Source organism: Oceanococcus sp. HetDA_MAG_MS8 (genome assembly GCA_019192445.1).
Lineage (GTDB): Bacteria > Pseudomonadota > Gammaproteobacteria > Nevskiales > Oceanococcaceae > MS8.
On record JAHCMK010000001.1, the window covers coordinates 518,271 to 575,941 of the forward strand.

The window sequence follows — 57,671 nt, forward strand, 5'->3', positions numbered from 1 at the left end:
AACCTCGACCGCAGCGCTCTGCGGCTGCTTCGCTCCGCGTGGGATCTCATCCAGAATGATGGCCGCATCCCCGCCAGCGTCCAGGTGGAAGCAATACTGGGGCACGGCGTCTGCCGCGCCTTTACGGTTGTAGAGATGCTCTTCAAAGAAGGCAAAGCGTGCGTCGTCGAGTTCTAATGCGCCGCAACGTGAATGTTCGCCGCCGGAGTGGCCGGAGGGCTTCACCATCAGTCGTACATCACCGCCCAGGGCGCCGACACAGTCCACGTTATTGATGGCTTCATTGAAATTGAAGAGGGTATCGATGGCGCTTTGTGAATACAGCGCGTCGATGGGCCTTAAGGGCCGGCCGTTGCCTTCACAGTTGTAGGCCAAGCTGTTGCGATACAGCAGAAACTGCTGCTCTGCAGTGAGTTGGTTGGCCGCAAGGCCAAGCGCCAAGCCGGCGTTCACCTCAGGGTGTTGCCCATTGGCAATGACATTTCCCCCGGCCGACAACAAGGTGCCCCAATAGGTTTTGAACACGCGATTGGGGTAGAGGCTGTCGTTAAGGTCATACCAGGTGATGTCCGGTGCCATCACATCCAGCCGGTCTTTGGGGTCGATGCGGTAAATCAGCTGCTGGAATCCGCCGCCGTAGCTACCACCGTAGGCGCCGAGCAACAGATTGGCTTCGCCATCAGGGCCATTAGGAGCGGCGACCCAGGGTAGGTTGGCCTCGGCCCAGTCGAGGACCTGCAGCCAATCGGCGCCGGCGTAGTCGGGGTCGAGCACGCGAATCAGGCCGCCGCTTTCTCCATGACCCCGTTCATCCAGACTCAGAATGCCGTAACCGCTGCTAAGAACGCGCCCATCGAAGCTTTCTGAGCCAGTGGCTCTCTGCTCCGCGTTGGTTCGCGTTCCGGAATAGCCATGGCTGTGCAGCAGCAAGGGGTAGGCGGCACCCACTTGCAGCATGTCGGGTTCATGCACGGTGAAGGCAATGGTCTCTCCATCCACCTCGGACTCCAGATACACGTCATAACTCAGCCCTTGACGTGTTTCTTGTGCGCCAGCAGCCAATGTTGCCGCCCGCGTTTGGGAGTGATCCCCACCACAGCCTACGAAGCCGAACAAAAGAAGGCTGCACAGCAGGCCGCACGAGGCCCGCGCAGGGGGAAAACTCAGCATGAAATGTCTCCAAGGTTGTCGATGCGCGAGCAAGAACAGCTACTAACGCAATAGCCCATAACTTTAAGGCCTTACACCCAAACTGTCGATGCAGAAGATGTAGTAATAACGAGGGATTTGTGAATTCCTGGCGCTGGCGGCCTCTGTGTTTGCGGCGTGCTTGCTAAGCTCGCGTCTGAGGCGACAGGGACGGATACATGACCACGAATAGCTATTTACGCAACACGACACGACTGCTGGTTATCAGCCTCAGTCTTTTTGCCGCTTGCAACTCCGATGATCGCCGCTCTGGCTCCGCCGAAGGCGCCCGTGCAAACATCGTTGATCAAGCCGCTAGTCAATGCATCCTTGCTGATCCCGGCCGCGCCATTGGCGTCGGCATCGACGCCCCCAGCCTGAACCCCGATTATGGCGATTATGTGGCTGACGGCGATGGTCCCTGTTCACAAAGCGATGCGTTTCGGTTTGGCATGGGGCGCAGTGACGTGACCGGCGTGATTGCCGATACGGCCAGCCCGGCCTGGGTGAACCCGCTGCAGGTGTTTGACTCCCTGCATACCCGCGTATACGCCCGGGCCTTCGCCATCGAATCGGCCTGCAATGGCAAACGGGTGATGTTTGTTTCCATCGATACCGGGCTGATGAGCGCAGCGCTGCGCAACGCCATCCTGGCCGAAATTGCGGCCGACGCCGAGTTACAGGGCAGCTATGACGGCGCCAATGTGATGTTATCGGTCACGCATACACACTCCGATCCGAATACGGGCTTTATATCCAGCAATAATGGCCTGCAGGTGCTCACCTTGGGCACTGTGGATGCCATTCGCCGGGCGCATCGAAGTCTGCAAACCCAGCAAGGCTCCGGCCAGCTGAGGCTGGCCAAGGGCGAGCTGCTCAATACCAGCATCAACCGCTCCAAGCCGGCTTATGCCAATAACCCCGAAGCGGAGAGGCTGGCCTTTTTGAATGTTGATGGTGCGGAGTCCCAGGTGGACAAATCCATGATCCAGCTGGAAATGCTGCGGGGGGATAACAGCATTGCCAGCCTCATCAATTGGTACGGCATTCATCCGACGGTCATTGGTCCTAGTCAATCGACTGTGAGTGGCGATAACAAGGGCGTTGCAGCCCTAGGCATGGAGGCCTTGTTCGACGCGGACTATGCCGCAGCTCCGGGTGAAGACAATTTTGTGGCCGCCTTCGCGCAGGCGGTAGAAGGCGATGCCTCGCCCAATATCTTCATTGAAGACTTCCCACACCCCGACTCGCGACGCGGCGGTGGCGTTGATGATTTCGACTCTAATCGCATCTCCGCACTCAAGCAGCTGGCACGGTCTATAGAGTTGCTGGGAACGGGTGAGGCTGTGGTGGGCCCCGTGGATTATCGGCTGATCTGGGTGCCGATGAATGCAATCACCGTGACCGACCCGCAAGTGCTTGCGTCTTTGAACCACCCCAGTGGCATGGATGCCGAGCCCAAACGTACCTGCGATGGCATTTTGGGAGTGTCATTTGGGGCCGGTGCCGAAGATGGGCCTGGCCCCACGGTGGAAGGCTTGAGCTGCGACTCCGATCAGTCTTTGTTGGACGCGGCTGCTCAAGATATCTCCACACTGGCCAATGCCAGGCTGGAGGGCTTCCCAGGGGGATGGCCTGCGCAGACCATCCCGGGACAGCTCTTGTCGTCCGCGGTGTTCTGTAATGTAGCGGCCCTGCCACCTCTGCTGGGCGACTTTAGTTGCCAAGGCAACAAGCCCGTACTGCTGCCGCGCGGGGCCGCAGAGCTGCCATTTCAGTTATTTCAAATTGGCAATGTGGGCTTATTAGGCCTGCCCTGGGAAGTGACCACCATGGCGGCCCGCCGATTGCGTGACACCCTCATGCCAGAGCTCAGCCGTGCCGGCATCGACACCTTGGTCATTGCCGGGCTGGTCAATGACTATGTGCATTATCTGACCACCCGCGAAGAATATGAGTCGCAGCAGTATGAGGGGGCCTCGACGCTATACGGGCCATGGACCTTGGCAGCCGTGCAGCAGGAGTCGCTTTATCTCGCCCGCGCCCTGGTCAACCAAGAAGAGCAACCTGAGCTTCGTAACCCTGGACCAAGAGCCGATCTGGCTTTGGTGGCCGGCCCCATAGAAGCGCCGCATCCCGCAGGTGCTCCCGGCACTGTACTCGCTCAACCCGCAGATTCCATGCAGGGCGACGCCGTCGTGTTTTCCATTGTTGCTGGACACCCCGGAAATGACCTGCAGCTAAATGGCTCCTACGTCGATGTTGAACGCCAAAACGCCGCCGGAGATTGGGAGCTTGTCAGCACCGACAAAAGCCCCGAGCTGGTCTACCGCTGGAACGCGACGCAGCTTCCCGTGGCCATTGAACTGCCGGTGTCCAGCTTCGGCGCAGGCGAAGCCCGCTGGACCATCCCCGCAAACACCCCGGATGGGACCTACCGTATGGTGATGCGCGGCGTCTCGCGTTCCAACCTCATGGCCCAGCCCCAAGCTTATGAAATGACTTCTAATAGCTTTCGCGTAGAGGGGGGCTTCGAGGTTTGCCCTTAGTTGATGGACTCGCTCGTTGATAAATCGTGGGTTTGGAAATCATGGTTGGCGCGGCAAATTCTGCTTTGGGCCCGAAGCAGCCGTTGAGAAATGAACTTCTGAGGCGATTACTTACCAAAACACCTCATTCCATGAGGCGATTGGGTGCTACAATCGCTTCATGGCTTATATTTGGGAAGATAACGACTGGCCCCGTGCCTTATTCGAGGCACCCAGCAGCGAGTGCCTAGCATTAGAGGAAACGGCCAAGAATGAGTTGCTTCGCCTAGCCGGATTTACCAAAGGCTTGTCCCAGACATCGCGGGCGATGACTGAAGCCAGGCTCATCACTGATGAGGGTATTGGATCAAACGAAGTCGAAGGCATCATGATGTCTCGTGACAGCTTCTTCGCATCGGCCCTTCGTCGAAAAGGTTTGATTACGTCTCAACAGATTGACCGCAATCACGCGCCGATCATTGACGCCCTCTTGGACGCTATCGAAAACGCCAATGACGCTATTACTGCCGAGACGCTGCACCAGTGGCAAGAAGCATCTATCGCTGGGGCGAACCCCTTCGACACCACACTCAGGGGCGCTTTTCGCTATCAAGCCGATGACATGCAGATCGTGACGCCGACACCCACTGGCAAGCCCGACATCGTTCATTACCAAGCGCCTCCAAGCGATCGGGTCGAATCAGAAATTGATCGCATGCTTGAATGGATCGAGTCCGTTCAAACATCTAGAACACTCAGAAACGCCACGCTCGCTCACCTATGGTTTGAAACCATTCACCCGTACGAGGACGGCAATGGCCGAACGGGACGCCTTCTATGGGACCGACTTGTTGCTCGTGCCTCTCATGAAGTTATAGGCCTTGCTGGCAGATGGTGGGCTCTTTCGCACGAAATCATGCGTGAAAAATCCGCCTACTACGATGCGCTGAATGGAACCCAGAAAGGCGAATTAAGCATTGACGAATTCTGCCAATGGGGCATCCAGGCAATAACCAAGAGCATTGATCGGACATTAACCGTTGGCCAAGACGTTGTCCGATCCGAAGAACTCATGGCGCTGGCCGGACGTACAAATCTAAACGTACGTCAGAAAGAAATTCTGGAACTTCTCATCAAGCACGGTCGAGACGGATTTAAGCAAGGTATGACAAATCGGCGGTACATGAGGACGACTCGTTGTTCTGACGCCACGGCCTCCCGAGACTTGGCCGACCTAGTGGATAAGGGATTCTTGAGCCCTGAAGGGCAAGGACGCGGGCGCGCCTACCATGTCGCATGGGACAAGAGCCATGTCTCTAACAGTCAGGGTTGAGGCCTCCATCGATCGTTTCACCCATGAGGATCAAGGTCCGAAAAAAGGCACCATACAGGCACTCCCATGTCGCCTTCAGAGGCTTGGGGACGCTTCATCAAATTTTTCAGAGCGGTTCCAAACTGAGCGTCAGCATTGAAAGTGCTTAAAGGGGTCTTCATTTGCCGACTGGTTTGGGCGGCGTCTAGGAGTCGGTCTCCACGATGTCAGCGTTCCGCAGACGGTGAATGGCCTCTGTCGCTCAGTTCTCGCTCCACGGCATCACAAAACCCAGATTCACATTGCGGTCGGCAGGGTTGCCTTCAGTTACGCCGCCGCCCAGGCAGGCCGAGCCCTGGCTGAGGGCGGTGATGGCGTTAGTGACGTCATCCGGGCCAGTTGGGAAGAGGGTACATCCGCGATCGATGCGGGCGAGGTCCTGGAATTCTGTGAGGGTGTGGCCGAAAACTGGGGCGCGGATGGTGCCGGTGCCGTCGCCGTTGTCGTAGACCTCGATGAGGCGCTGTTCCTGGGGGTGATCCAGCAAGGACGCGGTTTCGATCTGCCAGAAGCCGCGGCAGGCCCCTTCGACCTTGCACAGCACCGGCGTGTCGATGGAGCCGTTGCTGCCCAGGCCGTCGCTGACGGTGAAGGCGCGGATTTTGTGTTGATGCGTATGCCCGGCCACCCAGGCCAGCACATGGGGCCAACTGGCCAGTTCGGCATCGATGGCAGCCGGGGAGACATTCGCGGGCAGCAGCAGTTCGGCGCCGGTGGCAAAGGAGGTGTCGGGATGGTGGCTGAACACCATCACCAGCTGGCGCTGGGCATAGGCTTGCTCCAGCTCGGCCTGCAGCCATGCAAACTGGTCTGCATCCAGCCAGCCCGAGGCCACGGCTGTGGGGTTGCGGACCAGATCGGTGCCCAGGCGGTCGTCAATGCCGTCGAACATGGTGTTCAGCACAATCATGCGCAGGCGGTCATTGCCGGCATCAAAGGCGTAGTAACCGTCGTTGCGGACGTTGTCATCATTGCGCCGCTGGTCATCGGCGAAATTGAAGCCATGGCCGATGGGGCCGGGGAAGGGCTGGGTAAAGAAGAACTCGTCGATGAACTCGTTCTGCTGAATGATGAAATGCCGGCCCGTGACCAGACTGGCTTCGTTGAAGCCAAAGCCACCGGCGACGGTGCCGCGAATGTAGCCGTCATGGTTGCCAAAGGCGGCCATCCAGGGGATCTGCATCTGAGTGTTCGGACAATCCCCTTGGCCGGCATCGCAGCGCAGCGGCTGAGGCAGCCCCGGAGCCTGGGTCAGGGTTTGCCGGCTGGGGTCGGTGCTGCCATCGGCCCAACGCCCAGTGGCTGCGGCGGTTTCGGTGTTGATGACTTGCAGCACCGTCCGGCTCACCTGAAATTGGTAAGCCGGGTTGTCGATGTCGGGCATGGTGGATTCGGTATCGGCCACGCCCAGGCCGGTGGGTCGCTGACACAGGCTGCGCACCAGCTCCTCGGGAGCGCCTTCCGGCAGGTTCTGTCTACAGGCCATTTCAAAGGCCGAAGGGCCGTCGAAGGTGCCGTCCATGTTGTCGATGAAACGGCGGGTTTCGGCGATGGTCCCCAGATCGGTAATGTCGCCGGTGGCCAGCATGAACTCGATGGGGTACTGCGCATGGCAGGCATTCATATGCCCGATCATGTTGTTCAGGATTTCATCGCTGTATTCCTCTTGCAGCCGCTGCGCCGAAGGGTAGGCGGGGTCGATGACGCTGGCCCCGTTGGTGAACTGGCCATCATCGTCGGTGATGTGCGTGTCCGACATATGGATGAAGCGCAGCATGAGCTGCGATTGCGCCGAGAGGTTCACGGGGGCCAGCTCTGTGTGGCTGACGAAATCATCCGGAGCAAAGGTGGCGCATTGGGCGAAGGGGCTGACGGCCGAGGGCTGCGTCGCGACCTGCGCGCCTGAGTTTGTCGGACCATCGCCCATACATGAAGCCAGGCAGAGGGTGAGGGCGAGCGCCGCCCCAGGGCGAGCAGAGAATGTCATGACTTGTCTCCTAGTCATACGCCGGCTTTTACTCCCCAGAGAACAAAACCCGGGAAGCAAACCGGGGAAGCAAACCGGGCGTATGTGTTATTGCCTGAGCTCCATCACTGATAGCGCCTGCGCGTTGATGTCTTCGCGGCAGAATGGAACCTCGATCCATTGCTTGTCGCTGTAGAGTCGGGTTTGGTCGGCGAACCAGGGCGATGTGGGGTCTTGGGATTGCCCATAGGTGGTAATGGTTGAAAGCCTGGGGCAGTTCTCATTGGCAAAGCTCACCACTTGGGTATAGGTGTTGCCATGCTGAGGATTGGCGTACACCCCGTTGTCTGGGTCCCATTCCATGCGGTAGACAGAAAACAGGCCTTGCCGATCGATACCGCCGTGCAGTGGGATTCTTTGGCCGTCACGCTCTACAAACTGATGATCACCAAGTTTGGCATCCAGGGGAATGCCCAGGTCGCGCAGTTCGGCCACCGCGTCGGCGAGGGCCTGGATGACCAACGGGCTAGCAATGTTGAGCCCGCGGGGTGTATTCACGGGGTCGCTAGGCAAGAAGGGAACCAAGAATGCGGAAGTTCCTGGCAGCCGTGTCTGTGTGGTTGTGCCGGAGGGCAGTGTTTGCCCCAGCAAGCCGGATACGATGCGACGGAAGAGCAGGGCGCCGTGCGCTTCAATGTCATCGCGGCGATTCCAGCTGGCCAGAATGGGGCAGGCTTCAGAGACATCCACCGGACCGCTACTGCCAATCGCAATAGGCAGGCTTTCACATAAGCTCAGCAAATCATCCAGCCAGAGTTCCGCCAGATATTGGCGGGAGTTGAACATCATCTCCATCATGTTCTGGTGATCGAAACGGTCACCTTCCATGCCGTCTTGCCCTTGCAAACGATCAGCGATCATGGTCAGACCAATACGGGTCCGCAGGCGGCGCTCGGTGTTTTCGTCTCCGAGCACGCGCGCAAAGCCGCTTAAGGGCTGCTCTGGGTTAGACAACCAGTAACTATCGTTGGCGTTCAGGACGTAGTCGTTCCGAATCAGAGAGGGAAGCTGGCTTAGCCCCATGGTGCCCGGTTGACGGGCATCAGGCGCGTCCCCCGGTGCACATTCCGAGCGGCTGCCGTCTAAAACGGGCAGGCCCACTGCGGCAAATACGGCAGCCCCCGCGGGGGTGCTGCAGCTGAGGGCATGTGCGTCCGGCACATTCGCGATGACGGTAATGTCGGCAAACAGCGCCTCCCCGGCACGGTCGGCGGCGACCGTATTAGCCCAGGGTATGCCGTGGAGGTCTTCCAGCAAGGCCTTGAGCTCGCGCACCGTGCGCACCTCAGCAATCTCCAGGAAATGCTCCAGGTAGCGCATGTGCTCGCTGTTCACGTCCGAAATGGCAAAGCCTGTAGCCGGAGTCCAGGCAAAAGCGTCCAGCCCCGCAATGTTGGTGACCATGGGTCCATAGCGGGTGGTGTACAGCGTGCGCTGCAGCGTACTTAGGCTGCCATCGGCCTGGCGGGCGGCAATTTCTAGCGGCCATGGCTGCAGGTCTTCAGGCTGCCCATCTACCAGGTAGGTATAGGGCCCTACCATGGTCAGCTGTATGGGCAGAAATCTGAAGGCGGCCGAGGTGGTGTGAGACCAGGCCATGGTCGGGGTCGTACCAATCACTACAAAGGGCAAGCCTAGAAAGCTGGTACCACTCATATCAAAGCTGCCCGGAATGCTCAGGTGCACTTGGTAGAAAAGCGCAGCATCGATCCAACCCTGGTGGGGGTTACCCAGCAATAAGCCGCGGCCATCTTTGGTGGCTTCTTTGCCCACAGCCAGGGCATTGCTGGCCATGGCAGGCTGCAGGGCCTGTTTGACCGCCCGCGCTTTTGTGGCGTCGGAAAGGCTGGCGGCGAAGTCCGAAAAAGGGTTCGCCCCTAAGGGCACATCTACGGTGGGTTGAGCGCTGCCAATTCCCCCTGCAGAGGCAGCCCATCCCGCAAAAATGCCCAAAGTGTGGACCAGCCTGTAAACGTCGGTTTCATCAATTGGGCGCACCCACTCGGCGCCCCGGCAGTTGGGGTCGGAAAGATTGTCCACACCGGTATCCGCCAAGTAACGGTTATAACCGGCAATATGCCCACGAAGCAGCTCGCGCATACGGGCGCTGGGGCCGTTTGGCGGCGGCGCCTCCAACAAGGATTCAATCTGGCCGGTGGCATGAATGAGCTTGAAGAAGAAGTCGCTATCGGCATTGCGAAACTCGAAAAGGTTCGCCGGAAAGGCAAAGGTCGCATCGGGACCATGAAACCGAGAGCGCTCCCCGTTCACCGTGAGGTAGAAATCGGCCAGCCGGCAAATATTGTCCTCAGCCACCGCATAACCGTAGCCAAACCCCAGGCCTGCCCAATCGTTGGCTTCAATATGGGGAATGCCGTGGGCGGTGCGGGTGATTGTCGCGGCAAGACTATTCGTAACCTCTGAGGACTCGGTCACTGTGCGTCCGCCGCCGCAGGCCGTGCTGAGAATAATGCCGACGACGGCCAGAGCCATCGCCGCCTTGGCAGCAAGAAATTTCATTGTTGTCTCCTCGGTCCCTGAACAGTCAGGCTCTTTTCATTTGCCGCCAATACCCGGTACCTAGACCATAGCGAAAATCCGCTTGGCGTTCTAGGACGACAGCTGAATGAGGGATGCGCTCCTCGCGCATCAATTTGCCACGCAAAAAAGGCCGCACAAAAAAAGGACCAGACCACTGCACAAAAAAAAGGACCAGACCACTGAAGGGCTGATCCTTTTGTTGTCTTTATGGCGGGCCCGGAGAGATTCGAACTCCCGACCTTCTGGTTCGTAGCCAGACACTCTATCCAACTGAGCTACGGGCCCGCGCGTCACCATGTCTTGGTGAAGCGCGCATTATATACAGCTTTGCGAATTCAGCAAGGGTTTGTGGGCAAACTTTGTTGAAACCATGACAAGGGCGGGCTGACGATGAAAGTTTAGCCAAGCAGCGCCCAGGCCGCGTGCCCGACTCCGGCCAAGCTTTCCCCGGCCACCAAGCCTGCGGCGACGGGCAGGGTATAGCTTCGTGCGTGTGCAGGTGCAACACGAGCAAAGAACAGGGCAAGTGCGGCACCGGTGAACATGCCTACGCTGATCCAGGCCGGAATCACAAATGCGAGCCCTAGGGCTGGTCCGCTTGGTAGCCAGGCTTGCGCAGTTGGTCCAAGGCGCTTCTGCAGAACCAGCAGAGCAACCGCAACCACAGCGGCAGAGGCGCTAGCAGTGGCGGCATGTGGGGGCAGAGCCTCCCAGCCACCCGCCAAAACTTCTGCCACGGCTTTCCATGTGGCAACAGCCGGGGCGGGCCACTGTGCGCTGAGCAGCTGTGTGTGTGGATCCGGAATCAGTACCAGGTAGCTCAGGCTACCCACCACGCTGCCGCAAAGAATGCCTAAAGTTTGCGCTAATATCTGGGACTGCGGGCAGGCACCAATGGCATAACCAGTTTTGAGGTCATTGAGTAAATCTGCACTCTGGCCCGCAGCGCCACCGGTGACATTGGCACCCATCAAGTTGCTACTGACGCTGCCAGGCGCAATGGCGCCAAAGCCTAACTGCGCAACTTTCCCGATGGCGCCAATGGGGGGAATCCCGGTTTCCCCCACCACCCGCGCGGCCACGACGGCGAGTCCAAAGCTCATGGTTACGCCCGCAGTTGCGGCCCACCAACGAATGCCGAAGAGGTGTTGTTGCAGGATGACAGCGGCAATAGCGGCCAACACGAATCCACCCACCATCCAGCTGCGGCTTAGGTCAGAGCGAGGGGCTGCAGGCTCGCCTTGCCGTATTTTTGTCGGGCTGTTGGTTGCTAGGTAAAGCAAAAAACTGCCCAAGGAACTCACCACCATGAGTGTGACCCCAGGCCATAGCAGCCATTCGACCAGGGGGCCGAACCAGAGCTCTGCATCGGGCGATGCTTGTACCCAGCCGCGCCTAATCACTTCAGGGGCTAGTAGGCCCCAGGCCAGCAGGGCGCCCAGCAGTAGGCTGAGGCCAGCACGCCAGCCAATGATGGCTCCGAACCCCAGCATGAGTAATGACGGGTCGAGGGCGATGCCAAGCTTTTGCAGACTGAGCCCATGCAGTCCTGTTCCAGGAGGGCTCCAGCGCGCAAGACCCAAGCCCAAGGACTGAGCCCAGCTATTACCAGCCGCGATTAATAGCGCCGCCACTAAGGCGCGTAACTTGAGCACGGCAGCACGCCCACCGCGGTAAATTTGGGTGATTGTTTCGGCAGTGGCTACGCCTGCTGGAAACCGGAGTTTTTGTTCAATAATCAGGCTGCGTCTGAGGCTAGCAGCCACTCCAATACCCAGGGCGCTAACGGTAAAGACCCACAGAACTAACCAAGTGATGGGCAGAGTTTGGCCGGTAAGTAATGTCCATGCCGGAATGGGTGCAACTAAGCCCCCAGAGATGATGGAGGCGGCCGCCGACGCCGTTGTTTGGTTGATGTTGTTCTCGTACAAGCCCCACTCGGCGCTACCGCATAGCTGCTGCGCCAAGCGCCAGAAGCCCAGAGAAAGTAATGCAGCGGCGATGGACATATTAAAAGACCAGCCAATCTTCAAGCCGCTATACACGTTGCAGGGGGTCAGTATCAGCCCTAGAACAACACCAGTCATCAGGGCGCGTGCGGTGAGCTGAGGTTGGTGCTGAGCGCTCATGGCAAAAGGTTATTGACAGGCTTTTAACTGATGGCAAGGTATCACGTGGGTTTTTACCTCAGGGCACTTCCTTTCAGCTATGCATTCGGCAGCGCAAGATCGACCCAGCCAGGCACAGGAAATGTGGATACTCCGCCTTCGCGCCGTAGCGCCTGATGTGCAGTACCCCAAGCTGTTGCCTTACTTGCAAAGGTCTTTAGAGGCCCAGCGGCATGAGCTCAAAGATGTCCTGAACCACCTGCCCGTACAGCTACGCGTGTTCTCCGATAAGGAAGCTGCTCGTAAACACCAATTGGCTTTGAGCTCCTTAGGCGCAGTTGCGCTCACAGATCGTGCGCAGATGCTCGGCGACTGGCTGCTGGAAGAGGTGTGGCTACAGCAATTTCGCAGTCAGATGCGTTGGGCCATGGATGGAGAGGTGCAACTTTTATACGCCATGCTGCGCTGTGACCAACCGCAGGCTACTTGGCGTTTGGCCCAGGCCTGCGCACGCAGCTTGGACGAAGGCTACCAAGTGCTCAACGGCACGGACATTGTCGTGAAATGCCCCCTAGCCGGCGAACAGGGCGCAGCCGCATGGTTGGCCAAACTCAAGCGTGAACTGGTTGCTCACCTCGGCGGCGAACTGCGCTTTGCTTCGGCGATGGCGATTTGTCCAGATGATGGCACGCAGGTTGAGGAGGTGTTGGCCAAGCTCTCCCAGCGTATCTCCGCGCGCGCCGCCTGGGATGCCAACCGCAGCGCGGCGACTCCGCCCTTTGTACGCTGGCCGCTCGCTGGCGAGTTGTGGCGTGAATGTGTGTCTTTGGGCCCCTTGCGTAGCCGCGAGGGTTTACCCGAAGACACCGTACGTTGGCTGCGCAGCTCCTGGCCTGTGGGTATAGAGCAAGATTGGTCGCAATTTAGTGTGGCCGACGAGCGTATTCTGGAGCAGCGCAATGCGCTGCTGATTGCTTATGCCAACCGCCAAGACAAAAGGCGCCAGCTGCGAGACGACCTCCTGCAGCGCTTGGAAACCATGAGCAAGGTGCCCACACTTCCTACGCATGCCCTGGAAATCTACAAACTCGCCCAAGACCGTGATTACGACACTAACACTTTAGCGGCCATCGTGGAGCGAGACCCTGGACTGAGTACGCGCATACTTGCGGTCGTCAACAGCCCGCATTTTGGGCTGTCTAGCACCGTCGATTCGATTCGTCATGCCTTGGTTTTATTGGGCGGTGAGGAAATTGCCCATATTGCCTTGTCGGTCAGTACCGAAACTGTCTTCAGCCAGCTCAAGAGTCGATCAGGTGCTGCCCTGTGGAAACATTCCTTTAAAGTGGCTGAGATCAGCCGATCTCTAGCCCGACGGGTCGATTCCGCTCTGGTTCCTATGGTGTTCACTGCGGGCTTGTTACATGACGTTGGTAAGGTCTGCCTGCATGTAGTGGCCAGCCGAGAGATGCAAGCATGTGAAGCCCGCGCTCAGGAGCTGTGCTTACCCAGCATGCTGATTGAGCGTTCGGAGTTGGGTATAGACCATGCCGAGCTTGCAGGACTGATGATGGCGCGCTGGGGGCTACCGCAAAATCTGATTGAAACCGTTAACCGCCACCATGGTGTATGGCCTGGAGACTCAGAGTTGCCGCTAGGTGCTGCCTTGGTGGGACTGGCCGACCATATGGCCCATCGACTAGACGACAGCGACAACAGCGGTGATGAAATGCGACTGAGCCAAGTTCAGCTGCAGGTGCTGAGTCCGCATTTCGGGATGCTGGATGGCACCGGGGTGGACTTGCTGGCTCAAGATATACGCGAAGGATTAGGGCAGCAGGCGGCTTAGGGCGGCGGTTTCTCCATCGCTTTGCTTGCGGATGTCGTCAGCGCTTCCGTCGTGGCCGGCTTAGACTCAAAGCGTGCGCTATTGGCGTCCGGATCATACGGAGTTGTGAAGCTTCGCTATAGTGACGACCCATTTACCTGAACGGCGCGCCATGCCTGCGCTTCACTTAGACGCCTTGCGTCAGGGATTTACTGAGGCCATTCCTCATAGCCGCCATCTGGGGCAGGTGATAGAGGAATTGCAGCCAGGCCAAGGCACTCTGCGTCAACCCTACCGGCCGGAACTCCTTGGCGATGTGGAGCAGGGGCTCATTCATTCTTCAGTGCAGACCAGCCTCATGGACACCACCTTTGGGGTGACGGTCTTCAGTGCCTTGGGCAACAGCGAGTCTATTGCCACTTTGGATTTGCGCATGGATTACCTGCAACCAGCCCTGGCCGCGAAGGACTTATGGGCACGCGCCAGCATTGACCGTATCACCAAGCAGGTTGCTTTTGTGAGCGGGGTAATTTGGCAAGACGACCCGGAACAGCCCATTACTCTGGGCCGTGCCTGTTTTATGCGGGCAGCCAACACCAAGTCGACAGCAGGACGCTGATGCTTGATTCACAGTTAGAGCCAACTCAGGGCGTTCCGTACGCGCAGCTGCTAGGGATTGTCTATAACCGCCAGGAGGGCTGCTACTGCTTGCCCTTCAGGCCCGATTTAGTCGGCAATGCCAAGTTGCCGGCCCTGCATGGCGGAGTGGTTGCCGGCTTTGCCGAAACGGCGGCAGTACTCTGGCTTATGCGCAGTGAGTCGGTCCAGGGTGTGCCCAAGCCGGTCGATTTCTCCATTGATTATTTGCGTAGCGCTGGTGCGCAGCAGAGCTTTGCCCGGTGTGAGGTGCTAAAGCAAGGGCGACGCGTAGCGCAGGTGGTTGTACGGGTGTGGCAGCAAGACCCCAACGCGCTGGTAGCCGTGGCTCGAATGCACTGTTTGCTCCCTGCACCTGCGCAGTCTGCTGAAGGTGGCGCGACTTAGCGCAGCTCACTAAAAGGGCATGGCCTTGCTTGGCGCCATCCTTAAATCCGAAGACCAAAGAGCCCCGCAATCAATGAGAGGGCCAGCAAATAGCCCAGAAAGCCCAGCATGACCACCACGATGGCGCGCGCTGTTGAGCTGAAGTCCAAAGCTTGGCGTACGGCAATAATCATGGACGCCAACATCCATACTTGGGCCACCAGCACGACCAAACCGCCGAGCAGGGGAATAACACCGAAGATGCGTAGTACCCCCGGCGCTTGGGCTAGGCCCATAGTGCGCAGCAATTGCCCCATATCTACCTGAGTTTGGCTTTGGGCCAGTAATCGCCCTCCAACCAAGTAAATAATGGCCGCCCAGAGTAACCAACCCACCAGACTGCCAATCACCAAAGCGATGACACCCTGTAAGCCACCCAAACCGGCACCACCAATACCCGCGCAGACGGCGGCCAGAACCACAACCAACAAGGCCTGACCGGTTGCGGTGTCATCTTTCTCGATGTCTTCGAAGACCTCTGGGTCCAGCCTCATGGCCCGCTGCATTCGCTGGGTAAGCACGCTCATCTCTCCCTCCGTACACAATCGTGTTGCGTAGCAGTGTGGCATATCGCCAGATCAATAAGCAGCCGCTTAGACTCCCTTCAGCACTCGGCAAGGCCTACCGGGATGTTCACCGCCAATCCCCCTTGGCTGGTTTCTTTGTACTTGATGCTCATGTCGTGGGCGGTTTGACTCATGGTGCGGATGACTTCATCCAGACTCACTCTGGCTTGAGCCGGGTCGCTAACCAAAGCGATCTGCGCTGCGTTGACCGCCTTCACGGCCCCCATGGTGTTGCGCTCTATACAGGGCACCTGCACCAAGCCGGCAACCGGGTCGCAGGTCATGCCTAGATGATGTTCCATGGCTATTTCAGCCGCCATCAAGCATTGGTCCACACTGCCGCCTGATACTTCGGTGAGCGCTGCCGCCGCCATAGCGGAGCTCACCCCAATTTCTGCTTGGCAACCTCCGAGTGCGGCGGAAATGGTGGCGCCCTTCTTAAAGTGGCTGCCAATTTCTCCGGCCACCAATAAAAAATCTTCAATGTGCTGTGGCGCCTGAGCATCGCTGTTGAAGCATAGGTGCCACATGAGTACTGCGGGGATCACGCCTGCAGCCCCATTGGTGGGGGCGGTCACGACGCGCCCTAGACTGGCGTTCTCCTCATTCGTGGCTAGCGCAAAGGTTGAAATCCAACGCAGGGTCTGGGTGAAGCCAGGGGTGCTGGTTTGAATCGCCCGCAGCCATGCTTGGGCGCCCTCAAGCTGCGCATAGTCTTCACCCATCAAGCTCTGACAGATGCCAGCAGCCCGGCGACTGACCTTGAGACCACCGGGCAAGTGACCATTCCTATGGCAGCCGCGGTACATGGTCTCCAGCATGACCGCCCAAATATCGGCCAGGCCTTGCTTGACCTCTTCGGCGCTGCGCCAGGCGGCTTCATTGAGTCGCGTAAGTTGGCTGATGCTCAACCCTTGCTGCTGGCAATGACGACGCAGCTCAGCCGCCGATTGTGCTGGGTAGGGCAGGCGCACATGGGCCGAATCGGTCGTAGTCTCGCCCCGCATTAATACGAAGCCACCGCCCACGGAGAAATAGCTAGCTTGCACTTCGCCTTCGCCGACCTGTGCCCTAAAGCGAAGCCCGTTGGGATGCTCCGGCAGGCTTTGATCCTTATGAAAGCGAATATCCCGCCCCGGGTCGAAATTCAACTCAGCCCCATTGAGCTGCAAGGTCTTGCTTTGCTGCAGCTGTTGAATATCTGTGTGGATGCGATCCAGGGCGATAGTGACAGGGTCGTGGCCCATGAGGGCCAAACAGAGGGCGGTATCAGTATGGTGGCCTTTGCCCGTTAGGGCTAGTGAGCCGTAGAGGTCAATTTGCAGATGCGTAGGCTGTTGTTGACCAAGCTGTTCCTGCAGAAAGCGCTGGGCGGCTCGCCATGGCCCCAAAGTATGCGAACTGGAGGGGCCCACACCGATTTTGAGCATGTCAAAGACGCTGATCGCCTCCACCGACTGTGCTTCAGCCACCTCCGATCACCCTTATTCGGCCAGGTGGCGGACGCGGCTGAAGGCATCAATCGCGAAATCGATATCCGCATGGCTGAGCGCGGCCGACATTTGCGTGCGAATGCGGGCCTGACCCTTTGGCACCACCGGGTAGGAGAAAGCAATCACGTACAGCCCCTCCTCGAGCAATGCTTCCGCCACACCTGCGGCCTTGGGCGCGTCAAAAAGCATGACCGGAACAATGGGGTGGGTGCCCGGTTTGAGCACATAGCCCAGATCATCCATGCCCTCACGAAAGCGCTGCGTCAAATCGTGTAGATGGCTAATCAGGCGACCTTGGCGGACAAGCTCTAGAGCCTTGCGAGCGCCAGCAACGGCGACGGGGGCAACCGTGTTGGAGAACAGATAAGGACGCGAGCGTTGGCGGAGAAGAGCGACGATATCTGCGGAAGCACAGGTGAAGCCGCCGCTGGCTCCGCCAAGCGCCTTGCCCAAGGTGCCGGTGAGAATATCGACCTCGCCCAGTACCTCGCAGTGCTCGGCACTACCGCGCCCCTGAGCACCCACAAACCCCGTTGCATGACTATCGTCCACATGAACCAGCGCGTCGTATTTTTTTGCCAAGCTGCAAATATCAGCCAGGGGGGCGATGGTGCCATCCATGGAAAACACGCCATCGGTGGTGATGAGCTTAAAGCGGGCGCCAGCAGCGGTTGCCTCTTGCAGCCGGGCTTCCAGCTCAGCCATATCGCAATTGGCGTAGCGGTAGCGCTGGGCTTTGCATAGCCGTACACCGTCGATAATGCTGGCATGGTTCAGCGCATCGGAGATGATGGCGTCATCCGGGCCCAGCAGAACCTCAAACAAGCCGCCATTGGCGTCAAAGCAGCTGGGGTACAGAATACAGTCGGGGTAGCCCGAAAACTCGGCCAATTCGGCTTCAAACTGAGTATGAAGTTCTTGAGTGCCGCAGATAAACCGCACGGAGGCCATGCCAAAGCCCCAGTCATCCAGGGCCTGGGCTGCCGCTTTGCGAACCTCAGGGTGCTGCGCCAAGCCTAGATAATTGTTGGCACATAGATTCAGCACTTTACGCCCAGGCTGAACTTCGACATAGCTGGCCTGAGGCCCTCGGATGCGGCGCTCGTTCTTATACAGACCAGAGTCGCGAATGTCTTGCAGCTGCGCAGCGATGTGCTCTGCGAATGCGGCGTTCATACAGCCTCCCAATTGAGAATGACTTTGCCTGCCTGTCCAGCACGCATGGCCTCAAAACCGGCCTGAAACTCGGTAAACGGGAGTCGGTGGGAAATAACCGGCGTAACGTCCAGCCCAGACTCCACCATCACACTCATTTTGTACCAAGTTTCGTACATCTCTCGGCCGTATATGCCTTTGAGCGTCAACATATTAAAGATCACGGTGTTCCAATCGATGGCGACATCATCACTGGGGATGCCCAGCATGGCCACCTTGCCGCCATGGCACATGCTGGCTAAGAGATCGCGAAAGGCTTGGGGGTTGCCGCTCATCTCCAGGCCCACATCAAAGCCCTCAGCCATGCCCAAATCTTGTTGTGCCTGGGCTATGGATTCGCTGCGAACATCAACCGTACGGTTGGCCCCCATCTGAGCTGCCAATGCTAAGCGCTGCGGATTCACATCCGTGATGACGACATGGCGTGCACCGGCATGACGGCAAACGGCGGCGGCCATCAAGCCTATGGGCCCGGCGCCGGTAATCAACACATCTTCGCCCAGCAGATCGAAGCTCAGCGCCGTATGAACCGCATTCCCTAGCGGGTCGAACATAGCCGCCACATCCAAGTCGATGCCGGGACGATGCTCCCAGACATTACTCATGGGCAAGGCCAGATACTCGGCAAATGCGCCAGGACGGTTGACCCCTACACCACTCGTCTTGGCGCAGAGGTGCCGTCGGCCAGCCATGCAGTTGCGGCACCGGCCACAGACCACATGGCCCTCTCCGGAGACTATTTGACCAGCCTCGAAATCGTTCACGTTACTGCCAACGGCCACGATTTCGCCAACGAACTCATGGCCCACCACCATAGGCACCGGAATCGTTTGCTGCGCCCAGGCGTCCCAGTTGTAGATGTGCAGATCGGTCCCACAGATGGCCGTTTTTTTGACCCGAATCAGGACATCATTAATACCTATAGCTGGTTCGGGGACATCCTCCAGCCATAGCCCAGGCTCGGCCCGGGACTTTACAAGGGCTTTCATGGTGTTGCTTCAAGCACTCCAAGTTGTTCTAGCAATGGCAGGTCTAAATGGCCGTCTGCGACCAGACCTTGTTGTTGTTGATAAGCGCGGATGGCAGCGCGTGTTCCAGAGCCGGCAATACCGTCCGCCGGACCGGCGTTGTAACCCAAGTCGTTAAGGCGCTGCTGGGCGCGTTGAATATCAGCCAAGGCCATCCGTTCGCTAGGTATGGGGGCAGGTCGGTGCAATTCCGGGGCCCTAACCAAACGGTCGGCCAGATGGCCTACGGCGATCGCATAATAATCGGAATTATTCCAACGTTTAATCACGGAAAAATTGGGGTAAACCAAGAATGCAGGGCCATCGGCGCCAGCGGGCACCAACAAGCGTGCTTGCAGGTCTGCAGCAGGAAGTGCCGAGCCATCAATGCGGCGAACTCCCTTTTGCTGCCATTGGCCTAGGCTGCGCTGCGTTTTGCCATCGGCCAAGGCGTAGTCAAAACCAGTGGGCAGAAGCACCTCCCGTCCCCAGCGCTCACCGCGCTGCCAGCCGAGCTGAGACAGGAAATGAGCCGCGGAGGTGAGTGCATCGGCGGTGCTGCTGAATAGGTCAACGCGCCCATCGGAATCCCCGTCGCGGCCGTAGCGCACATAGTTAGAGGGCATAAATTGCACCTGGCCTAAAGCGCCGGCCCATGAACCACGCAGCTCGGCGGGGTCTAGGCCATGCACATGCAAGACCTTCAGTGCATTCAGCAGTTCTTCGCGGAAAAAACCACTGCGCCGGGTGTCACAGGCCAATGTCGCTAGCGCATCCAGGCTGGGTGTATTCCCCATGTAGCCACCGTAGTTGGTTTCCATCCCCCAAAAAGCCACCAAGTAACGGCCGGGAACCCCATACTCTCGCGTAAGTTCTTTTAACAGCGAGCGCTGCTCAGCCAGCTTCTCTTGACCCATGCGGACGCGTTCGGCACTGACCGCGCGATCGAAGTAGCGACCAAAACTTAAGCTGAACTCGGGCTGACGGCGATCCAGCTCAATCACACGGCTTTGCCATTGCAGGGCGCCAATCAGGTTTTGCGCGCCAGGGGGTAGGCCTCGCTGCGCGGCCAGATCTTGCAAGGACTCCAAACATTGCGGGTAATTGCTGGGCTGCTCGCTTGGAATGGGGTTCGCCCAAGCACTGAGGCTGATGCTCGCAACAACACAGGCGCAGAGTTTTTTCACGGGGTTTTCACCATATTCAAAGCTAGTTCTAGGGCTTGCTCCGCATTCAACCTTGGGTCGACGCGCGATAAATAAGCCCTTTCTAAGTCGGCGCTTTGCAGATCACGGGCACCGCCAATGCATTCGGTCACATTATCGCCGGTGAGTTCCAGATGAACGCCACCCAAGTGGCTTTCGCAATCACTATGAATGGCAAAGCTGCTGCGTATTTCGGCCAAAATGTCGTCAAACGGCCGCGTTTTGTAGCCATTGTCGGTTGCGATGGTATTGCCGTGCATGGGGTCGCAGACCCATAAGGCCTTGCACTTTGCCGCTTGTACTGCACGAACCAATGCTGGCAGCTTGGCGTCGACGTGATTCGCTCCGAAGCGGTGGATGAGGACGATCTTGCCGGCTTGGTTATCCGGGTTCAGGCGTCGACAGAGTTCCACCACCCATTCGGCATCCATCTGCGGCCCGACCTTGATGCCAATGGGGTTGGCAACCCCTTCAAAAAAGCGTACATGCGCGCCGTCTAGAGCCGCTGTGCGCACACCAATCCAGGGCAGGTGGGTGGACAGCAGGTAGGCGCGGCCATCCATGCTTTGAACCTGGGCAGCCTCGTAGGGCAGTAACAAGGCTTCGTGAGAGGCATAAAAATCGATGCGCTCCAAATCACTGGAACGCTGGTGAGTCAGTCCCTCCATAAAGGCGATGGCATCCTGAACTTCACGCACACGCGCGCTGTAGGTCTGGGCCTGGGGGCTACCCTGCATCCAATCGAAACTCCAGGACTGGGGGTGGCGCAGGTCCGCAAAGCCGCCGTCGATAAGGCCGCGTAGATGATTCATGGTCATGCCAGCCAAAAAGTGGCCGCGTAACAAGCGCTGGGGATCCGGGCGTCGGGCAGAGGCTGTAAAGGCCGGTGCGTTGACGTTATCGCCACGGTAACTCGGGAGCGTAAGGCCATCCTTGGTTTCTGTGGGAGCGGACCGTGGCTTGGCGTATTGGCCTCCAATACGTGCGATGCGCAAAACGCCCTGACGGCGTCCATGGACCAATAACAGGCTCATCTGCAGCAAAATCTTGAGCTGGCTGGTGAGCCTTGCACTGGTGCACTCGGCGAAAGATTCGGCACAGTCACCCCCCTGCAGCACGAAGAGCTCACCAGATTCCGCGCGCGCCAAGGCCTGGCTGAGCCGGTGAACCTCGGGGACGGTCACCAGGCTGGGCAGCTCGCGTATCAGCCCTAGCACCTGTTCCAGGGCATGGGGGTCTGGCCATTCAGGTTGCTGCGCGGCCGGGAGTTTCTCCCATGTGGTTTTCATCTCACCCCCGGCAGTATGCGATTGCTAATGCGTTGCAGCCGCGGCCAGTCCGCGTCGCGCAATGCGGCCAAGCCACCTGTTCGTTGCAGCCAAGCAGATTGATCTAACGCACCTGATTGCTGCATGACCTGGGCTTGGTTCAAGCTACGCTGCGCCATCCAGACGCTGTAGGGCGTGACGGCTCTTTGGCTTTGGATCGGGCCAAGTTCAAAGGCAATGTTGCCAACCCCACGCGGCAAGACACGCCCCGGATGTTCCTTGATCCACTCCTGGACTCGCGTTGCGCTGTTTTGCAAGAAAGGCCAGAAGTCCTCGAAGAGCTGCTTGAACACAGCATCCAGACTGGAGGGTACAGCCTCTAACCAATCTCCCCCTGGGGAGACCGCAGCTCCCTCATGGACGCGTTGCACCCAGTCGAACACGGCTGGGCTGCGTTCCTGCATCAGCCTGCGCGGCACCAAATCGCGCCCAAGATGAGCATGTAAAGGGCCCATCATGGCGACATCAGCCAAACTCGGACGGCTACCAAGCAAGTAGGGGTATTGGCGCAAGTGGGCCTGCAAGGTGTCGAGCAGGTTGCCGTAGCGCTGCTGAATCACCGGCCGCGTACGCTCGTTAATACCCAGTCCTGGCAGGAACTGATGAAATGTCTTGCCCAGCATGGACCCCACCTGACGTCTGAGCCATTGCGGCGCTTGCGCAGACAACAGCAAACCAAAATGTGCCTCTATGTCGGCACGATGCTCCGGGTCGGCAAGATAGTCCCAGCGATAGTGCATGGCGGGCAACAATAGCCATTCATCGGCAAACAACTCTAATAAGTAAGCCGCCAAGCGCATTTCGGGGTGACTGGGTAACAACGCGGGCTCTGGGTACAAGCCTTCCAGAGCGTCAAAGATCACGCTGGTGTCTTGGATGAGAACACCATTGCCCAATTCCAACACCGGAATCATCGCCAGGCCCGTACGGGGCTGGAGCACGCGCTTAATGCGCAGCAAAGTGGCAGGGGTTTCGGCAAAGGCTAGGCCTTTGCAACGCAAATTCGCCCGTGTTTTGGCGCTGTAGAGCGAGTGGGGTAGGGCATAAAGCCTAAGGTCTGCGCTCATGAAGTCTCCGGTGGAATTGTCAGGAGGAGGTCGCGGGTGCGCACATAGTCGCGCCAGGGGAGCAAATGGCCGCTGTGGTCCCAGACGAGGTGCTCGCGTGGCAATGTTGTTGGCAAGTGGTCGAGCAGAACGGCTGGACTTGCCGGGTTGACCAAGCGGTCTTGAGCCCCCTGTACGATGGTCAAATGGGCATGTAGCTGCGGAGTATGCTGCAAGAGTGCCTGCAATTGGGTGCTCAAAGCCATGACTTCGCGGTTACTTCGCCGCCAACTCCGTGGCAAAACCCAACGAATTGGGGCGCTAGCCGCCATATGGTTAAACCAGCGTGGGTGCTCGTATTCGGGCGCTAGTGATGCAGCAAGCAGCACAACGCGGCGCACCTGTTTCGGAGCCAATATTGCCATCCATAGGGCTACGGGCCCGCCCAAAGAGTGGCCGGCCAGCGTCAATGGCTGGGAGGTTGGCAATTGCTTCAGCAGCTGTTGTGCCTGTACGCGAAGATCTGGTGTGAATGGCACTGGGCTGCGCCCAAAACCTGGGCGGTCCAGGGCGAATACATCCCAACGGTCGGCTAGGGCAGAATCTTCGAGATAACGCGCAAAGTGCCCAGCGCGGCCTGGGCTGCCGTGAATGAATACCAAGGCCGGGCGCTGGCCCTGATTGGCAGGGTGTTCGAGGCAGCCCTGCTCAGGATGACATTCGAGGCCCAGTACCGGGCTACTCAACCCAGCCAGTAGGCAGAAGATGACCTGGCGCAGAATGGTCCTGACGAAAGCATTCACGTCCCTGGGTCAGGCTCCAGGTAAGGGCGCAAGAAAGTGGCAATATCGTCCCAGTCATCCTTGCCTAGCAGGAAATTACTCAAGTGCCCACGTGCGGTTCGCTCGCGCAGGACCACGGGGACGTTATAAGCCTTCAAGGCCAAGGCCATCCGCTCGGACTGACCTTGGTCGACAAGTAAGTCCCAGTTCCCGTGCCACAAGTAGGCCGGTGGTGCCAAGCTATGGACCTTGAGTAAGGGGGAGGCATCTCTATAAATAGAGCTGCCCACAGCGGCGGGCACGCCGCCCAAAAAGGCGTTGACGAGTTTGGATTGCGGGTACTGCGTGAGATCATAAGGTCCGGCTCCGCCCACCCACGCCACAGGAGGCAACAAGCGCGGAGGCGAGTCCAAGGCCGCAACAGCTGCTAAATGGGCACCCGCCGAATAACCTAAGATGGCGATACGGCTGGGGTCTAGACCATATTCCTGGGCGTTGGCGTGGATACTGCTGAGAGCCGCATACAGATCTTGTTTTTGGGCCGGCCAAGTGTGTTTAGGTGCCAGTCTGTAGGCCATATTGATGGCGACCCAGCCTTCGGCGACCACGCGATCGACATAGGTTTGCATGTCGCTTGGCTCACCGCGCTGCCAGCCACCGCCGTGAATAATGACCACAGCAGGCCTGACTTTGGCATCTTGTGGGCGGTGTACAGTGTAGTAAGTGCGGGACGAGTTACCATCCGGTCGATAGTTAAACGTTCCTAAAGACTGTGCGGCGGGCAAATCTGGGGCTGAGGCGCAAGATGCAATCAATGCGCAAAGCAGCGCGGCTGGTAGGGCAATCAGTCGCATAACATTCTCCGATGCGGGGGCAATATGGCGCATCCCATCGCCATTGCAGGCTCAGCGTTTGAGCCAGTGATATTAGAAGATGGATGTATTTTAACGAGAGGACCAAAAAGGATGATGTGGGATGCAGCGACCTTGCTGGTGGGTCTGGGCGGAGCGCTCTTAGGAGCCAGCCTCATCAGCATTGTGGCGGCTGCCATTTGGCGCCAGCAAAAACGGGTCCACATTGAGGCTCTAGCCACAGCTGAAGACACCGCGACACAACTGCAAAGGCAGAATCAGCAGGCCGCCATCGAGTTAGCTGAGCTGCGCGCAGTCGCTCAGCAGCTGGAGAATGCGAATGCAGACAAGCAGCGGCTTACAGAGCAGGTCCAGCACTGGCGGGAGGCTCACGGCCGGCTGGAAGAGCAGCTCAGGGCAAGCCAGGAGCAAGCCAAAGAAAAGTTAGAGCTGTTAGAGCAGGCCAAAGAGCAGCTCAGCCAGCAATTTAAGCTCCTGGCCCAAGATATCTTAGAAGACAAAAGCCGTCGCTTTACCGAACTGAATCAAAAGAACCTGGGGGAGCTCCTCAATCCAGTGCGCTCCAAACTGGGTGAGTTTCAAGCCAAGGTAGAGCAGTTCTATGACAGCGAAGGAAAGCAGCGCAGTGCGCTCGCAGCCCAGGTGCGCGAGCTGTTTAGCCTGAACCGCAGCCTTTCAGAAGATGCCCAGAACCTCACACGCGCGCTCAAAGGCGAGTCCAAAACGCGCGGCAACTGGGGGGAGCTGGTATTAGAGCGCATTCTCCAAAGCCTAGGTCTGGAGAGAGGGCGCGAGTATGAGGTGCAGGTCAGCCAAATGGTTGATGGCGTGCGCCTGCAACCTGATGTGGTCATCCATCTGCCAGAGGACCGTCATATTGTGGTCGACTCCAAGGTGTCGTTGGTGGACTGGGAGGCCGCGCATGCCGCCGAAGACGACGCCAGCCGCCAAGCCGCGTTGCGCCGCCATCGCGATAGCTTACGCACCCACATACGCCAACTGGCCAGCAAAAACTACCAAGATTTGTACGGCATTCAATCTTTGGATTGTGTGGTCATGTTTGTCCCCATTGAGCCAGCCCTGCTCAGTGTGGTGGCAGACGATGGGGACTTGTTTCAGCACGCATGGCAGCAACAAGTTTTGCTGGTGAGTGCTAGTACCTTGTTCTTCGCGTTGCGGACCGTGGCTTACCTATGGCGTCAGGATGCGCAGAACCGCAATGCCCAGGAGATTGCCAGCCGCGGTGCGGAGCTCTACGACAAACTCAACGGTTTTGTGCAGGAGATGGACCGGGTTGGGGACCACCTACAACGTGCGCAGGATGCCTTCGGCACCGCGAGTAAACGCTTGGTGGCCGGCCGGGGCAACGTGATCCGACAGGCCGAAATGCTGCGTGAGCTGGGTGTCAAACCCAAAAAGTTGTTGCCCCAAAGCTGGCGCGACGACGCCCAGCGCGAAGCTGCCGCGCTGGCACCGTCGGAGGCGGAGTCTAAAACTGAGTCACCCTAGTTGCCTTGCCAAGGGATTGATCATTTCCCGTGGAGCGTTCCTCGCATCGGACGATTTGAGGGGCTTATACAAGAAATGAACTTCCGTTAAGAGGCACCAAGACCGGTGGCGTGTGCTGGAAGCAGAAGCGCGGCGTTCATGCTGCGGGCTGCTGTTTGATCCGGCCCCCGCTGCGCTGGGCTAGCCACGCAGCACTAGGCTCCCAAATACTACTAGGTGCCTTGCTACCAGACACGATGCTCATGTGCCCTCCGGGAACCTGCATGGTTTCCAGCTCGGTGCTACCCAGCAGTTCGCGCAGCCGCTGGCTGGATGCAGGAGAAATAATGGGGTCACTCTTGCCGAGTACCATCAGTACAGGTTGTTTTACAGACTGCAGCGAAGCCGCGCAGTCGCGAATAGGCAAACGCCCGGACGCAAGCACGTTATCGGTGAGCAAATACTGGAGTACGTCTTGGATCACGCCGCCTGGATAGGCGACCATGTCATCCAAAAATGCAGCATGGGTGGCGTGGTTGGTCACAAACTCCCGGTCATGGAGGTTGCGCAGCAGGTCTGTGTAGCCACGCATGGTTCCAGCGGGGCTCGCCAATTTGAAAGCCAAACTGTTGGCCCATCCCGGGCTGCGCCACCAGCGTGGATGTGTGCCGTGCACATTCCAACCCACGCGCTCTAGTTGGCGCATCTGCTTGGCAAGTAGTCGGTTTTGCCAATTGACACCGCCTGGGGCGTGGTAATCGCAAGGAGGGCCGAGCAGCACCAAGTTGGCAATGTCGGGGTCACCAAGGGCTGCGTAGCAGTAGCTAAAAATGCCGCCCATGCTCCAGCCGTGCAGGGAAAGAGTCCGGGTTCCTGCATCCTGGCGAATTTGCTCCAGACACTCCGGCATCAGCTGCTTGAGGTAAGTGGCAAAGTTCCAGCTGTTTTGCCGGCTACCGGGCCGACCCCAGTCAATCATGTACACCCGGAAACCCTGCTCCTGATAAAAGCGCACCAGAGAGCGCTGCGGGAACAGGTCATAAATCAACATGTTGACCGCCAGCGGCGGGACGATCACCAAAGGGGTTGCGTGGGCGTCCTCAAGTGCCGGATAGGCGCGCACGCTCACGATGTCATGGCGATGGATGATGCGGTGCTGGGTCTTCCCAGCCTGGATCAAGTCGCGCGCATGTAGAAATCGATCACGAGCGTTGCGCAGGCTATGGAGAGGACGGCGAGGAGTCGGGAGACGGGCTTTCACGCAGTTTTCGGGGAGTGGGCTCGGGCGCGCATTGTGCCGCAGATCAGCTGCCCGCGCAGGAGCACTGCAGTCAGCACTGCGACCAAAGAGTGATTGTCAGGATCCCCGGCAAGCCACAACACTGAGCTGTTGATCGTGGCTAAACCTTATCCACGCCGAGTCGGAGGAGCGCAGAACATGGCTTATCAAGACGAGTGCGAACTCGCACGGACCAACCCCCAGCAGTTCTGGGCGCGGCAGGCGCGCAGCCTGCATTGGGACAAAGCCTGGAGCAGCACCTACGACCCTGGCCTAGGCCCCCTCGGAGAATGGTTCGCCGACGGCGAGCTCAACACCTGCTTCAACGCTCTGGACCGACATGTGGCCGCGGGCCGTGCCGACCAACCGGCTTTGGTGTACGACTCGCCCATGTCTGGTAAGTCACGTAGCTACAGCTACCGAGAGCTACGGGATCATGTAGCGCGGGTGGCGGGCATGCTGCGCAGTCATGGCGTAAGCCCTGGCGACCGGGTGGTCATCTACATGCCAATGGTGCCCGAGGCCGTCATGGCGATGTTGGCCTGCGCCCGTATTGGCGCCGTGCATTCCGTGGTTTTTGGTGGCTTTGCGGCAGCAGAGCTCGCCAAGCGTATTGACGATGCAAAACCGGTCCTCATCCTCAGCGCATCTTGTGGTTTAGAACCAGGCAAAACCATTGCCTACAAGCCTTTGTTGGATCAGGCTTTGGATGAAGCGCATTGGCCGGTTAGCCGTTGCATTATTCTGCAGCGAGAAGAACTAGAAGCACGCTTACATCCCGTGCGCGACCGCAACTGGGACCAGGAAGTCTTAGCAGCAGACTCGGTGGGTTGCGTGGCCGTCAAGGCCTCCAGCCCTCTGTACATCTTGTATACCAGTGGAACGACCGGTCAGCCCAAAGGAGTGGTGCGGGATCATGGTGGTCACGCCGTGGCATTGGATTACTCCATGCGGGCGGTCTATGACGCTGCACCCGGAGATGTGTTCTGGGCGGCATCGGATGTGGGTTGGGTGGTGGGCCACTCGTATATTGTCTATGCGCCCTTAATTCGAGGGTGCACAACCGTTTTGTATGAGGGTAAGCCGGTAGGCACACCCGATGCGGGGGCTTTTTGGCGGGTGGTCTATGAGCATCAGGTGAATATTTTGTTCACCGCTCCCACAGCCATTCGGGCCATTAAGAAAGCGGACCCCCAGGGGCTCAAGCTCAGTGAGTACCCCATGCCCAGCTTGCGCAGCTTATTCTTAGCGGGAGAGCGCAGTGATCCAGACACTATTCAATGGGCTCAAGATCAGTTGCAAATACCCGTCATCGACCATTGGTGGCAAACCGAACTGGGCTGGCCAGCCGCCGCCGTTCCCTTGGGTTTAAAAGGGGTTGCGCCAAAGTCGGGTGCTGCGGGCAAGGCCATGCCCGGGTTTCACTTCAAGGTGTTGAGCGACGATGGTGCACCTGCGCCGGCAGGCCAAGTGGGGAGTTTAGTGCTAGAACAGCCGCTGCCCCCAGGAACGCTGCTCACGCTGTGGAACAACGAGACCGGGCTGCAGCAAAGCTATTTGCAACAACACCCCGGCCATTATTTGAGCGGAGATGCGGGTATTCAGGATGAAGACGGATACTTGTGGTTTTTGTCGCGTACCGATGACGTCATTAATGTCGCGGGGCACCGCCTCTCTACCGGCACCATCGAAGAGATTGTGGCGGGGCATGACTGCGTGGCCGAGTGCGCTGTGTTTGGTGTGGCCGATGCCTTAAAAGGGCAGCTGCCGCTGGCCTTAGTTGTTCTCAAAGACGGCAAGCAGGTCGACCCAGAAAGTTTAGAGAAAGACCTCGTACAGCGGACCCGGGCGCAACTGGGTGCGGTGGCCTGCTTACGCCAGGTGGGTGTGGTCAAACGCCTTCCCAAAACCCGTTCCGGAAAAGTGCTCAGAAAGACCTTGCGCCAATTGGCCGATGGCGAAGCGCCATGCGCTCCCGCCACAATTGATGACCCAGCAATCTTGCAGGAAATTGAGATCGTGCTCGTGGGAATGGGCTATGCCCAACCGCAGTCACAGCGTGCAGCGGGCTGAGAACTACAGCGCTTCAGCGACCGGCTCTGCTAGGCTGCCGGTAACGAACTAACAGGTTGTCCTGATTGGAGTGGCCAGATGCTTTGGCCCAGCTCGGCGTATTTGGTCGTCGCTTTAATGATGTCTGGTACTGCCCTGATTTTCTGGTGGCAGGACCGGGACAACCCCGCAACTCGAGCGCTGTCCTTGTGCATGGGCATGATTGGCGCTCGGCTATTACTGAGTGGTCCGGACGAGCAAAACCTGCCGGTGTCTGTGGTCTTTCAACTGATCTACGGACTGTGTGAGGGGCTCGCGATTCTGGCGGGTATTGAGTGGGGACGGCGAATCGCCCGTACGGGAACCTATGCGCCTTCTGTGTGGGTGTTGTGGCTGTTTAGAGTGGCGCAATTGCTCATCGTCATTTACATGATCATGGGCCTGGTATTCACCTTGGCTTGGCCAGAAACAGCGGGGCAGGAAACCGATGGTTTAAATCGAGTTCCCGGACTGCAATGGGCCATATTCGCGCCTATTCTCGGCACGGCCATTTTGTGCGTCACCATTGCTATTGTGGGTTTGCGCCTGGTGCAGATTGATGCAGCGGAGTCGGTGCGTCTGCAATCGCTGTCCTTGGCTGGGCCGGTACTGTTGACTGCGCTATTTATTCATCAGGATTACATCCCGCTCACATTAACAGCGGGCTTGTTGGTCTTCTTGTGGGGCTCGGTCCGCTACCTATTGCTGCAGGGCCGGCGCGGTCAATTTATGCGCCAGTTTTTGGCCCCTGAAGTGGCACGGCTGGTGCAAACCGAAGGCATGGAGCGCACCATGCAGCGCCAACGTCGGGTCTTAAGCGTGGTGAGTGTGGACCTGCGGGGCTTTACCGCCTTTGCACGCACCGAAAGCACCGATGTGGTGATGGATCTGCTGGCTGCCTACTACCAACTGGTTGGCGATGTCACCAGCCGCCACGGCGGCACGGTCAAGGATCACGCCGGCGATGGAGTTCTGATATTAGTTGGCGCTCCGGCGGCTTGTGACGATCACGCACAGCGTGCACTACGCCTAGCGATGGAGCTTTGTGCCCAAGCGCGGGAGCTACTCATTAGCAGCCAACATCCCTTAGGAGTGGGCGCTGGGGTCGCCACAGGCACCGTCACCGTGGGCGCCATCCATGGTGCCAGTCGGCTGGAATATGTTGCTGTGGGGAATCCAGTCAATCTAGCCAGTCGGCTCTGCGACCGTGCTGAGGACGGTGAGGTCTATGTGGATGATCGCACCTTGCAGCAGGTGGATGAAGCGGTGTTGTCCACCCTGGACATTCGCCAGAGCCGTCCTCAACCGTTGAAAGGCTTCCCAGAACCCGTGCCGGTCAGCTGCATTCGCGCCCAGGCACCTAGCGATGCTTCTTTAGAGGGGCAGCGTAGTAGCCGTGCCCGGCGTATGGCACGGCGCCTAAAGCGACGGATATCCCGGGCCTAAACCCAAAAGCGCTTGCTCAGGCTTGGGAACGAGGACTACGCTGCCGCGTTAGCTGCACGGCACGGTGCTTGGGTTTCCAGGCAAAGAAGTAAATGCCGCCAACCGCATAGGCCGCCCAGGCCAGCCCAATGAGTGCCATATCAGTCAGAGTGAAGAGTTCCATCGCAGGCTCCATTGATGTCAGCTTTTTGTGGGCTTGCAAGCCATATGCCGCGAGCCTTGGAGTCAGTATTCCTGAGACCCTGTCAATGATCCGTCAACAACGTCGGGTCGACCTTGAGCAAAGCCGTTACCACTCCAAACGCAGCCCGATAAAGGGGAGGGCGTTGCCCTCTTCGATCTCAATGGTGCCCAGCCGCTCATCAAAATTTTCAGAGTCCGGATTAGGGGCTCCGGTGACATTGATGACGTCCAGGAAGCTCACCAGATCGCCAAACCCCAGATTGCGCCGATAATCCACGCGTATATTGAGGCTACGGTAAGCGGCGAAACGATCGACGTTGGGGGCCACAATCTCTTGGGCAAATCGCAGTGGCTCGCCTTGCGGCAGGACATCCGAGAAGATGACAAAGGCATCGCGTGGCAAACCAGAGGCCCACTTCCAGCGCGCGGCCACTTTCCAACGGGAATTTATCTCCCAGACACCACCAATGTTCACTGCGTGAGGCCGGGAAAAGTCGGCAGGCCGTCGCGCTTGGCCTTGGCCGGGGTCGATATCTGTATGGTTGTAGGAGTAGGTGAGGTCCATGGACCAGCCTTGATTCAGTCGGCGGTTAAAGCCCACATCCACGCCTTGGGACAGGCCTTCGCCGCTATTGGCAAAGCGTTGGTCGACGGCGTCTGTCTCCAGAATCAAGCGATCCAGCTGCTGGTGGTAAGCCTCGGCAAGTAGCAGCCAATCTCGCGAGAGGCTGTACTGAAAGCCCAGACTCACTTGATCAACGCGCTCATTGAGCAGGGCGGTATTGCTGGCGTCGCTGGCACGTTCTTCCAGCCGTGGGGGTTGATGAAAGCGGCCCGCCGTTGCATTCAGAGTCCAGCGCGGGCTCAAACGCCAACTTGCGCCCAGACGGGGGGAGAGCAGTTCTTCCTGTGTGAGGCCGTCAGAATCCAGACGCAGGCCTGCTCGATACTCTGCGGTAGGCCGAGACCAGGTGTATTCGGCAAAGCCGGTCGCCAACCAGTGGGAGGAACGCGAGCGGTTGTTAATCAGGGCCGGGGTCAGCTCAATAAAGCGCTGATCAGGTTCCGGACGGAAGTCGCTGCGGTTGTATACGTAGCGAATCCAGTTGTCCTGCAAGGACAGCTCCAGATCCGTTTGTTGATAGACCAACCGTAGCCCCCAATGCGCACGCGAAGTACTTTGTATCCGCTCAAAATCCGAGCGCCAGCCCCACTCATCCACCGCTTGCCGACTGCGTAAGATATCGGGCCGCTGGAGCACATCTGCGGGGGCCGGGTCCGGGCCGGCCAGATCGGGATAAGCCTCCCCGGTTCGACTCCGCTGGTCCAACTGGGTCGCGTAAACACGGTTGGTCCAGCGCAGGTCTTCACTGAGCCAAGCTTCCAGGCGCATAGCCAAGAGGTTGTTGTCGCGCTCACTGCTGTTGAGCAGGACATTACCGAAGTTTCCAGGGTCCTCATCGTCGCTGGCCAATACGTTGGAAATATCGCGCTCGAAGCTTTCCGGAGCGTGCAGCAGGAGAAGACTGAATTCCCCATCATTGTCCAGCCGCGTGGTGGTTTTGAATATGAGGTCACGTGTGCGTGGCGTGCCTAGGTCATCCACACCCACGCTCTCGAACAGCCGCCCAAAGTTGAGTTGACGGGCCGAGAACAGCACGCTGGTATTGGCGTCGAAGCCGCTGGGTCCGTCGTAGGTGAGTTCAGGCCCAGTCAAATCCAAACGCAAGCTAGTCGCCGCCGTATCCGGATTACCTTCCGCGACATCGACGAGCAACAAGGACCCGGCGCGCCCGCCATAGGCCGCGCTCCAACCCCCGGGCTGAAACTCCGCGCCACCTATGGTGTTGGGGGCGAACACCGAATAGCGACCGCCGCCTTCGGAATCTGCCTCGGTAGAGCCAAAGTTGTCGTCGAAGTGGACGATGTTGGCGAAAGGAATTCCGTCCACAAGAATCAGATTGTCGCGGGGGCCTCGGCCGCGCACGGTGAAGCTGGAAAAGGCCCCGCTGGTAAACAGCCCCAAGGTGCCGTCTAGCGCGCGCAAAACATCGCCGCCACTACCCACGGCGCTGCGTATCTCTTCGCGGTTGAGGTAGGTCGAGCCGGCCGAGCTCAAAGCATCAGCGCGCTGGGCGTCGGCAACCACCACCACAGCGCTAGACGCCCGATCCGCCGCACTGAGGGGGCGTAGCCGCACAACCACTGGGGTGGTTTTGTCAGCAACCACCCGCACAGACCGTAGTTCGGCGATTTGATAGCCCTCAAGGCGTACTGACAGCGAATACAGCCCGGCGACCAAGCCAGTCAAGCGGGCAATGCCATCAGAGCCGCTGCGTACCTGGCCGACCAGCTCAGCAGAGGGGTTGCGCCGCAGTAGTAGCTCCGCCTGCGCCAGCGGGCGCTGACCCAGGGCCGCTTCCACTTTGACGCGCAAGACCCCGCGACCCTCGTTAGCATCATTCTGCGCAAGAGCCGGGATTGCAAAGCTCAGCGCGCAGAGCGCGATGAGGCGCAGGGCCCAAGCCGCGGTCGCGTGACGATGAGTATGGAGCATGGCACTGGAGCTGACGGTGACCGGGGCTATTGTCGCCGTCTGGGCCATGTCTGGTGCAATAGGCTCGGCAATAGTGCTTGTGTGGTGTGACTGCGCTCAGGGGCGAGGACACTGCATAAGGCCACCACTGTGGTTTCTTTGCGCCATAGCCGCATCTGATTTACCAGGTGCATCAGCTGCTATGCATTGGGCGGAGCAGGACCTGTTGCGCAGTTATGAGTGGCTATGTGGGGGTAGCGTTGCTCTCGGCTAGTGCTGGAAGGGCACATGGCTTCAGTGGAGCATAGAGCTGGCTGGCATGCGCAGCTTTTCAAGGTGGTGCCCGGGGCGAGAATCGAACTCGCACTCTGTTGCCAGAACCGGATTTTGAATCCGGCGCGTCTACCAGTTCCGCCACCCGGGCATCATCGAGGACGCGAAGTCTACCAATAGCCGAAGCAAAACGGTAGTCTTTGCGCGCCATGCGTACTCAAGACTTCGATTACACCCTCCCTGAAGAGCTTATTGCTCAGCAACCCTTAGCGCAGCGCAGCGCCTCGCGCATGCTGCACCTCGGCCCTGAAGGGAATGCCGACCTCGGCGTGCGCGACCTGCCGGAGCTGTTACAGCCCGAAGATTTGCTGGTGTTCAACAACACCCGAGTGATACCTGCACGTCTGCACGGGAACAAGCGAGACAGCGGCGGGCGCGTAGAACTCATGCTGGAGCGTATTCGTGATCACGGTAGCGCCGTGGCCATGCTCCGTGCCAGCAAGACCCCTCCACCCGGCACCGTGATCGACATCGGCGATTATGCCGTTGAAGTTCAGGGGCGTGAGGGCATGTTTTTCGTGCTTGGACTCAAGCAAGGGGAGTGGCAGGAGCTGCTCGCGGCGCACGGTGAGATTCCCCTGCCGCCTTACATCACGCGCAAGCCCGAAGATGCAGACCAGGAGCGCTATCAGAGCTTACTGGCCGAGCGCGAGGGGGCGGTTGCCGCGCCAACGGCGAGCCTACATTTTGACGAGGATTTGCTAGGTGCCATCCAAGCGCGTGGTGTGGAGCGTGGAATTACCACCTTGCATATAGGCGCGGGCACCTTTCAGCCCGTGCGGGTGGAAGATGTCAAAGCGCATCAAATGCATAAGGAGTGGTACGAGGTGAGCCCGGAGCTGGTTGCTCAGATTCAGGCGACCAAGAATCGCGGGGGACGAGTGGTAGCGGTGGGCACAACGGTGGTGCGTTCCTTGGAAAGCGCGGCGCGCAGCGGCACACTCAGGGCCGGCCACGGAGACACCGATTTGTTTATTACGCCGGGGTTTAAGTTCCATGTAGTGGATGCTTTGCTGACAAATTTCCACTTGCCGCAATCAACCCTGATGATGTTGGTATCCGCCATGGCCGGACGTGAGCGCATTCTGAGCGCTTATGCCCATGCGGTGGACCAGCGTTATCGCTTCTTCTCCTACGGAGATGCCATGTTTATTTCCCAGCGACTGGCCTGATGGAATTCTCTATCAGCCATACCCAGGGAGCGGCTAGGCGAGGGCAGTTACGCTTCGCGCGGGGCGTGGTGGATACACCGGCGTTCATGCCAGTTGGGACCTACGGCAGCGTCAAAGCCATGACCACGGCCGAGGTTCGACAATTGGGGGCGCAAATTGTCCTGGGGAACACCTTTCATTTGTGGTTGCGCCCAGGAACAGAGGTCATCGCCCAGCATGGCGATTTGCATGACTTTATGCAGTGGTCTGGGCCCATTTTGACGGACTCCGGCGGTTTCCAAGTCTGGAGCCTGTCCGAGCTGCGCAAACTCACTGAAGACGGTGTGTTGTTTGCTTCGCCAATCAATGGTGACCGGGTTTTTCTCTCGCCTGAAAAGTCGGTGCAGATTCAGCACGCCCTGGGCTCCGACATCATCATGCAGTTTGATGAATGCACTCCGTATCCTGCGGATGCCGCCCAGGCACGTGAGTCTATGGAGTTATCGGCGCGCTGGGCATTACGCTGCCAAAAAGAGCATGGCAACAACCCTAATGCCTTGTTTGGCATTGTGCAGGGCGGTATGTATCCCGATCTGCGCCGGGAATCCATTCATAGGCTGGCCGAGCTGGACCTGCCGGGGTACGCCATTGGCGGACTCAGCGTAGGCGAGACGCGCGACGAGCGTTTATTAGTGCTCGACAGCGTTGAACCGCATATGCCCAAGGATAAGCCTCGGTATCTGATGGGTGTGGGCACACCCTTAGACCTGCTTGATGCCGTTGAGCGGGGGGTGGATATGTTTGACTGTGTGATGCCGACCCGAAACGCACGTAACGGCCACCTGTTTACACGTGATGGCGTTGTACGACTCAAGAATGCTCGCCATCGCAACGATACCGGCCCTTTGGACCCCGATTGCGCCTGCCCCACATGCACTGGCTACTCTCGCGCGTACCTGCATCATTTGCATCGCTGCAACGAAATTTTGGGTGCACGGTTGAACACCATGCATAACCTCTGGTTCTACCAAGACCTGATGCGCGACATCCGCCAGGCTATTGAGGATGGGCGGCTATCTGAGTTTGCGGCCGGGTTCCGGGAGCGCTTTCTGGCATAATCCGGCGCCTCTACAGCAAGTATAGAAACCATGGATTTCCTGATTTCCGCCGCGCATGCTCAGGCAGGCGCTGCACCGCAGCCCTCACTCGTCGCCCAGCTGCTCCCGCTGATCATCCTCGTGGTGTTGTTCTACTTCATGCTGATTCGCCCGCAGATGAAGCGCAGCAAAGAACACAAACAGCTCGTGAGCAGTATCGCCAAAGGCGATGAAATCGTGATCACTGGCGGCGTGGCCGGCAAGGTGCTGGAAGTAGGAGAGGTTTACCTTACGGTTGAAATCGCCGAGAACACCGCCATCAAAGTCCAAAAGGCGGCTGTTGCTCAAGTGTTGCCGAAGGGCACGCTGAAAACGCTGTAAGCCAGCCCAGGCCCCTAGCAGGGCGTTCATTGAATTCGCTTGCGACGCCTGGCGGCTAATGACCGCGTTAATGGCGAAGTGGGTGGGTGTTACTGATATCCACCCATAGTCGTGGTGGAAACTTAGGTAGTCCCCGACCGCGGCCGCATTGAATCAATCAGCGTAAGCTTAGGGGGAGGACCTTCAGCGCCGTTATTGAGGCGCAAGTATGCCGCTTGGGGCGGCGAAGTGTGTGATGAATCAAAATCCATTTTGGAAGGTGTTGCTGTTGCTGACTTTGGTCGTCGGTGGCGCCTTATATGCCTTACCCAATGTCTTCGGGGAAGCGCCGTCATTGGTGATATCCGCCGATTCTGGTGAGGCCTTGACCCGAGCTGACGAGGCTAAAGTGCGCCGCCTCCTAGAGCAGGCCGGCGTGACTGTAGAGCGCGAGGCGCTCACCGATGATGGGCGTATGGAGGTCGTCGTTGCCGACGAGTCAGCCCAGCTGTTGGCCTCTGATGCACTCAAGCGGGAGTTGGGTTTTGAGTACATCGTGGCTCTGTCCTTGTCACCACGCAGTCCGGCGTGGCTGCGCGAGGGCCTCGGCGCTGAACCCATGGCTTTGGGTCTGGACCTACGCGGCGGGGTGCACTTCCTCATGGAGGTGGATATCGAGCATGTGCTGAAGAAGGCGGCAGAAGGGTACGCCCGAGACCTCCCTGCCTATTTGCGCCGCCATGAACCGCCGCTGCGGTATACCGCTCGCCGCTTGAATGGCTCCGTTGTGGAATTGGAGTTTCGGGATGTAGACACGCGCGATGCCGCTATTCAAGCATTGCGCCGCGAATTCAACGAGCTCGACGTGCAAAGCATGGACGGCGATGGCGCGGTCATCGGCCTGCGCGCCCAGATGCAAGAATCTGAGGTTGAGCGCCTGGTGGAGTTTTCGGTCAAACAAAACCTCACCACATTGCGCAATCGGGTGAATCAGCTGGGTGTGGCCGAGCCTGTGGTTCAGCGCCAAGGCAAAGACAGAATTTTGGTTCAGCTACCCGGCGTGAAAGACCCCACCCAAGCCAAGTCCATTCTTGATGCCACAGCCACTTTGGAATATCGCGCTGTGGCCGAAGACGAGGATGCTCGTCTGGCGGCTGAGACCGGTATTGTGCCGCTGGACTCGGAGCTCTTTTATGAGCGCGATACCGGGCGCCCTTTGTTGCTGAAAAGTGAGGTCATCGCCACCGGTAGCCAAATTGTGGATGCGGCGTCGACTGTGGACACGGAATCTGGAACGCCTGCCGTATCTGTGACCCTCAATGGGCAGGGTGCGAAGCGCATGTTTGATTTCACAGCCGACAATGTGGGCCGGCTAATGGCCGTGTTATTCCGCGAAACGGATATCCGCATCAGCTACGACCAAGATGGCAATGCCGTGCGCGAACGCCAGGAAACTGCCGAGGTCATCTCTGTGGCAACGGTACGGGGGGTGTTTGGTAAGCGTTTTCAAACGACTGGGCTCACCAGCCAAGAAGCCAAAGACCTCGCGCTGTTGCTGCGCGCCGGGGCTCTAGCCGCGCCAGTGGCAATCGTCGAAGAGCGCACCATTGGTCCCAGCCTGGGGCAGGACAACATCGATAAGGGCTTCAAGGCCGTGATCATCGGCCTGGCCTTGGTCATGGTGTTTATGGTCGTGTACTACCGCGTATTCGGGCTGTTTGCCAACCTAGCTCTGCTGGTCAATCTGGTTTTGGTGGTCGCAGCCTTGTCGATCCTGCAGGCGACGCTCACGCTTCCTGGCATTGCCGGCATCGTGCTCACAGTCGGCATGGCGGTGGATGCCAATGTATTGATTTTTGAGCGCATCCGCGAAGAGCTCTTCAGCGGCAGTTCTACCCAAAAGGCCATCAGTGCCGGTTACGACAAGGCCTTCGTCACCATTGCGGATGCCAACGTCACCACCTTTATTGCGGCTCTGGTGCTGTTTGTCTTCGGTACGGGTCCGATTAAAGGTTTTGCGGTCACCTTGTCGTTGGGGATCCTGTCCTCAATGTTCACCGCAATCATGGGCACGCGCGTGCTCGCCAATGCACTGTACGGGCGCCGCCGTTTGGCGGACTTGCCGGTCTGATCTCGATATCTGGAATAGCACATGCGTTTTTTATCGCAACCGCGCAATATTGATTTTCTCAAGGTGCGCAAAGTCACTGGGCTGGTGTCCATCGTGTTGGTGGTGTTGTCGTTAGGCAGCTTGTTTACCAAGGGCCTGAATTTCGGTATCGATTTCACCGGTGGAGTACTGGTGGAGGTGGAATATCCCACGCCACCGGACCTGAATCAGGTACGCGCCACATTGGAGCAGGGCGGATTTGGCGGGGCTGTCGTGCAAAACTTTGGGTCGGCCCAGGATGTGCTGGTCCGTTTGTTGCCGCAGGACAACATCTCTTCGGCGCAACTCTCCGAACAAATCTTAGGCGTCTTACAGGCTGCAAATTCCGGTGTAGAACTCCGCCGGATTGAATATGTGGGCCCGCAAGTGGGAGAAGAGTTGGCCGTTAATGGCGGGCTGGCCATGCTCTGGGCGCTGGGCTGTATTTTTGTCTACATCGTGTTTCGTTTCCATTGGAAGTTTTCTGCCGGCGCTGTGGCTGCGCTGGGGCACGATGTCATTTTGACCTTGGGCGCTTTCTCGGTCTTCGGCTGGGATTTCGATCTGGCGGTCCTTGCGGCAGTGCTGGCCGTGATTGGTTACTCCTTGAATGACACCATCGTGGTCTTTGACCGTTGCCGGGAAAACTTCCGCCGCAAGGGCGCTGGTGATGAAGTCAGCACCATGAACCGAGCTATCAACGAAATGTTGTCGCGTACGCTGATGACGTCGCTGACCACCCTGCTAGTCTTGGGTGCGCTGTTCACCATTGGTGGCGAGGCCTTAACCGGCTTCTCGTTGGCCCTGATTCTGGGCGTGATTATCGGGACATACTCCTCGACCTATGTCGCAGGAGCTTCGGCTCTGGCCTTGGGCCTGCAGCGAGAAGACCTTATTCCCGTACAAATTGAGGAAGGCGACGATTCTGGAGCGCGGGTCTAGTCCCACCGATTAGGCTGCCCCCGCCCTAAGTAGCCGAGGTCTTCAGGGCCTCGGCAATGCTTCGTGCCTGCTGGTCTAGACGTCGGCGCGCTCGCGCGCTGATCGGAGGCGATAAGGCCACAATGCCAACATGGCCAATCATGCGCCAGAGGCTACGCAGGCCGTCGCCCTGATAACGGGGAATCACATGGATGTGCACATGCGGCACGGTTTGGTTCGCCCCAGGTCCATCGTTGACGAGAAAGTGTTGCGCGTGGCTGCCTAAGGCGTGTTGCTGAGCCTTGGCAAGTTTGCGCGCGACTTCCCAGAGGTGACCGTACAAAGACGCGTCAAGCTCGCTCAAACACATGAGCTCTTGCCGCGGTACGACCAGAACATGGCCAGGGCTGATGGGGTGAATGTCCATAAAGGCCAAGCAGTGCTCGTCTCTATAGACTTCGCTGGCTGGTAACTCGCCGGCGATGATCCGGCTAAAAATACTCGGCATTGGATGCTTATCCGGTAAGAGGGAATTCTGCGCCCTGAAGGCTAGCTCTCCTGGAGCAGACGCGTGGGCGGTGTGGTTGTGGTGCTGCGCAGCTGCCACCAGCCCAGAGCTGCACTCAGTGCCACCCCAGCCATAATCGGCACCGTGATCAGTGCAGGCTGTGGAACCCAGGCCATATCAAATTGCTGCTGCGCCAGCACCGCCAGGCAAGTTTGGGCGAGGAGCACGCTACCGACACTCGCTAGAAGTCCTAGCAAGGCATATTCGCGCAGTAGCAATCCCCGCAGGCGTTGGCGTGACAAGCCCATAGCCCGCAACACAGCGCTTTGTTGGCGCCGCTGCGGAACACTCGCGCGTAACATCACCAGCACCAATAAGGCGCCGCTCACCAGAGTGAAGCCGAACACAATCTGTAGGGCAAGCAGGGCGCGTGCTGTGATTTGTCGAATCTCAGCAATAAGGCTGTCTAGGTTCAAGATGGTGAGATTGGGCATGCTCTGCGCCAGCTTACGGTCCAAACCCGCTTTCTCTGGGGGCTGGTAATAGGCGGTGATCCAACTCGCTTGATCTTGTGGCAGAGCTGCGGGTGGCACCAGTAAGAAGAAGTTGGGCTGCAAACTGTCCCATTGAACGTCGCGAATGCTCGTCACGGTGTACTGTCGGCGCTGGCCCGCAAAATCCAAGCTGAGGGTGCTGTCCAAGGTGAGATCCAGACGTTCTACAGCGTAGGTGTCCACCGAAAGCTCCAAGGCGGTGGAGTCGGCATCCCAAAAACGGCCCTGCAATAGCTGATTATCGGAAGGCAGCTGCGCGGCGCTCGACAGGTTGAAATCCCGATTGATCCAGCGCTGCGTATCGGGGTCACTGAAATCTTCACTGCGCACCTCAGCGCCGTTCAAGCCCACCAGCCGGCCCCGAACCATAGGCATCATCCGCGGAGATGGTATGTCCGCGGCCGCCAGTAGGTCTTCAAATTCGCGCTGCTGTTGCGGCTGGATGTTAATGACGAAGCGGTTGGGCGCATCGGCCGGGAGCTGACTCTGCCAGGGGGCAATAATTTGCCCTTGTAGTCCTGCCAGTAGCCCAATGATGGCGATACCCAGCCCTAAGCTTGCGGCCTGAGTGGCGCTAAAGATCGGCTGCGCAGCAAGTTGAGCACGTGCGCTCAGCGGAGCGACGCCACGCCCTAGCAGCCCCAAGAACGCCATACTTAACAGCCCCAGCAAAGCGGCTCCCAGGACCATCACGCCCAGGCTCGCCCCCACAATCACCCAACCAATTCCCAAGATTCGGCTGGCGATGAGTACACACAGCAAGGTCCACAGTAGGGCGACGCTGAGCTGCGGCGCAGTATCCTCAGCGCTTTGGTGAAAAATTCGCGTGGGCGGAGTTCGCGCGGCCTGATAAAGGCTGGGCAATAAAGCCAAAGACAAACTAAAGCCCGCGGCCATACTCAGGACCACAGGCTCCCAGCGCCACATAGGCAAGGCGACGTCTAGCCGTGGAAGCATCAGATCCAGGACTTCCTGGACGGCAATGGCGACACCTCCGCCAACAACCACGGCCGCCAGGCCATCGCGGAGCCAAGGCCAGGCGAGCAGGGTCCACAGCTTCTTTTGAGTAGCGCCCAAGCTGCGTAGAACGGCGGTTTGATAGGCCCATTGAGGCAGTTGAAAGCGCCCCAACAAAAACACAACCACAGCAAGCAGAATCAGGCTGCTCAGACTGGCCAGGTCCAAGAGCCCCTTGGCGCGCTCCAGGGCATTCCCGAGCTCCGGCCGCAGCTCCCCTGGGCGCTGCGCCTTAAGCTTGGCTGACTGCGCCCAAAGACGGAGCTGTTCCAAGCCAGATGCTGGCCCGCTCGCATAGAGAATGTGGCGACTCCGTGCACCGGCTTGTGTGAGCCCAGTACCTGGCAAATCGTCCAAGCGCATGATGAGTTCTGGCGCCAGCGATGCAAAGCCGGCATTACCGCGTCCGGGATACTGGCGGATCACGCCTGCGATCGTGAGTTGCAAACGGCCAACCTCGAGTTGGTCACCAGTGGTCACGTCCAGCTGATCAGCCAGGCGTTGTTCGACCCAGGCTTGCTGCGGTGCCAATGCGGGCAGGGCCTTCCCATTGTCACCGAGAACCGCGCCCTTGAGCGGCCATTTCGCACCTACGGCCCTTAAGCTCACCAATTGTTGCGCCTGTGCGCTGAACACCATGCTGGGTTGGCTGAGCTCAGGCGTCACTGTCAACGCGGAGAGCTGCGCCGCGATCTCTGCGGGAATGTCGATGGCTTCTCGGCCTTGAATGACCAGGTCAGCGCCCATGGTTTGGGCGGTGCGTTCAGCCAGTAGGCGATAGACCCGGTCACTGAGACTGGTCGTACTCGCTGCCACCACCGTGGCCAAACTTAAGCACAGCACCAGTAATCGTCGATGACTCATGCGCTGACTTCATCAAGGGGCCGAAGAACCCCAGCATCCAAGCGATATTGACGGTGGCAACGCTGCGCCAATTGCAAATCATGGGTCACCATCAACAGACCGCTGTTGTGACCTTGCACCAGGGAGAACATCAGATCGATGATTGTCTGACCGGTGTCCGGGTCAAGATTGCCGGTGGGCTCGTCAGCCAGCAATAGCTTGGGCTGATGCACAAAGGCACGCGCCAAGGCGACGCGTTGCTGTTCACCCCCGGAGAGCTGTGCGGGCTTATGCGCCAAGCGTTCACCGAGCCCCACAGCAACGAGACTTTGGCGAGCCTTGTTGAGAGGGTTATTCAGTCCGGCGATATCTGCTGCCACCCGCACATTGTCCAAGGCGGAGAGTTGTGGCAGCAAAGCAAAGGACTGAAAGACAAAACCCAGCTGCTGCGCGCGCAGTCGCGCCCGACCTTCCTCGTCCAAGCTCGCGAGGGAAACAGAGCCCCAACTGACCCCACCCTGGGTGGGCTGTTCAAAGCCTGCGAGTAGCGACAACAGCGTACTTTTGCCGCTGCCAGATGGTCCGATGATGGCCACGCTTTGCCCAGAGTCTAGTTCTAAGTCAATACCCCGCAGGATCTGCAGACTTTGCGTACCATGACGCAAGGTGTGATGGAGAGCCTGTGCTTTGATAAGCGGTAGCCGTTGGTTAGTCATTCTGGGGTTGAGCCTTTGCTGCAGCGTAGGGAGCGCGGCGGAGCGCATATTACTGCTAGGTGATTCTCTGAGCGCTGCCTATGGTATCCCGCAAGAGCGCAGTTGGCCGGCTTTGTTGGAGAAGCACTTGCAGCAGCAGGCGGTGCCTAGTGAGCTCATTAACGCCAGCATCAGTGGAGAAACCACGGCGGGCGGCCTGCGCCGCCTTCCTGCGCTGCTTCAAGATCATCAGCCTACCTGGGTGTGGATCGAGCTTGGTGCTAACGATGGCTTACGTGGACTGCCACTTGATCAGATGCGCAGTAACCTGCGGGCGATGATCGATAGCGCAACCCAGGCCTCCGCACGGGTGTTGTTATTTGAAATGCGCCTGCCAACAAACTATGGGCCCCGCTATACCCAGGCCTTCAGCGCAGTCTATTCCCAGTTGGCAGCGCAGACTCCGGCCACGGTCTTACCGTTTTTCCTGGCACCCATTGCCGCGGACATGGACTACTTTTTAGACGACGGAATACATCCGAATGAAGCCGCCCAGCCAATATTGTTAGACCAGATACTAGAAGGCTGGCCTGGGGCCGAGACTGCTCTGGGTAGCGCCCCAGGCTAAACACGGGTGATCCCACAGCGCCCCTGAAGTCGCGCCTGACCGACTTTGCGGCGGTAGCCTGAGGGTCCCACCGGCAATGGCAACAGCTGTGGAAATGAACCTGCTGGGATTCGCAAAAGCGAATGCCGAGGGCAGCGCCAAAGGCGGAATACTGCCCAAATAAAAACGCCGGAAGCAGGGCTTCCGGCGTTGGTTGTCATGGCGTGGAGGTCATGGCCGATAGTGGCCACCCACACTACGCCCTAGCGGTATTGGGTTGGCGTCGGCGCAGACCCAAGCCCACCATGAGTAGGGCCAAGACCGCTCCACCTACAGCGCCACCACCACTAAGGGTTGGCAAAGCGCGCGAAGCGACTGTGTCCTCGTCATCGGCGCAGTCTTCTGCGGATCGCACGAGGTAACTTCCTTGACGGTCAGCCAAGGTATCTGGGACCGCGTCACCCTGGAAGGAGAGGCCAACGGAGCCCACGAGGTCGATGGGAGGCGTGCCCGCGTAGAGGATGCTGGAGGCGTTGAAATCGCGGATTTCGTCACCGCTGGCCAAAATGCCAATATCGCTCGCGGGGACCAAGATGACGATTTCACCGCTGGCGTCGAAGAACGAGCCTTCCGCGGCAGGGCGTACCGAGCCTTCTTCCGCAAATTGGCCCAGGCGCTCACCGTCATTGTCCTCACTGACCACATAGCTAGAGAAACTCACCGCGCCGAAGGCATCAACCTCCATGCGCGCACCGCGTGGAATGGCCCCGAAGCCGGTGATGAAGCTGGTGAAGTAGGTCGTATTAGGCACTGGCCCCGAGGCCAGTGAGTCGACTTTGATACGAAAACCGATCAACAGTGGGTCTTCAGCATCGTTCAAGGTGCCTTGCTGGAAAACACTCAGTTCGGTGATATCCAAAAACTCAAAAGGAGCACCCGTGATTAAGACGCCTCCGTCACCAGCAGCATCGCTGAGGAGGGTCAAACCCGGCGCGGAGCAGGCCTCTGCGGCGCGCGCCTCAGCCATGTCATCGCCACCATTTTCAGCGAACCAGGCCGCTATTTCTTCGTCGGTTTTGTCCGCAGAAGGTTGACCCAGACTCAGTTCGATATTGGCTTCGTAACTGCCGCCAACAACCAGCCAATGGATCACTTCCACGGTGTAATCGCGCTCACCGCCAAAGGCGATGGTGGAGACCGCTTCGTTGGCAGTAGCCGAGGTGGATTCACCCAAGACATTCCCGCTGCCATCGAGCAGGCGAAGGTCGTAGTCATCGGCGCCACTCAAGTTTTGGGTAGGGCCCAAGGTCACACGAATCAGGGCGGTAGGAAAGAACTCGTTGAGGTCTTCCGGTAGATCAGCACTTAAGGCGTATTGATCGCAGGGCAGGACAGGATCAATACAATCTGGACCTGCAGCATTCGTTGCGTTGGTGCCTACGATAGGCCCCCCGCCGAAGCTGAGGTCCATGGTGGATAAAGTGAGGGTGCCTGAGCCAACTTCAGCGGCGTTTGCGGCGCTTGCCAAGGTTGCGATGGCGACGATGGCCAAGGTCTGAAGGCTACGCATAGAGAAATCTCCTGTGAAGGGGTAGTCCGCAATGGGGAGCAAAACGGGGCGACCCGGAGGCCGCCCCACACCTGGCCTATCACTCGACAGACCATCCCCTTGGAATTGAGCTAGCTGCGACGGCGGCCTAGCAGTAAGAGACCAAACAACACGGTCATTAACGGCAGACTGCCTCCACCGTTAACGGCACTGCTGAGTGAGCGGCTTGCGGCTTCTTCTTCAGCGTCTGCGGCACATTCCTCGTCGGACATAAAGGTCCAGATTCCAGACCGACTAAGACCGTTGGGCATGGTGTCTGCGGTACCGGCAACGCCAACACCAACGACGGGGTCACTCACACCGATGGTGGTCGCAGCGTTAAATCCGGTGAGAGTTTCGCCTGGATTCAGTAAGCCGATATCCTGAGGGCGTACAAAGATCACGACTTCGCCTGAAGCGTCGAAGGTCGACGCAGAATTTGCAGGTCGCTCGGAGCCGGCTTCTACGAAGCGGCCATCCACGCCGCCATCATTGTTGGCGCCCGCGACATAGGAGAAGAAGCTGACAGCTCCTTGCTGATCCACCGCCATGCGCACACCGAATACGGTTTGAGAGGCGCCAGGGGAGAAGCTCGCGTAAATCGCGCTGCCCGGAATGGGTTGGGTCAATGATTCCAATTTGAAGCGGAACCCGATGAGCGCGGGGTCTTCAGGGTTCTCAGTACTTCCAGTTTGGAAGACGCTGAGTTCAGTGAGATCGAGATCAGAAATGGGGAAGCCACTTCCGGTGAGATCCAAAGGATCAACGTCACCGCTAGCATCTGTTAAGAGGATTAGGCCCGGCGCAGTGCAGGATTCCATCGCCCGAGATTCAGCCATTTCGTCGCCGCCATTCTCGGCAAACCAGGCCGCTATTTCTTCATCGGTTTTGTCCGCAGAGGGTTGACCCAGACTCAGTTCGATATTGGCTTCGTAACTGCCGCCTACAACCAGCCAATGGATCACTTCCACGGTGTAATCGCGCTCACCGCCGAAGGCAATAGTGGAGACCGCTTCGTTGGCAGTAGCCGAGGTGGATTCACCCAAGACATTCCCGCTGCCATCGAGCAGGCGAAGGTCGTAGTCATCGGCGCCACTCAAGTTTTGGGTAGGGCCCAAGGTCACACGAATCAGGGCGGTGGGAAAGAACGCGTTGAGGTCTTCCGGTAGGTCAGCACTTAAGGCGTATTGATCGCAGGGCAGGACGGGATCAATACAGTCAGGACCGGCAGCGTTCGTCGCGTTAGTCCCAACGATAGGCCCTCCGCCAAAACTGAGATCCATGGTGGATAAAGTGAGGGTGCCTGAGCCAACTTCAGCGGCATATGCCGGTGCGCCAGCGCAAGCAGCAGCGAAACACATCGCCTTGAGCATGCGGTACATGAACGTTCTCCAGATTGTTCCAAGGTTCGGCGCAGATGAAATTTTTGTTAAGTAGTACTGCGCGCAATAAACATGACACATAGCACAGTGGCAGAGCAAGCGTAAAAATTACGCCTTGCGGCTGAGAGCTCCCTGAGCATGTAATGGCTGTGCGTGTTAGAACGCAGCTTGTGGCGCTGACGCTGGCGCGGCTGCCGGCGTGCCAAATTTCTGCTCATACAAGGAGAGCAAGGTTGGCACCAAAACCAACACAACCAGTGTTGCAAAGGCCAGGCCAAATACGATGGAAATGGCCATGGGTATTAAGAACTGTGCCTGGAGACTGGTCTCAAACAGTAGCGGCGTTAGGCCCGCGATGGTCGTTAATGATGTCAATAAGACGGCACGTAAGCGCAAGCAGGAGGCATCTTCCAAGGCCTGTTGGATGGGCACGCCACGGTCACGGAGTTGCTTATAGAACACCACCAAGATTATGGAGTCGTTGACCACGATTCCGGAGAGGCCAAATAGCCCAAATAAGGACAAGATGGTGAGGTTCATTCCCATGAGCCAATGCCCCACAACAGCGCCCACTAGGCCTAAAGGAATAATGCTCATGACCAATAGGGGCCAGCCCCAGGAGGCAAAGACCCAAGCAAGCACAATGTAGATAAGGGCGAGGGCGTAGAGCAGTCCTCGCTGCATATCGCCAAAGGTGTTGGCTTGGTTTTCTGCTTGGCCTGTTTGCGTAATGCTTACGGGGTAGCGCTGCTGGATATCTGGAAGAACCTGCGCAGCCAGGCGCGCCCGCAGTTCATTGGCATTAACCTGAGCGGCGTCCACATCGGCACTCACGACGATGGATCGCCGGGCATCAGCATGGCGGATGCGGTCGAATCCCCGTTGGGTACGAAAATCCACCACGTTACCGAGGGGAATGACCGTTCCTGTAGGCGCGAGGATGGGAAGGTCGCGCAGGGTCACTATAGAGTCGGCGTCCCCATCCATCAGACGTACGCGAACTTCGACTTCGGAGCCATCATCTTGGAAAATTTGCGCCAGTTCTCCATCCAAGGCGGCGCGTAGTTGACGTCCCAGATTACTGGTATCCAAGCCTAATACCTGGGCTTGCGCATTGGGCGTGTACAGAATTTGCTCACGCCCAAAGGGCGTGTCATCGTCCACCCCGTTCACGCCGGCTGTTTGGCGCAGGATCTCGCCCAGCTCTAATGCTGCCGATTTAATGGCCGCCAGGTCGGAACCCGTTATGCGGAGTTCCACATCTCGACCAGGCGGGCCAATACTGGGCTCGAACACACCAAAAGTATCTAAACCTGCAGGCAACACAATTCGCTGCTTCCAGCGGGCAATGAACTCGGCGTTGCGCACCTCGCGGCTATCCGAGGGTCGAATTTGCACCTGCATGTGGGCATATTGGCGTCCACTGCGAGTGAAGTTTGTTCCCGGCGTCACTCCCATCCCCAGACGGGTGACGGCAGCAATGACAAAATCGCCACCTAGTTCTTGGTTGAGTTCCTCCAACGACTGCTCAAGCTGCGTCAAAAACTCCTCTAGCTCTTCTTCCGGTGCGCCTGCAGCGAAGCCTACATTGGCAATCAACACGTCTAGCTCGGGAGTGGGGAAGAACTCAAACTTGACCCGTCCACCGGCGAGCAAGCCCACGGCCAGCACCATCGCGGCTAGGCTGGCGGCCAGGACCACCCTGCGATTACTCAAAGCGCTGCGGACAAGGCGCCGAAATACGCCCTCACGCAAGCCGTCGAAAGCGCGGTCAAAGCCCTTACGCCAGCGGCTGACCGACTTCTCGCGCAGGCCCTTAAGAGAGTGCCGTAAGTGCCCAGGAAGAATCAGAAAACTTTCAATGAGGGAGGCGATAATGACGCAGATAACCACCCAAGGAATGGCCTTGAGGATGGCGCCAATATAATCACCGATGAGCATGAGGGGCAGAAAAGCGGCAATGGTTGTGGCGGATGAACTCAGCACCGGCCAAAACATCCGCGTTGCCCCGCCTTCAGCAGCCTCTAAAGCTTCTTCGCCAGCGTCATAATGGGCTGCTGCGTCTTCGCCCACGACGATGGCGTCATCAACAATGATCCCCAACGCCATAATCATGGCAAACAAAGAGATCATGTTGATGCTGCCGCCAGAGGCATAAAGCACGCAGAGTGTGGCCAGAAATGAGACCGGAATGCCCACGGTGACCCAAAGAGCCACCCGTCCGCTCAGGAACAGATACAAGATGGCGATGATCAACACCAGCCCTGAGGCCCCATTTTTCAGCAATAAACCGATGCGCTCCTCGATGGGCTTGTATTGCTCGTCGTACACGACCACATCGACGTTGGGAGGAAGTTGCTGGCGCTTGGTGTGCAAATAGGACTGCATCACCTCAGCCATCTCCAGCGCGTCTTCGTTTTTGGCTCGGTACAGTGCCAGCTCCACCGCGGGCTGCCCCTGCATACGGAGCCGCACATCATCGGGTTTTGATTCGCGACGTATGCTGGCGATATCGGCCAGTCGAACATGACCTTGGCCACGGGCATCACTGAGCTGCAGCGATCCCAGTCCATACTCGCTGCGGCGTTTCTCGACGGCGCGTAGTTCGCGACTGGCGCCGCCCTCAGCAAGCAGTCCCGCTGGCAGATCCTGAGATCGCGCGCGTACGGCATTTGCTACATCTGGCAGCGTTAACCCCAGTTCAGCCAAGGTGGCTGCCGGGACCCGAATCACGATTTCCTCGGCTGGTAGGCCCAGAGTCCGGATTTCTTCGATGCCCGCATCGAGCAACTCACGCTCCATACGCCGAGCGAGGGGGCGCAATTCATCCAGGTCATCCAGACCGGTGAGCACCAAGCGGGCGATGAGCTCACGATTCTCTAAAATACTGATGCTGGGTTCTTCCGCAGAATCAGGAAGGTTGCGAATACTGGCGATGCGCTCTTTCACATCATCGGCGGCAGCATTCAGGTCTGTGCCGTCATCAAAGCGCAGCCACAACAGAGCAAAACCTTGCAGGGATACGGAACTAAGTTCGTTCACACCCGGGGTACTGCGGAGGCGGTCCTCCACCAAGTCCGTAATCCCTGTTTCTATATCTTCAGCGCTAGCACCCTCCCAGGCAATTTCCACGCGCACATAGTCGATATCAAAACTAGGGTAGAACTGGGTGTTGAGTTTGGCCAAGCCCCATAGTCCGGCCAGAATCATAATCACCATCAGCAGGTTGCAGGCCACCGGGTGGCGGGCAAAGGTGCGGATTAGTGCATGATCACTCGGCACAGCGGAGGCCTTGCTCATGGTTGTAACTCGCGTACCGCTAAACCCGTAGCCGCGTTGGCGAGGTGGGTAACCAGAATATGATCACCCGTTTGCAGCTCAGGGTGACTCACAATGACGCTTTGCGAGTCTGCAGCGGCGCTGCCATGGACGGTCACGCTCACACTCTGCAGGCGCCCATCCACGACTTTAAAGATTTTGTTGAGATCGTATAGGCCCGTCTCTGGAACGCTGATCGCCCGCTCAACAGCGGGTAGTGACAGCTGTAGCGGAACGCTAATGCCTACCGGGATTTGTCCTGGCTCGGCCAAGCTTAGCCAAGCGCGTACGGAGCCACTGCGCGCCTCCTGGCCTAAACGGGTGAGTTGTACGGCAAAGCTTTGCTGAGCAAAGCGCACCTGGCCACTGACTGTCTCGGCCCGGCTGAGGCTCTGCGCCAAATCCCCTAAGTACCGGGTCGGAAGCTCGGCTGCAAATTCAATGCGCTGAGTGTCGTATAAGCCCAGTAAACTTTGCCCGGCCTGAACACGGGCACCTGGCTCTACGGTGACCTGGGTGACGGCGGCCGCGAAGGGTGCACGGATTTGGGTGCGTTCCAAGGCAAGCTCGGCCGCTTGCAATGCCGCTTCGGCGGCATCCAGACGGGCCTGCGCTTGTTTTTTCCGCGCTGGTATCGCGGCAACGGCCTGTTCGCGGAGGCGCAAGTTGAGCAAGGCGCGTTGGTGTTTATCTTTGGTCTGGTCCAGCAGGGTGTCGGAAACCACGCCTTTATCACGTAGACGGACCAAGCGGGCCAACTCGGCTTCGCTGATGCTAGCCAGTTGCCGCTCACGCTCCAGGCTGTCCATGTCGACCGCGGCCTGTTCCAGGTCCAATGCCCGCGCAGCTTCGGCCTGTGCCAATTCGGCTTGCGCCTGACGTAATTGCACTTGGGCATCACGCGGGTCTAACTCAACGAGTAGCTGACCACGCTCTACGGTATCGCCCTCCGCCACGTACACGGCCATCACTTCGGCGTTGAGGGCGGCAGTAATCTGCGGACGGGCCGCAGAGTCAACCTCTGCAATCAGTTGTAGCTGTGGCTGTTTGGGACCTGGGTCAACAATGGCCGTGCGTACGCTGAACTGCGTTTCCTCCACCGCTTCCACATTGGCCTTGGGCTTGGTTCCAACCAGGGCCACAAACACCAGGATCGCAGCCCCAAGGAGGGCCAAAGCCATCCCTGTTTTTGCACTTAGGATGGAACGTAAACGTGGGTTCATCAGGCGGCCACCGCGGTGTCGGTCAAGCTTTGGCAGAGGACGGTCAACGCATCCAGGCTTTGCGCTCTGTCCTCGGCACGCAAAATTGGTAGGCGATCAAGCTTGGGCACGGCATAAGCATCCATCCAAGCAGCGAGGTGCTTGCGAAACACCTTTAATCCCATACGCTGTCCATACAAGGCGTCCACCGCGTAGGCATGGCTGATTAAGTCCGGCAGAAATTCGCCCATGCTCGGTGGCTCTGGGATCTGCCCACCAGCAATTGCCGCGGCAATTTGGGCAAACAGCCAGGGTTGGCCAAGGGCTGCTCTGCCAATCATTAATGCATCAGCATCGGTCGCTTCCAGGACCTGCAAAGCCTTGGAGGCAGAGTCAATGTCACCATTGGCGATGACTGGGATACCGACGGCCTTCTTCACTTCGCGGATGGTGCGGTACTCGGCCTGGCCTTTGTACATCTGAGCGCGGGAGCGGCCATGAACAGCGATGGCACTGAGCCCACAGTCTTCAGCCAGTTCCGCAATGTCTACCGCATTCACATGCTCGCTGTGCAGCCCCGTACGAATTTTGACGCTCACCGGCAATTCCACAGCCTGAGTGACCGCTTGAAAAATCTCTTTGACGAGTCCGGGATCACCTAACAAGGCCGAGCCGCAGGCTTTCTTACGCACCTTCTTGGCCGGGCAGCCCATGTTGATATCAATCACATCAGCGCCCATAGCCGCGTGTACTTGAGCGCCTTCGGCAAGCACCTCAGGCTCTGCTCCTGCGAGCTGTACTATCCAAGGGCGCGTTTCATCCGCTTGGTGCAGGCGACGTTGAAACTTGGCGCGCTGCGCGTCGTCCTGATTGGCCGCGGTCATTTCTCCGTAACACAGGTCCGCGCCGTAACGACGACACAGCTGGCGCATAGGGGCATCTGTCACGCCGGCCATCGGCGCCAGAATGAGGGGCAGGGAGGTTCCGTGCAAGGGGTGCATCGGTGAAAAATCCGGCCAGGGGGGCAGCACTTAAGTGTATCAGCGCGTATACTTTCGCAGGTCACGGGGCCCGACCCCGTTTTTTTGTGTCTGTGAGGGATAAACGCATCGTGACACCTGCCATTCTGGCACTCGCCGACGGTACACACTTCATTGGTCAGGGTTTTGGAGCCGAGGGGCTCACCGCTGGTGAAGTTGTTTTTAACACTGCACTAACGGGCTATCAGGAGATACTTTCTGACCCCAGTTACGCGCAGCAATTAGTAACGCTGACTTATCCCCACATCGGGAATGTGGGATGTAATGCGCAGGATATGGAATCGGCCGCTTTTCATGCGGCAGGTTTGATCGTCCGCCAGCGCCCACGTACACCCTCCAACTTCCGTGCTGAAAGCTCGCTGCATGACGCTATGGTGGCCCATGGACGCGGTGGCATTAGCGGCATCGACACCCGCAAGCTCACGCGGATTCTACGCAATGGTGGTGCTCAAGCCGGAGCCTTGCTGGTTGGGGACGGCAGCGTAGAGCAAGCGCTCGAGGCAGCGCGCGGCTTCGCGGGTCTGCAGGGCATGAATCTGGCCGACGAGGTGAGCTGTCACTCCCCTTATGACTGGTCTGAAGGGCGTTGGAATCGCGACCCCCAAGCGGCACGCTGCAAGGTTGTTGTTTACGACTTCGGGGTGAAATTCAACATTCTTCGCTGTTTGGTCGATGCAGGCTGTACGGTTCGCGTCGTGCCCTCTAAAACACCTTTGGATGAAGCCATAGCGCAGGGCGCGGATGGAGTTTTGCTCTCCAACGGCCCTGGAGATCCCGAGCCCGTCGCCCATGGCATCGCTGTCGCTAAAGAACTGTTGGAACGCGGCCTGCCGACCATGGGGATCTGCTTGGGTCACCAAATATTGGCCTTGGCAGCCGGTGCGCAAACCTCAAAAATGAAATTTGGCCACCACGGCGCTAACCATCCGGTTCAAGACCTGGCTACGGGCCGCGTAGCCATCACCAGTCAAAACCATGGCTTTGCCGTGGACGAGGCCAGCCTCCCCGCCAACTTGCGACCTACACATCGGTCCTTGTTCGACGGAACGCTGCAGGGAGTCAAGCACACCGACGCCCCGGCCTTTTCCTTCCAAGGGCACCCCGAGGCGAGTCCAGGTCCGCACGACCTAGCGCCGCTTTTCGCCCAGTTCGTTGCCCTCATGCGCCCCTAAGTCGATATGCCAAAAAGAACCGATATTGAAAGTATCCTGATCATTGGTGCGGGGCCGATCATCATCGGGCAAGCCTGCGAGTTCGACTATTCCGGAACGCAGGCATGTAAAGCCTTGCGCGAAGAGGGCTATCGCGTGGTGCTGGTGAACTCCAACCCCGCGACCATCATGACGGACCCGGAAGTGGCCGACGCGGTGTATATCGAACCGGTGGACTGGCGGGTGGTAGAGCGCATCATTGCCAAGGAGCGCCCGAACGCTCTCTTGCCCACGATGGGCGGCCAAACGGGCTTGAACTGCGCTTTGGACTTAGCACGCGAGGGCGTGCTCGAGAAATATGGCGTGCAAATGATTGGCGCCAGCCGCGACGCCATTGATACCGCAGAAGACCGGCAGAAGTTTCGCCAAGCCATGGACGAAATTGGCCTGGAGTCGGCGCGGAGCGGTATTGCGCACAGCATGGACGAAGCCTGGGCGGTGCAAAAAGCGGTTGGTTTCCCGGTCATTATTCGACCCTCGTTCACCCTGGGCGGTAGCGGCGGCGGTATTGCTTATAACCGCGACGAGTTCGAAGAAATCGTTGCGCGTGGCCTGGACTTATCGCCGACCAACGAGGTGCTGCTGGAAGAGTCCTTACTGGGCTGGAAAGAGTTTGAAATGGAGGTGGTGCGGGACAAAGCCGATAACGCCATCATCATTTGCTCCATTGAAAACCTTGACCCTATGGGCGTACACACCGGCGACTCGATCACGGTCGCGCCTGCCCAAACATTGACCGATAAGGAATACCAGGTAATGCGCGACGCCTCTTTGGCGGTCTTGCGCAAAATCGGTGTTGAAACAGGCGGTTCCAATGTGCAGTTCGCGGTCAACCCGGACGATGGTCGACTCATCGTCATCGAGATGAACCCTCGGGTGTCGCGTTCCTCCGCTTTGGCATCCAAAGCCACGGGCTTCCCCATTGCCAAGGTGGCGGCCAAGCTGGCTGTGGGCTACACCCTAGACGAGCTGGCCAACGAAATTACCGGCGGGCAGACACCAGCGTCTTTTGAGCCAAGCATTGACTACGTGGTGACCAAAATACCGCGCTTTGCTTTTGAGAAATTCCCAGCCGCCGACGACCGCCTCTCCACGCAGATGAAATCGGTCGGGGAGGTCATGGCCATCGGTGGAAGCTTTGCTGAAAGCTTGCAAAAAGCCGTACGCGGGTTGGAAATCGGCAGCGATGGTCTAGAAACTCAGCTCAGCGGTGAGGAAGATGATCCGCGCACGCTCATCCAAGAGCAAATGGCCGTTCCCCGCGCCCGCCGTTTGTGGTGGGTCATGGATGGACTACGCTCCGGCATGGATATCGCCGAAGTGCATGCCATTACCAAGATCGATCTATGGTTCTTGGAGCAGATGGAAGACATCATCATTGCTGAAAAGCAGGTGCAGTCTTCTCAGCCGGAGGAATTGAGCGCAGCGCAGTGGCTGCAGCTCAAGCAGTTGGGCTTTTCTGACGCCTACCTCGCGCAATTGTGGAGTCGTAGCGAAGCCCAGGTACGCGATGCGCGACATGCTCAGAATGTGAAGCCCGTATTCAAGCGCGTTGATACCTGCGCGGCCGAGTTTCCGACGGACACTGCCTACCTTTATTCCACCTATGCGGATGAATGTGAGGCGGAGCCGAGTAACCAGCGCAAGATTATGGTGTTGGGAGGCGGACCCAACCGCATCGGCCAGGGCATCGAATTTGACTATTGCTGCGTTCACGCGGCATTGGCACTACGCGAAGATGGTTTTGAAACCATCATGGTCAACTGCAACCCTGAGACCGTATCTACGGATTTCGACACCTCTGACCGCCTGTATTTTGAGCCGCTCACCCTGGAAGACGTACTCGCCATTGTTGAGGTGGAGCAGCCCGAAGGTGTGATTGTTCAGTTTGGTGGTCAAACGCCATTGAAACTGGCGCGCGCCCTGGAGGCTGCCGGCGTTCCGATTATTGGGACCAGCCCGGACTCGATTGATTTGGCCGAAGATCGCGAACGCTTTCAAAAGCTGCTGCAAAAGCTAGAGCTTAAGCAGCCCATCAACGGTATTGCCATGTCTGCGGAACAAGCCTTGGAAATGGCGCCTCAGGTTGGTTTTCCCTTGGTTGTGCGCCCTTCTTATGTGCTCGGCGGGCGAGCCATGGAGGTGGTTTACGACATCGAGGACCTCAGCCGTTACATGAAGGAGGCTGTACAAGCCTCTGAAGACGCACCAGTTTTGCTTGATCGTTTTCTGGAGCAGGCCATCGAGGTCGACGTGGACGCCGTCAGTGATGGCACCACCACTGTTGTCGCCGGTGTGATGGAGCATATTGAACAAGCGGGCGTGCATTCGGGCGACTCAGCCTGCTCCTTGCCCGCCTATTCGTTGTCGGCCGAGGTCGAACAGCGTCTGTGCGATATGGTCGGCGACTTGGCCCGTGCGCTCAAAGTCAAAGGCTTGATGAATACGCAGTTTGCGGTGCAGGGCGATGACATCTATTTGCTAGAGGTCAACCCACGCGCAGCGCGCACCGTGCCCTTTGTCTCCAAAGCCATCGGTGCCCCGCTGGCCAAAATTGCGGCGCGGTGCATGGCGGGACAGACATTGCAGAAACAAGGGTTTACGCAGGCTGCCCGTCCGGATTATTACTCGGTCAAAGAATCGGTATTCCCATTCAACAAGTTCCCAGGAATCGACCCCATTTTGGGCCCTGAGATGAAATCCACCGGGGAAGTGATGGGCGTAGGCCGAGCCTTCGGCGGAGCTTTTGGCAAGGCCATGTTAGCGCAAGGGGCCAGCCTTCCCAGTGAGGGTGGTGTTCTACTCTCGGTACGTGATGAGGATAAGGCAGAGGCCCTGCGTATTGCTCGGCACCTCACGCACAAGGGCTTTAAAATCTACGGCACCTCGGGAACCGCCCGCCACTTGCAAGCCCATGATGTGGCATGCGAGCCTGTGAACAAGGTCAAAGAGGGTCGCCCTCATTGTGTAGACCTAATCAAGAATGGCGATGTGTCGTTGGTGATCAACACCTCGGCTGGTAAAAAATCCATCGCTGAATCTCATTCCATTCGTGCCGCCGCTGTGGCGCATAAGGTGGTGTATTTCACGACTGTGGCCGCGGCTTGGGCGACCTGCCTTGCTATGGATCATCGTGACGATATCCAGGTCAACGCCTTGCACGAGCTACATAAGGAACTTAGAGCATGAGCAAAATTCCGCTGACCCTGCGTGGTGCTGAGCTGCTCAAGCAAGAGCTGAAACGCCTCAAAAGTGAGGACCGTCCGCGCGTCATCGCCGCCATCGCTGAAGCTCGCGAGCATGGTGATCTCAAAGAGAACGCCGAGTACCACGCGGCGCGTGAACAGCAAGGCTTTATCGAAGGTCGTATTCAAGACATCGAAGGCAAACTCAGCAACTCGCAAATTGTTGATGTGGCCACTTTGCCCAAAACCGGCAAGGTTGTGTTCGGCACCACCGTGGAGTTGGTCGATGTGGATACGGATGAGGAGCTACGCTACAAGATCGTGGGTGAGGACGAAGCGGACGTGAAGCAGGGCCTCATAGCTTTCTCAACGCCTATTGCACGGGGTTTGCTGGGTAAGGAAGAGGGCGACGAAGTCAGCGTTGAGGTTCCAGGCGGCACCCGGACCTTCGAGTTACTCGCTGTCCACTACGAGGCCTGATGCAGCCCACGGGCCACCCCACTCTGAGCCAACGCGACTTGGCTCATGTTTGGCACCCCTGTACGCAAATGAAGGATCACGAGTGGCTGCCGCTGCTTGAGATCGAGCGCGCGCAGGGGCTGTGGCTTTACGACACCCAAGGCCGCCGTTATATGGACGCGGTGAGCAGTTGGTGGGTGAACCTTTTTGGCCATGGCAGACGCGAAATTGCCGATGCCATTGCGCATCAGGCCCATACCCTCGAACAGGTGATGTTCGCCGGGCATACCCATGAGCCAGCAGTCCGCTTATCGGAACGGTTATGTGAGCTGGCGCCGGGGGCATTGAACAAGGTGTTCTTTGCCGACAATGGCTCCAGCGCCATTGAGGTGGCGCTAAAGATGAGCTACCACTACTGGGCCAATCGTGGCCAGCAGCGGCGCCATTTTGTGCATCTGGATCAGGCCTACCATGGCGAAACCCTGGGCGCACTGGCGGTGAGTGATGTGGGCTTGTACAAGGCGACCTACCAACCCTTGTTGATGCAAGCCATACAGCTCTGTGCGCCCGATACGCGACGCCCTGAGCGCGATGCCGATGTGCGTAACTGCCTTGCTGCGGCCGAAGAGTTGCTGGCGCAGCGCGGCCATGAAATTGCTGCGGTTATTGTCGAGCCTTTAGTGCAATGCGCTGCGGGCATGCGCATGCATGAGCCTGAGTACCTGCGCGGTTTGGCGGCACTGTGCAAGCGATTTGACGTGCACCTGATTGCCGATGAAATTGCCGTCGGCTTTGGTCGCACGGGTCGGATGTTTGCCTGCGAACATGCACAGATCGCCC

General features: G+C 58.4%; 42 protein-coding genes and 2 tRNA genes (2 of these 44 cut by a window edge). 18 read left to right on the top strand and 26 right to left on the bottom strand.

Annotation, left to right across the window (positions count from 1 at the left end):
• Window positions 1–1,170 carry the 5' portion of a hypothetical protein gene (locus KI787_02095; GenBank protein MBV6628724.1) on the bottom strand. It extends 423 nt beyond the left edge of the window, so the window shows 1,170 of its 1,593 coding nt (coding positions 1–1,170); it begins with the start codon at window positions 1,168–1,170; its stop codon lies off the left edge, out of view.
• A 197-nt stretch (window positions 1,171–1,367) separates the two neighbouring features.
• Here KI787_02095 and KI787_02100 point away from each other — a divergent pair, with 197 nt between their 5' ends.
• Entirely contained in the window at window positions 1,368–3,737 is a 2,370-nt protein-coding gene (locus KI787_02100; protein ID MBV6628725.1) for a neutral/alkaline non-lysosomal ceramidase N-terminal domain-containing protein, read from the top strand.
• Window positions 3,738–3,897: 160 nt separating this feature from the next.
• Window positions 3,898–5,049, top strand: a complete 1,152-nt coding sequence (locus KI787_02105; GenBank protein ID MBV6628726.1) for a Fic family protein — start codon at window positions 3,898–3,900, stop codon at window positions 5,047–5,049.
• Window positions 5,050–5,290: 241 nt separating this feature from the next.
• Here the strand turns inward: KI787_02105 and KI787_02110 are convergent, their stop codons facing one another.
• The 4 genes from KI787_02110 to KI787_02125 form a co-directional block, all read right to left on the bottom strand.
• Window positions 5,291–7,075 carry a metallophosphoesterase gene (locus KI787_02110; protein MBV6628727.1) on the bottom strand — a complete coding sequence of 595 codons (1,785 nt, stop codon included), beginning with the start codon at window positions 7,073–7,075 and terminating at the stop codon, window positions 5,291–5,293.
• Window positions 7,076–7,162: 87 nt separating this feature from the next.
• Window positions 7,163–9,634 (bottom strand): penicillin acylase family protein, encoded by a 2,472-nt coding sequence (locus tag KI787_02115; GenBank protein MBV6628728.1) that lies wholly within the window; start codon window positions 9,632–9,634, stop codon window positions 7,163–7,165.
• 229 nt (window positions 9,635–9,863) lie between these two features.
• Window positions 9,864–9,940 (bottom strand) — tRNA-Arg (locus tag KI787_02120).
• A 113-nt stretch (window positions 9,941–10,053) separates the two neighbouring features.
• Window positions 10,054–11,784, bottom strand: coding sequence for an OPT/YSL family transporter (locus tag KI787_02125; GenBank protein MBV6628729.1), 1,731 nt, complete (start codon window positions 11,782–11,784; stop codon window positions 10,054–10,056).
• A 121-nt stretch (window positions 11,785–11,905) separates the two neighbouring features.
• On the opposite strand from KI787_02125, the gene KI787_02130 reads away from it, so the two are divergent.
• From KI787_02130 to KI787_02140, 3 genes are all read left to right on the top strand, one after another.
• On the top strand, window positions 11,906–13,612 hold the full coding sequence (locus KI787_02130; GenBank protein MBV6628730.1) for an HDOD domain-containing protein: 1,707 nt from the start codon (window positions 11,906–11,908) through the stop codon (window positions 13,610–13,612).
• A 151-nt stretch (window positions 13,613–13,763) separates the two neighbouring features.
• Window positions 13,764–14,210 carry a PaaI family thioesterase gene (locus KI787_02135; GenBank protein MBV6628731.1) on the top strand — a complete coding sequence of 149 codons (447 nt, stop codon included), beginning with the start codon at window positions 13,764–13,766 and terminating at the stop codon, window positions 14,208–14,210.
• Window positions 14,210–14,635, top strand: a complete 426-nt coding sequence (locus tag KI787_02140; protein MBV6628732.1) for a PaaI family thioesterase — start codon at window positions 14,210–14,212, stop codon at window positions 14,633–14,635. Before KI787_02135 ends, KI787_02140 begins: the two co-directional genes overlap by 1 nt.
• 41 nt (window positions 14,636–14,676) lie before the next feature.
• Here the strand turns inward: KI787_02140 and KI787_02145 are convergent, their stop codons facing one another.
• The 9 genes from KI787_02145 to KI787_02185 form a co-directional block, all read right to left on the bottom strand.
• Window positions 14,677–15,201, bottom strand: coding sequence for a YIP1 family protein (locus KI787_02145; protein MBV6628733.1), 525 nt, complete (start codon window positions 15,199–15,201; stop codon window positions 14,677–14,679).
• Window positions 15,202–15,278: 77 nt separating this feature from the next.
• Window positions 15,279–16,670, bottom strand: a complete 1,392-nt coding sequence (locus tag KI787_02150) for an L-serine ammonia-lyase (GenBank protein MBV6628734.1) — start codon at window positions 16,668–16,670, stop codon at window positions 15,279–15,281.
• A 54-nt stretch (window positions 16,671–16,724) separates the two neighbouring features.
• Window positions 16,725–17,909 carry a glycine C-acetyltransferase gene (locus KI787_02155; GenBank protein ID MBV6628735.1) on the bottom strand — a complete coding sequence of 395 codons (1,185 nt, stop codon included), beginning with the start codon at window positions 17,907–17,909 and terminating at the stop codon, window positions 16,725–16,727.
• Entirely contained in the window at window positions 17,906–18,937 is a 1,032-nt protein-coding gene (gene tdh, locus KI787_02160; GenBank protein ID MBV6628736.1) for an L-threonine 3-dehydrogenase, read from the bottom strand. The genes KI787_02155 and tdh overlap by 4 nt, the downstream gene beginning before the upstream one ends.
• The gene (locus KI787_02165) at window positions 18,934–20,142 is read right to left on the bottom strand and encodes a lytic murein transglycosylase (protein MBV6628737.1); all 1,209 of its coding nucleotides are present in this window, start codon (window positions 20,140–20,142) and stop codon (window positions 18,934–18,936) included. Before KI787_02165 ends, tdh begins: the two co-directional genes overlap by 4 nt.
• Window positions 20,139–21,449 carry a 3-deoxy-7-phosphoheptulonate synthase gene (locus KI787_02170; protein ID MBV6628738.1) on the bottom strand — a complete coding sequence of 437 codons (1,311 nt, stop codon included), beginning with the start codon at window positions 21,447–21,449 and terminating at the stop codon, window positions 20,139–20,141. The genes KI787_02165 and KI787_02170 overlap by 4 nt, the downstream gene beginning before the upstream one ends.
• Window positions 21,446–22,555, bottom strand: coding sequence for a glutathione S-transferase family protein (locus KI787_02175; GenBank protein ID MBV6628739.1), 1,110 nt, complete (start codon window positions 22,553–22,555; stop codon window positions 21,446–21,448). Before KI787_02175 ends, KI787_02170 begins: the two co-directional genes overlap by 4 nt.
• Window positions 22,552–23,337, bottom strand: coding sequence for an alpha/beta fold hydrolase (locus tag KI787_02180; GenBank protein MBV6628740.1), 786 nt, complete (start codon window positions 23,335–23,337; stop codon window positions 22,552–22,554). Before KI787_02180 ends, KI787_02175 begins: the two co-directional genes overlap by 4 nt.
• Complete coding sequence (locus tag KI787_02185; GenBank protein MBV6628741.1) at window positions 23,334–24,170, bottom strand: alpha/beta hydrolase; 837 nt, start codon at window positions 24,168–24,170, stop codon at window positions 23,334–23,336. Before KI787_02185 ends, KI787_02180 begins: the two co-directional genes overlap by 4 nt.
• A gap of 111 nt (window positions 24,171–24,281) precedes the next feature.
• Between KI787_02185 and rmuC the strand changes: the two genes are divergently transcribed.
• Window positions 24,282–25,697, top strand: coding sequence for a DNA recombination protein RmuC (gene rmuC, locus KI787_02190; GenBank protein ID MBV6628742.1), 1,416 nt, complete (start codon window positions 24,282–24,284; stop codon window positions 25,695–25,697).
• Between the two features lie 136 nt (window positions 25,698–25,833).
• Here rmuC and KI787_02195 read toward each other — a convergent pair whose 3' ends face one another.
• On the bottom strand, window positions 25,834–26,937 hold the full coding sequence (locus tag KI787_02195) for an alpha/beta fold hydrolase (GenBank protein ID MBV6628743.1): 1,104 nt from the start codon (window positions 26,935–26,937) through the stop codon (window positions 25,834–25,836).
• A 177-nt stretch (window positions 26,938–27,114) separates the two neighbouring features.
• On the opposite strand from KI787_02195, the gene KI787_02200 reads away from it, so the two are divergent.
• Window positions 27,115–29,028, top strand: a complete 1,914-nt coding sequence (locus KI787_02200; protein ID MBV6628744.1) for an AMP-binding protein — start codon at window positions 27,115–27,117, stop codon at window positions 29,026–29,028.
• A gap of 78 nt (window positions 29,029–29,106) precedes the next feature.
• The gene (locus KI787_02205; GenBank protein ID MBV6628745.1) at window positions 29,107–30,492 is read left to right on the top strand and encodes an adenylate/guanylate cyclase domain-containing protein; all 1,386 of its coding nucleotides are present in this window, start codon (window positions 29,107–29,109) and stop codon (window positions 30,490–30,492) included.
• A gap of 16 nt (window positions 30,493–30,508) precedes the next feature.
• On the opposite strand, the gene KI787_02210 is transcribed toward KI787_02205, so the two are convergent.
• The 3 genes from KI787_02210 to KI787_02220 all read right to left on the bottom strand — a co-directional run bounded on the left by KI787_02210 (window position 30,509) and on the right by KI787_02220 (window position 33,635).
• Window positions 30,509–30,655: a hypothetical protein gene (locus tag KI787_02210; GenBank protein ID MBV6628746.1), complete on the bottom strand. Its 147-nt coding sequence runs from the start codon at window positions 30,653–30,655 to the stop codon at window positions 30,509–30,511.
• Between the two features lie 126 nt (window positions 30,656–30,781).
• Entirely contained in the window at window positions 30,782–33,280 is a 2,499-nt protein-coding gene (locus KI787_02215; protein MBV6628747.1) for a TonB-dependent receptor, read from the bottom strand.
• 268 nt (window positions 33,281–33,548) lie between these two features.
• Window positions 33,549–33,635: transfer RNA gene (locus KI787_02220), tRNA-Leu, on the bottom strand.
• A 58-nt stretch (window positions 33,636–33,693) separates the two neighbouring features.
• Between KI787_02220 and queA the strand changes: the two genes are divergently transcribed.
• From queA to secF, 5 genes are all read left to right on the top strand, one after another.
• Window positions 33,694–34,716: a tRNA preQ1(34) S-adenosylmethionine ribosyltransferase-isomerase QueA gene (gene queA, locus KI787_02225; GenBank protein ID MBV6628748.1), complete on the top strand. Its 1,023-nt coding sequence runs from the start codon at window positions 33,694–33,696 to the stop codon at window positions 34,714–34,716.
• Window positions 34,716–35,813, top strand: a complete 1,098-nt coding sequence (gene tgt, locus KI787_02230; protein ID MBV6628749.1) for a tRNA guanosine(34) transglycosylase Tgt — start codon at window positions 34,716–34,718, stop codon at window positions 35,811–35,813. Before queA ends, tgt begins: the two co-directional genes overlap by 1 nt.
• A 30-nt stretch (window positions 35,814–35,843) precedes the next feature.
• Entirely contained in the window at window positions 35,844–36,173 is a 330-nt protein-coding gene (yajC, locus tag KI787_02235; GenBank protein ID MBV6628750.1) for a preprotein translocase subunit YajC, read from the top strand.
• Between the two features lie 235 nt (window positions 36,174–36,408).
• Complete coding sequence (secD, locus tag KI787_02240; GenBank protein ID MBV6628751.1) at window positions 36,409–38,283, top strand: protein translocase subunit SecD; 1,875 nt, start codon at window positions 36,409–36,411, stop codon at window positions 38,281–38,283.
• 21 nt (window positions 38,284–38,304) lie between these two features.
• A complete protein-coding gene (gene secF, locus KI787_02245) occupies window positions 38,305–39,243 on the top strand; it encodes a protein translocase subunit SecF (protein MBV6628752.1) in 939 nt (312 codons plus the stop codon).
• A gap of 25 nt (window positions 39,244–39,268) precedes the next feature.
• On the opposite strand, the gene KI787_02250 is transcribed toward secF, so the two are convergent.
• The 3 genes from KI787_02250 to KI787_02260 are packed head-to-tail and all read right to left on the bottom strand — an operon-like array spanning window position 39,269 to window position 42,860.
• Window positions 39,269–39,730 (bottom strand): HIT family protein, encoded by a 462-nt coding sequence (locus KI787_02250; GenBank protein MBV6628753.1) that lies wholly within the window; start codon window positions 39,728–39,730, stop codon window positions 39,269–39,271.
• A 41-nt stretch (window positions 39,731–39,771) separates the two neighbouring features.
• Complete coding sequence (locus KI787_02255; GenBank protein MBV6628754.1) at window positions 39,772–42,165, bottom strand: FtsX-like permease family protein; 2,394 nt, start codon at window positions 42,163–42,165, stop codon at window positions 39,772–39,774.
• The gene (locus KI787_02260) at window positions 42,162–42,860 is read right to left on the bottom strand and encodes an ABC transporter ATP-binding protein (protein MBV6628755.1); all 699 of its coding nucleotides are present in this window, start codon (window positions 42,858–42,860) and stop codon (window positions 42,162–42,164) included. The genes KI787_02255 and KI787_02260 overlap by 4 nt, the downstream gene beginning before the upstream one ends.
• On the opposite strand from KI787_02260, the gene KI787_02265 reads away from it, so the two are divergent.
• Window positions 42,859–43,467, top strand: coding sequence for an arylesterase (locus KI787_02265; protein ID MBV6628756.1), 609 nt, complete (start codon window positions 42,859–42,861; stop codon window positions 43,465–43,467). The two genes, KI787_02260 and KI787_02265, sit on opposite strands and share 2 nt — an antisense overlap.
• Before the next feature lie 235 nt (window positions 43,468–43,702).
• On the opposite strand, the gene KI787_02270 is transcribed toward KI787_02265, so the two are convergent.
• From KI787_02270 to dusB, 5 genes are all read right to left on the bottom strand, one after another.
• Entirely contained in the window at window positions 43,703–45,016 is a 1,314-nt protein-coding gene (locus KI787_02270; protein MBV6628757.1) for a hypothetical protein, read from the bottom strand.
• A 110-nt stretch (window positions 45,017–45,126) separates the two neighbouring features.
• Window positions 45,127–46,416 (bottom strand): hypothetical protein, encoded by a 1,290-nt coding sequence (locus KI787_02275; GenBank protein MBV6628758.1) that lies wholly within the window; start codon window positions 46,414–46,416, stop codon window positions 45,127–45,129.
• Window positions 46,417–46,572: 156 nt separating this feature from the next.
• Window positions 46,573–49,716 carry an efflux RND transporter permease subunit gene (locus KI787_02280; protein ID MBV6628759.1) on the bottom strand — a complete coding sequence of 1,048 codons (3,144 nt, stop codon included), beginning with the start codon at window positions 49,714–49,716 and terminating at the stop codon, window positions 46,573–46,575.
• Window positions 49,713–50,915, bottom strand: coding sequence for a biotin/lipoyl-binding protein (locus tag KI787_02285; GenBank protein ID MBV6628760.1), 1,203 nt, complete (start codon window positions 50,913–50,915; stop codon window positions 49,713–49,715). The genes KI787_02280 and KI787_02285 overlap by 4 nt, the downstream gene beginning before the upstream one ends.
• Before the next feature lie 41 nt (window positions 50,916–50,956).
• Window positions 50,957–51,937, bottom strand: a complete 981-nt coding sequence (dusB, locus tag KI787_02290) for a tRNA dihydrouridine synthase DusB (protein ID MBV6628761.1) — start codon at window positions 51,935–51,937, stop codon at window positions 50,957–50,959.
• Between the two features lie 107 nt (window positions 51,938–52,044).
• Here dusB and carA point away from each other — a divergent pair, with 107 nt between their 5' ends.
• The 4 genes in view from carA to KI787_02310 are tightly spaced (at most 6 nt apart) and all read left to right on the top strand, a layout consistent with a single transcriptional unit that may run on beyond the window.
• Window positions 52,045–53,148, top strand: a complete 1,104-nt coding sequence (gene carA, locus KI787_02295) for a glutamine-hydrolyzing carbamoyl-phosphate synthase small subunit (GenBank protein ID MBV6628762.1) — start codon at window positions 52,045–52,047, stop codon at window positions 53,146–53,148.
• A 6-nt stretch (window positions 53,149–53,154) separates the two neighbouring features.
• Window positions 53,155–56,376 carry a carbamoyl-phosphate synthase large subunit gene (carB, locus tag KI787_02300; GenBank protein MBV6628763.1) on the top strand — a complete coding sequence of 1,074 codons (3,222 nt, stop codon included), beginning with the start codon at window positions 53,155–53,157 and terminating at the stop codon, window positions 56,374–56,376.
• Window positions 56,373–56,852 (top strand): transcription elongation factor GreA, encoded by a 480-nt coding sequence (gene greA / locus KI787_02305; protein MBV6628764.1) that lies wholly within the window; start codon window positions 56,373–56,375, stop codon window positions 56,850–56,852. The genes carB and greA overlap by 4 nt, the downstream gene beginning before the upstream one ends.
• Window positions 56,852–57,671, top strand: the 5' portion of a protein-coding gene (locus tag KI787_02310; GenBank protein MBV6628765.1) for an adenosylmethionine--8-amino-7-oxononanoate transaminase. It continues 533 nt past the right edge of the window; 820 of the gene's 1,353 nt are visible here — the first part of the coding sequence; the start codon lies at window positions 56,852–56,854; its stop codon lies off the right edge, out of view. Before greA ends, KI787_02310 begins: the two co-directional genes overlap by 1 nt.

What these genes read in the sequence shown, in the direction of transcription:
- KI787_02100 (MBV6628725.1), top strand. Translation starts at nt 1,368, where the DNA reads ATGACCACGAATAGCTATTTACGCAACACGACACGACTGCTGGTTATC.
- KI787_02105 (MBV6628726.1), top strand. Translation starts at nt 3,898, where the DNA reads ATGGCTTATATTTGGGAAGATAACGACTGGCCCCGTGCCTTATTCGAG.
- KI787_02110 (MBV6628727.1), bottom strand. Translation starts at nt 7,075, where the DNA reads ATGACATTCTCTGCTCGCCCTGGGGCGGCGCTCGCCCTCACCCTCTGC.
- KI787_02115 (MBV6628728.1), bottom strand. Translation starts at nt 9,634, where the DNA reads ATGAAATTTCTTGCTGCCAAGGCGGCGATGGCTCTGGCCGTCGTCGGC.
- KI787_02125 (MBV6628729.1), bottom strand. Translation starts at nt 11,784, where the DNA reads ATGAGCGCTCAGCACCAACCTCAGCTCACCGCACGCGCCCTGATGACT.
- KI787_02130 (MBV6628730.1), top strand. Translation starts at nt 11,906, where the DNA reads ATGTGGATACTCCGCCTTCGCGCCGTAGCGCCTGATGTGCAGTACCCC.
- KI787_02135 (MBV6628731.1), top strand. Translation starts at nt 13,764, where the DNA reads ATGCCTGCGCTTCACTTAGACGCCTTGCGTCAGGGATTTACTGAGGCC.
- KI787_02140 (MBV6628732.1), top strand. Translation starts at nt 14,210, where the DNA reads ATGCTTGATTCACAGTTAGAGCCAACTCAGGGCGTTCCGTACGCGCAG.
- KI787_02145 (MBV6628733.1), bottom strand. Translation starts at nt 15,201, where the DNA reads ATGAGCGTGCTTACCCAGCGAATGCAGCGGGCCATGAGGCTGGACCCA.
- KI787_02150 (MBV6628734.1), bottom strand. Translation starts at nt 16,670, where the DNA reads ATGCTCAAAATCGGTGTGGGCCCCTCCAGTTCGCATACTTTGGGGCCA.
- KI787_02155 (MBV6628735.1), bottom strand. Translation starts at nt 17,909, where the DNA reads ATGAACGCCGCATTCGCAGAGCACATCGCTGCGCAGCTGCAAGACATT.
- tdh (MBV6628736.1), bottom strand. Translation starts at nt 18,937, where the DNA reads ATGAAAGCCCTTGTAAAGTCCCGGGCCGAGCCTGGGCTATGGCTGGAG.
- KI787_02170 (MBV6628738.1), bottom strand. Translation starts at nt 21,449, where the DNA reads ATGAAAACCACATGGGAGAAACTCCCGGCCGCGCAGCAACCTGAATGG.
- KI787_02175 (MBV6628739.1), bottom strand. Translation starts at nt 22,555, where the DNA reads ATGAGCGCAGACCTTAGGCTTTATGCCCTACCCCACTCGCTCTACAGC.
- KI787_02185 (MBV6628741.1), bottom strand. Translation starts at nt 24,170, where the DNA reads ATGCGACTGATTGCCCTACCAGCCGCGCTGCTTTGCGCATTGATTGCA.
- rmuC (MBV6628742.1), top strand. Translation starts at nt 24,282, where the DNA reads ATGATGTGGGATGCAGCGACCTTGCTGGTGGGTCTGGGCGGAGCGCTC.
- KI787_02200 (MBV6628744.1), top strand. Translation starts at nt 27,115, where the DNA reads ATGGCTTATCAAGACGAGTGCGAACTCGCACGGACCAACCCCCAGCAG.
- KI787_02205 (MBV6628745.1), top strand. Translation starts at nt 29,107, where the DNA reads ATGCTTTGGCCCAGCTCGGCGTATTTGGTCGTCGCTTTAATGATGTCT.
- KI787_02210 (MBV6628746.1), bottom strand. Translation starts at nt 30,655, where the DNA reads ATGGAACTCTTCACTCTGACTGATATGGCACTCATTGGGCTGGCCTGG.
- KI787_02215 (MBV6628747.1), bottom strand. Translation starts at nt 33,280, where the DNA reads ATGGCCCAGACGGCGACAATAGCCCCGGTCACCGTCAGCTCCAGTGCC.
- queA (MBV6628748.1), top strand. Translation starts at nt 33,694, where the DNA reads ATGCGTACTCAAGACTTCGATTACACCCTCCCTGAAGAGCTTATTGCT.
- tgt (MBV6628749.1), top strand. Translation starts at nt 34,716, where the DNA reads ATGGAATTCTCTATCAGCCATACCCAGGGAGCGGCTAGGCGAGGGCAG.
- yajC (MBV6628750.1), top strand. Translation starts at nt 35,844, where the DNA reads ATGGATTTCCTGATTTCCGCCGCGCATGCTCAGGCAGGCGCTGCACCG.
- secD (MBV6628751.1), top strand. Translation starts at nt 36,409, where the DNA reads ATGAATCAAAATCCATTTTGGAAGGTGTTGCTGTTGCTGACTTTGGTC.
- secF (MBV6628752.1), top strand. Translation starts at nt 38,305, where the DNA reads ATGCGTTTTTTATCGCAACCGCGCAATATTGATTTTCTCAAGGTGCGC.
- KI787_02250 (MBV6628753.1), bottom strand. Translation starts at nt 39,730, where the DNA reads ATGCCGAGTATTTTTAGCCGGATCATCGCCGGCGAGTTACCAGCCAGC.
- KI787_02255 (MBV6628754.1), bottom strand. Translation starts at nt 42,165, where the DNA reads ATGAGTCATCGACGATTACTGGTGCTGTGCTTAAGTTTGGCCACGGTG.
- KI787_02260 (MBV6628755.1), bottom strand. Translation starts at nt 42,860, where the DNA reads ATGACTAACCAACGGCTACCGCTTATCAAAGCACAGGCTCTCCATCAC.
- KI787_02270 (MBV6628757.1), bottom strand. Translation starts at nt 45,016, where the DNA reads ATGCGTAGCCTTCAGACCTTGGCCATCGTCGCCATCGCAACCTTGGCA.
- KI787_02275 (MBV6628758.1), bottom strand. Translation starts at nt 46,416, where the DNA reads ATGTACCGCATGCTCAAGGCGATGTGTTTCGCTGCTGCTTGCGCTGGC.
- KI787_02280 (MBV6628759.1), bottom strand. Translation starts at nt 49,716, where the DNA reads ATGAGCAAGGCCTCCGCTGTGCCGAGTGATCATGCACTAATCCGCACC.
- KI787_02285 (MBV6628760.1), bottom strand. Translation starts at nt 50,915, where the DNA reads ATGGCTTTGGCCCTCCTTGGGGCTGCGATCCTGGTGTTTGTGGCCCTG.
- dusB (MBV6628761.1), bottom strand. Translation starts at nt 51,937, where the DNA reads ATGCACCCCTTGCACGGAACCTCCCTGCCCCTCATTCTGGCGCCGATG.
- carB (MBV6628763.1), top strand. Translation starts at nt 53,155, where the DNA reads ATGCCAAAAAGAACCGATATTGAAAGTATCCTGATCATTGGTGCGGGG.
- greA (MBV6628764.1), top strand. Translation starts at nt 56,373, where the DNA reads ATGAGCAAAATTCCGCTGACCCTGCGTGGTGCTGAGCTGCTCAAGCAA.